The organism is Spirochaetota bacterium, assembly GCA_034190085.1.
In the GTDB taxonomy this organism is placed as follows: Bacteria; Spirochaetota; UBA4802; order UBA4802; family JAFGDQ01; genus JAXHTS01.
In genome coordinates, this window is record JAXHTS010000012.1 from 1 (window position 1) to 57,671 (window position 57,671).

The 57,671-nt window shown below is 35.8% G+C and carries 57 protein-coding genes and 1 other RNA gene; 27 read left to right on the plus strand and 31 right to left on the minus strand.

Going from position 1 to position 57,671, the window contains the following annotated elements:
• The first annotated feature begins 891 nt into the window (after positions 1-891).
• From SVZ03_02090 to SVZ03_02100, 3 genes are all read left to right on the plus strand, one after another.
• A complete protein-coding gene (locus tag SVZ03_02090) occupies positions 892-1,134 on the plus strand; it encodes a hypothetical protein (protein ID MDY6932998.1) in 243 nt (80 codons plus the stop codon).
• A 3-nt stretch (positions 1,135-1,137) separates the two neighbouring features.
• A complete protein-coding gene (locus SVZ03_02095) occupies positions 1,138-1,956 on the plus strand; it encodes a hypothetical protein (GenBank protein ID MDY6932999.1) in 819 nt (272 codons plus the stop codon).
• A gap of 405 nt (positions 1,957-2,361) precedes the next feature.
• Positions 2,362-4,104 (plus strand): BTAD domain-containing putative transcriptional regulator, encoded by a 1,743-nt coding sequence (locus SVZ03_02100; protein ID MDY6933000.1) that lies wholly within the window; start codon positions 2,362-2,364, stop codon positions 4,102-4,104.
• A 218-nt stretch (positions 4,105-4,322) separates the two neighbouring features.
• Here SVZ03_02100 and SVZ03_02105 read toward each other — a convergent pair whose 3' ends face one another.
• From SVZ03_02105 to SVZ03_02125, 5 genes are all read right to left on the minus strand, one after another.
• A complete protein-coding gene (locus SVZ03_02105; GenBank protein MDY6933001.1) occupies positions 4,323-4,781 on the minus strand; it encodes a hypothetical protein in 459 nt (152 codons plus the stop codon).
• Between the two features lie 42 nt (positions 4,782-4,823).
• Positions 4,824-5,357: a flavodoxin domain-containing protein gene (locus tag SVZ03_02110; protein MDY6933002.1), complete on the minus strand. Its 534-nt coding sequence runs from the start codon at positions 5,355-5,357 to the stop codon at positions 4,824-4,826.
• A 3-nt stretch (positions 5,358-5,360) separates the two neighbouring features.
• Positions 5,361-5,840 (minus strand): (Fe-S)-binding protein, encoded by a 480-nt coding sequence (locus tag SVZ03_02115; protein ID MDY6933003.1) that lies wholly within the window; start codon positions 5,838-5,840, stop codon positions 5,361-5,363.
• 135 nt (positions 5,841-5,975) lie between these two features.
• Positions 5,976-6,848 (minus strand): LuxR C-terminal-related transcriptional regulator, encoded by an 873-nt coding sequence (locus SVZ03_02120; GenBank protein ID MDY6933004.1) that lies wholly within the window; start codon positions 6,846-6,848, stop codon positions 5,976-5,978.
• A 183-nt stretch (positions 6,849-7,031) separates the two neighbouring features.
• On the minus strand, positions 7,032-7,472 hold the full coding sequence (locus tag SVZ03_02125; protein MDY6933005.1) for a hypothetical protein: 441 nt from the start codon (positions 7,470-7,472) through the stop codon (positions 7,032-7,034).
• 434 nt (positions 7,473-7,906) lie between these two features.
• On the opposite strand from SVZ03_02125, the gene SVZ03_02130 reads away from it, so the two are divergent.
• The 5 genes from SVZ03_02130 to SVZ03_02150 all read left to right on the plus strand — a co-directional run bounded on the left by SVZ03_02130 (position 7,907) and on the right by SVZ03_02150 (position 14,204).
• Complete coding sequence (locus tag SVZ03_02130; protein ID MDY6933006.1) at positions 7,907-8,410, plus strand: hypothetical protein; 504 nt, start codon at positions 7,907-7,909, stop codon at positions 8,408-8,410.
• Positions 8,411-8,490: 80 nt separating this feature from the next.
• Positions 8,491-10,869: an MMPL family transporter gene (locus SVZ03_02135; protein MDY6933007.1), complete on the plus strand. Its 2,379-nt coding sequence runs from the start codon at positions 8,491-8,493 to the stop codon at positions 10,867-10,869.
• 161 nt (positions 10,870-11,030) lie between these two features.
• Entirely contained in the window at positions 11,031-12,092 is a 1,062-nt protein-coding gene (locus SVZ03_02140; GenBank protein MDY6933008.1) for a 2-hydroxyacyl-CoA dehydratase family protein, read from the plus strand.
• 51 nt (positions 12,093-12,143) lie between these two features.
• Positions 12,144-13,355 (plus strand): 2-hydroxyacyl-CoA dehydratase family protein, encoded by a 1,212-nt coding sequence (locus SVZ03_02145; GenBank protein MDY6933009.1) that lies wholly within the window; start codon positions 12,144-12,146, stop codon positions 13,353-13,355.
• A gap of 78 nt (positions 13,356-13,433) precedes the next feature.
• Positions 13,434-14,204: an acyl-CoA dehydratase activase gene (locus SVZ03_02150; GenBank protein ID MDY6933010.1), complete on the plus strand. Its 771-nt coding sequence runs from the start codon at positions 13,434-13,436 to the stop codon at positions 14,202-14,204.
• Between the two features lie 327 nt (positions 14,205-14,531).
• Here the strand turns inward: SVZ03_02150 and SVZ03_02155 are convergent, their stop codons facing one another.
• The 6 genes from SVZ03_02155 to SVZ03_02180 all read right to left on the minus strand — a co-directional run bounded on the left by SVZ03_02155 (position 14,532) and on the right by SVZ03_02180 (position 21,542).
• Positions 14,532-15,365 (minus strand): DUF169 domain-containing protein, encoded by an 834-nt coding sequence (locus SVZ03_02155; protein MDY6933011.1) that lies wholly within the window; start codon positions 15,363-15,365, stop codon positions 14,532-14,534.
• 127 nt (positions 15,366-15,492) lie between these two features.
• Positions 15,493-16,674 (minus strand): NADH:flavin oxidoreductase, encoded by a 1,182-nt coding sequence (locus tag SVZ03_02160; GenBank protein MDY6933012.1) that lies wholly within the window; start codon positions 16,672-16,674, stop codon positions 15,493-15,495.
• Between the two features lie 313 nt (positions 16,675-16,987).
• Complete coding sequence (locus SVZ03_02165) at positions 16,988-18,151, minus strand: acyl-CoA dehydrogenase family protein (GenBank protein MDY6933013.1); 1,164 nt, start codon at positions 18,149-18,151, stop codon at positions 16,988-16,990.
• 14 nt (positions 18,152-18,165) lie between these two features.
• On the minus strand, positions 18,166-19,365 hold the full coding sequence (locus SVZ03_02170) for an acyl-CoA dehydrogenase family protein (GenBank protein MDY6933014.1): 1,200 nt from the start codon (positions 19,363-19,365) through the stop codon (positions 18,166-18,168).
• A 214-nt stretch (positions 19,366-19,579) separates the two neighbouring features.
• Positions 19,580-20,923 carry an ATP-dependent helicase gene (locus tag SVZ03_02175; protein MDY6933015.1) on the minus strand — a complete coding sequence of 448 codons (1,344 nt, stop codon included), beginning with the start codon at positions 20,921-20,923 and terminating at the stop codon, positions 19,580-19,582.
• 31 nt (positions 20,924-20,954) lie between these two features.
• Complete coding sequence (locus tag SVZ03_02180) at positions 20,955-21,542, minus strand: epoxyqueuosine reductase QueH (protein ID MDY6933016.1); 588 nt, start codon at positions 21,540-21,542, stop codon at positions 20,955-20,957.
• 487 nt (positions 21,543-22,029) lie between these two features.
• Here SVZ03_02180 and murA point away from each other — a divergent pair, with 487 nt between their 5' ends.
• The 5 genes from murA (at position 22,030) to SVZ03_02205 (ending at position 28,524) form a co-directional block, all read left to right on the plus strand.
• Positions 22,030-23,298: a UDP-N-acetylglucosamine 1-carboxyvinyltransferase gene (murA, locus tag SVZ03_02185; protein MDY6933017.1), complete on the plus strand. Its 1,269-nt coding sequence runs from the start codon at positions 22,030-22,032 to the stop codon at positions 23,296-23,298.
• The gene (gene flgF / locus SVZ03_02190; protein MDY6933018.1) at positions 23,298-24,134 is read left to right on the plus strand and encodes a flagellar basal-body rod protein FlgF; all 837 of its coding nucleotides are present in this window, start codon (positions 23,298-23,300) and stop codon (positions 24,132-24,134) included. Before murA ends, flgF begins: the two co-directional genes overlap by 1 nt.
• Before the next feature lie 361 nt (positions 24,135-24,495).
• Positions 24,496-25,368: a hypothetical protein gene (locus tag SVZ03_02195; protein MDY6933019.1), complete on the plus strand. Its 873-nt coding sequence runs from the start codon at positions 24,496-24,498 to the stop codon at positions 25,366-25,368.
• Between the two features lie 118 nt (positions 25,369-25,486).
• Entirely contained in the window at positions 25,487-27,805 is a 2,319-nt protein-coding gene (locus tag SVZ03_02200) for a transglycosylase SLT domain-containing protein (protein MDY6933020.1), read from the plus strand.
• Positions 27,806-27,834: 29 nt separating this feature from the next.
• Positions 27,835-28,524 carry a FecR family protein gene (locus tag SVZ03_02205; GenBank protein ID MDY6933021.1) on the plus strand — a complete coding sequence of 230 codons (690 nt, stop codon included), beginning with the start codon at positions 27,835-27,837 and terminating at the stop codon, positions 28,522-28,524.
• A 181-nt stretch (positions 28,525-28,705) separates the two neighbouring features.
• Here SVZ03_02205 and SVZ03_02210 read toward each other — a convergent pair whose 3' ends face one another.
• Positions 28,706-29,368, minus strand: a complete 663-nt coding sequence (locus SVZ03_02210) for a hypothetical protein (protein ID MDY6933022.1) — start codon at positions 29,366-29,368, stop codon at positions 28,706-28,708.
• A gap of 448 nt (positions 29,369-29,816) precedes the next feature.
• Here SVZ03_02210 and SVZ03_02215 point away from each other — a divergent pair, with 448 nt between their 5' ends.
• The 4 genes from SVZ03_02215 to SVZ03_02230 all read left to right on the plus strand — a co-directional run bounded on the left by SVZ03_02215 (position 29,817) and on the right by SVZ03_02230 (position 32,484).
• Positions 29,817-30,902, plus strand: coding sequence for a CDP-alcohol phosphatidyltransferase family protein (locus SVZ03_02215; protein MDY6933023.1), 1,086 nt, complete (start codon positions 29,817-29,819; stop codon positions 30,900-30,902).
• A gap of 449 nt (positions 30,903-31,351) precedes the next feature.
• Positions 31,352-31,654 carry a hypothetical protein gene (locus SVZ03_02220; protein ID MDY6933024.1) on the plus strand — a complete coding sequence of 101 codons (303 nt, stop codon included), beginning with the start codon at positions 31,352-31,354 and terminating at the stop codon, positions 31,652-31,654.
• Between the two features lie 50 nt (positions 31,655-31,704).
• The gene (locus tag SVZ03_02225; protein MDY6933025.1) at positions 31,705-32,010 is read left to right on the plus strand and encodes a hypothetical protein; all 306 of its coding nucleotides are present in this window, start codon (positions 31,705-31,707) and stop codon (positions 32,008-32,010) included.
• 18 nt (positions 32,011-32,028) lie between these two features.
• A complete protein-coding gene (locus tag SVZ03_02230; protein ID MDY6933026.1) occupies positions 32,029-32,484 on the plus strand; it encodes an EFR1 family ferrodoxin in 456 nt (151 codons plus the stop codon).
• Between the two features lie 358 nt (positions 32,485-32,842).
• Here the strand turns inward: SVZ03_02230 and SVZ03_02235 are convergent, their stop codons facing one another.
• Positions 32,843-33,004: a hypothetical protein gene (locus SVZ03_02235; GenBank protein MDY6933027.1), complete on the minus strand. Its 162-nt coding sequence runs from the start codon at positions 33,002-33,004 to the stop codon at positions 32,843-32,845.
• Positions 33,005-33,846: 842 nt separating this feature from the next.
• On the opposite strand from SVZ03_02235, the gene SVZ03_02240 reads away from it, so the two are divergent.
• The 3 genes from SVZ03_02240 (at position 33,847) to SVZ03_02250 (ending at position 35,505) form a co-directional block, all read left to right on the plus strand.
• Positions 33,847-34,293 (plus strand): OsmC family protein, encoded by a 447-nt coding sequence (locus SVZ03_02240; GenBank protein MDY6933028.1) that lies wholly within the window; start codon positions 33,847-33,849, stop codon positions 34,291-34,293.
• Positions 34,294-34,487: 194 nt separating this feature from the next.
• Positions 34,488-34,661: an NAD(P)H-dependent oxidoreductase gene (locus SVZ03_02245; protein ID MDY6933029.1), complete on the plus strand. Its 174-nt coding sequence runs from the start codon at positions 34,488-34,490 to the stop codon at positions 34,659-34,661.
• A complete protein-coding gene (locus SVZ03_02250) occupies positions 34,654-35,505 on the plus strand; it encodes an NAD(P)H-dependent oxidoreductase (protein ID MDY6933030.1) in 852 nt (283 codons plus the stop codon). The genes SVZ03_02245 and SVZ03_02250 overlap by 8 nt, the downstream gene beginning before the upstream one ends.
• Before the next feature lie 238 nt (positions 35,506-35,743).
• Here the strand turns inward: SVZ03_02250 and SVZ03_02255 are convergent, their stop codons facing one another.
• From SVZ03_02255 to SVZ03_02280, 6 genes are all read right to left on the minus strand, one after another.
• On the minus strand, positions 35,744-35,971 hold the full coding sequence (locus SVZ03_02255; GenBank protein MDY6933031.1) for a hypothetical protein: 228 nt from the start codon (positions 35,969-35,971) through the stop codon (positions 35,744-35,746).
• A gap of 348 nt (positions 35,972-36,319) precedes the next feature.
• Positions 36,320-36,841: a DUF3795 domain-containing protein gene (locus SVZ03_02260; protein MDY6933032.1), complete on the minus strand. Its 522-nt coding sequence runs from the start codon at positions 36,839-36,841 to the stop codon at positions 36,320-36,322.
• A 145-nt stretch (positions 36,842-36,986) separates the two neighbouring features.
• On the minus strand, positions 36,987-38,204 hold the full coding sequence (locus tag SVZ03_02265; GenBank protein ID MDY6933033.1) for an acyltransferase: 1,218 nt from the start codon (positions 38,202-38,204) through the stop codon (positions 36,987-36,989).
• A 529-nt stretch (positions 38,205-38,733) separates the two neighbouring features.
• Positions 38,734-39,045: a hypothetical protein gene (locus SVZ03_02270; protein ID MDY6933034.1), complete on the minus strand. Its 312-nt coding sequence runs from the start codon at positions 39,043-39,045 to the stop codon at positions 38,734-38,736.
• 479 nt (positions 39,046-39,524) lie between these two features.
• Entirely contained in the window at positions 39,525-40,511 is a 987-nt protein-coding gene (locus SVZ03_02275; protein ID MDY6933035.1) for a hypothetical protein, read from the minus strand.
• Positions 40,512-40,684: 173 nt separating this feature from the next.
• Positions 40,685-40,894 (minus strand): hypothetical protein, encoded by a 210-nt coding sequence (locus SVZ03_02280; GenBank protein ID MDY6933036.1) that lies wholly within the window; start codon positions 40,892-40,894, stop codon positions 40,685-40,687.
• A gap of 380 nt (positions 40,895-41,274) precedes the next feature.
• Between SVZ03_02280 and ssrS the strand changes: the two genes are divergently transcribed.
• Both ssrS and SVZ03_02290 read left to right on the plus strand, forming a co-directional pair.
• Positions 41,275-41,461, plus strand: a non-coding RNA gene (gene ssrS / locus SVZ03_02285) — 6S RNA.
• Positions 41,462-41,489: 28 nt separating this feature from the next.
• Positions 41,490-42,314, plus strand: a complete 825-nt coding sequence (locus SVZ03_02290) for a hypothetical protein (GenBank protein ID MDY6933037.1) — start codon at positions 41,490-41,492, stop codon at positions 42,312-42,314.
• Positions 42,315-42,322: 8 nt separating this feature from the next.
• On the opposite strand, the gene SVZ03_02295 is transcribed toward SVZ03_02290, so the two are convergent.
• The 8 genes from SVZ03_02295 to SVZ03_02330 all read right to left on the minus strand — a co-directional run bounded on the left by SVZ03_02295 (position 42,323) and on the right by SVZ03_02330 (position 48,201).
• Positions 42,323-42,991: a Sua5/YciO/YrdC/YwlC family protein gene (locus SVZ03_02295; GenBank protein MDY6933038.1), complete on the minus strand. Its 669-nt coding sequence runs from the start codon at positions 42,989-42,991 to the stop codon at positions 42,323-42,325.
• The gene (locus SVZ03_02300; GenBank protein ID MDY6933039.1) at positions 42,972-43,559 is read right to left on the minus strand and encodes a DUF501 domain-containing protein; all 588 of its coding nucleotides are present in this window, start codon (positions 43,557-43,559) and stop codon (positions 42,972-42,974) included. Before SVZ03_02300 ends, SVZ03_02295 begins: the two co-directional genes overlap by 20 nt.
• Positions 43,560-43,726: 167 nt before the next feature.
• The gene (locus SVZ03_02305) at positions 43,727-44,128 is read right to left on the minus strand and encodes a hypothetical protein (GenBank protein MDY6933040.1); all 402 of its coding nucleotides are present in this window, start codon (positions 44,126-44,128) and stop codon (positions 43,727-43,729) included.
• A complete protein-coding gene (eno, locus tag SVZ03_02310; GenBank protein ID MDY6933041.1) occupies positions 44,115-45,413 on the minus strand; it encodes a phosphopyruvate hydratase in 1,299 nt (432 codons plus the stop codon). Before eno ends, SVZ03_02305 begins: the two co-directional genes overlap by 14 nt.
• A gap of 268 nt (positions 45,414-45,681) precedes the next feature.
• Positions 45,682-46,476 carry a phospholipase A gene (locus tag SVZ03_02315; GenBank protein MDY6933042.1) on the minus strand — a complete coding sequence of 265 codons (795 nt, stop codon included), beginning with the start codon at positions 46,474-46,476 and terminating at the stop codon, positions 45,682-45,684.
• A gap of 63 nt (positions 46,477-46,539) precedes the next feature.
• A complete protein-coding gene (locus SVZ03_02320) occupies positions 46,540-47,256 on the minus strand; it encodes a transposase (GenBank protein ID MDY6933043.1) in 717 nt (238 codons plus the stop codon).
• A 42-nt stretch (positions 47,257-47,298) separates the two neighbouring features.
• Positions 47,299-47,451 carry a hypothetical protein gene (locus tag SVZ03_02325; GenBank protein ID MDY6933044.1) on the minus strand — a complete coding sequence of 51 codons (153 nt, stop codon included), beginning with the start codon at positions 47,449-47,451 and terminating at the stop codon, positions 47,299-47,301.
• Positions 47,452-47,574: 123 nt separating this feature from the next.
• Positions 47,575-48,201 (minus strand): transposase, encoded by a 627-nt coding sequence (locus SVZ03_02330; protein MDY6933045.1) that lies wholly within the window; start codon positions 48,199-48,201, stop codon positions 47,575-47,577.
• A gap of 243 nt (positions 48,202-48,444) precedes the next feature.
• Here SVZ03_02330 and guaB point away from each other — a divergent pair, with 243 nt between their 5' ends.
• Positions 48,445-49,941 (plus strand): IMP dehydrogenase, encoded by a 1,497-nt coding sequence (gene guaB / locus SVZ03_02335; protein ID MDY6933046.1) that lies wholly within the window; start codon positions 48,445-48,447, stop codon positions 49,939-49,941.
• A gap of 235 nt (positions 49,942-50,176) precedes the next feature.
• Here the strand turns inward: guaB and SVZ03_02340 are convergent, their stop codons facing one another.
• Positions 50,177-50,776 carry a CsgG/HfaB family protein gene (locus tag SVZ03_02340; protein MDY6933047.1) on the minus strand — a complete coding sequence of 200 codons (600 nt, stop codon included), beginning with the start codon at positions 50,774-50,776 and terminating at the stop codon, positions 50,177-50,179.
• Between the two features lie 843 nt (positions 50,777-51,619).
• Here SVZ03_02340 and SVZ03_02345 point away from each other — a divergent pair.
• The 3 genes from SVZ03_02345 to SVZ03_02355 all read left to right on the plus strand — a co-directional run bounded on the left by SVZ03_02345 (position 51,620) and on the right by SVZ03_02355 (position 54,609).
• Positions 51,620-52,423 carry an N-formylglutamate amidohydrolase gene (locus SVZ03_02345; protein ID MDY6933048.1) on the plus strand — a complete coding sequence of 268 codons (804 nt, stop codon included), beginning with the start codon at positions 51,620-51,622 and terminating at the stop codon, positions 52,421-52,423.
• Positions 52,424-52,807: 384 nt separating this feature from the next.
• A complete protein-coding gene (locus tag SVZ03_02350; GenBank protein MDY6933049.1) occupies positions 52,808-52,978 on the plus strand; it encodes a hypothetical protein in 171 nt (56 codons plus the stop codon).
• A gap of 464 nt (positions 52,979-53,442) precedes the next feature.
• Positions 53,443-54,609 carry a DUF1577 domain-containing protein gene (locus SVZ03_02355; protein MDY6933050.1) on the plus strand — a complete coding sequence of 389 codons (1,167 nt, stop codon included), beginning with the start codon at positions 53,443-53,445 and terminating at the stop codon, positions 54,607-54,609.
• Between the two features lie 52 nt (positions 54,610-54,661).
• On the opposite strand, the gene tsaB is transcribed toward SVZ03_02355, so the two are convergent.
• Together tsaB and tsaE are read right to left on the minus strand one after the other, a co-directional pair.
• Complete coding sequence (gene tsaB, locus SVZ03_02360; protein MDY6933051.1) at positions 54,662-55,366, minus strand: tRNA (adenosine(37)-N6)-threonylcarbamoyltransferase complex dimerization subunit type 1 TsaB; 705 nt, start codon at positions 55,364-55,366, stop codon at positions 54,662-54,664.
• Positions 55,347-55,772, minus strand: a complete 426-nt coding sequence (tsaE, locus tag SVZ03_02365) for a tRNA (adenosine(37)-N6)-threonylcarbamoyltransferase complex ATPase subunit type 1 TsaE (GenBank protein ID MDY6933052.1) — start codon at positions 55,770-55,772, stop codon at positions 55,347-55,349. The genes tsaB and tsaE overlap by 20 nt, the downstream gene beginning before the upstream one ends.
• Positions 55,773-56,186: 414 nt before the next feature.
• On the opposite strand from tsaE, the gene SVZ03_02370 reads away from it, so the two are divergent.
• A complete protein-coding gene (locus SVZ03_02370) occupies positions 56,187-56,483 on the plus strand; it encodes a hypothetical protein (GenBank protein MDY6933053.1) in 297 nt (98 codons plus the stop codon).
• A 132-nt stretch (positions 56,484-56,615) separates the two neighbouring features.
• Here SVZ03_02370 and SVZ03_02375 read toward each other — a convergent pair whose 3' ends face one another.
• The gene (locus SVZ03_02375; protein MDY6933054.1) at positions 56,616-57,611 is read right to left on the minus strand and encodes an AraC family transcriptional regulator; all 996 of its coding nucleotides are present in this window, start codon (positions 57,609-57,611) and stop codon (positions 56,616-56,618) included.
• Between the last annotated feature and the right edge of the window lie 60 nt (positions 57,612-57,671).

Genomic DNA, 57,671 nt, shown 5'->3' on the forward strand with positions numbered 1-57,671 from the left:
ATCAGGAAGATTGAGGAAGCTCTCAGTCCTCTCCTTTGGGCTGAAAACCGCACATGAGGAGATTAGCATCAGGATTATTATTATTTCTAGTATGGGTGTAATTCTCTTAGTCAGCATATATTCCATTATATACTAAAGCTCAAACCAATTGAGTAGCTTTTTTTAGATAGATACAAATTATTTTGTCTGATTTACTATTGTAAATATTGTAAATTAGAACCTGTTTATTGCAGAAAGGTTCCATTTTTTTGTATTTATAGAGTTAAATGATTATGAAAAATCTCCTCCCAGAAGGGATCGTAGGAACTAAAAATTTGTTGATTAAGGATTAAGCTTACCAAAAAAAGAGTGAGTTATGTTTTGATGAGAAAAAATGAGCTTACTGTTTCAACGATTTATTGCTCCTTCTTAGAATTGGCTGCTGTATTGAGATATCATGACTCTTATCAAATTTTTGTTACATTTTCTTCTCTTTCCTTTTGTATTTCAAAAAAAATTTTAAAACTACTAAAAATCATATAAATTCCATTGACCTTATTGATTATTATTCATATCAAACAAATCACAATATCATCGTATTTTTTCACAGAAAGGGATCTTATCAACCGGTGATGTCTTAAATTATCGAAAATATCATTTCTGATGTCATTCCACTGTATTCAGTGGGGGTAGGCTCTGCGAATGAAAGATTCTATAACCTTCTGAAAACCAGAAGATTCCGGCACTCCGGCCGGAATGCCAAACGATATAATTTAATAATTCGATATATTCATACACTACAGATTAACCTCGGACTGACCGGCGAGAAGATAATATGAATCAACAAACTCAGATATTAAAATCAAAACTTACCCCACTACTGCCATCTAACGCAATAATGAGAGAGAGAGATTGCGTCCCCTGCTTGATGAAATCCCGAATAAGAAAATTACTAATGTAGTTGCAGGAGCGGGTTTTGGCAAGACTACATTGATAGCTCAAGCTTGCATGTATTCCAAAGTTAATACAGTATGGTATCGGCTCGATAAATCAGATAAAAATTTTATAACCTTTCTTAGTTATTTGATTGCCGGAATAGGGAAGTATTTTCCCGAATTTGGGATTGAAACACATCAAAAAATAGAAGATTCTTAAATTTTGAATAGAGAACGTGAGGCAATCCTTACGGTTTTTTTTAGCGAGATAGAGAAGGTCCTAAGAAAAAACCTTATTATTGTACTTGATGATTATCACCTTATAAAGGATAGTCAGGAGATAAATGAATCCTTAGAATTTTTTCTTGAGAATCAACCTCTCGAGGTTCATCTTGTTATTATCAGCCGTAGCGACCCGGGTTTATCTCTCTCTAAATTCAGAGCAAGAAGAGAGGTGCTCGATATCAGAGAAGCTGATCTTAGCTTTACACTCCCAAAAGTCCAACAGTTCTATTTGCAGTTGTTTGATATCCCTTTACATGAAGAAAGCCTGAAGATACTTAACCAGAAGACAGATGGTTGGGTCTCAGGCTTAATCCTTTTTTATCATTCTTTAAAATGGAAAAATCCGAAGGAGATTGATGAATTATTATATAAACTCAAAGGATCGCAACGGATAATATCGGACTATCTGGAAGAAAATGTTTATAAAATGCACTCGAATGAAATAAAGAATTTTATGATTAAAACCTCAATCCTATCCTGTATCAATGCAGTTTTTTGTAATCAACTTCTGGGAATAAGCAATTTAGAGGATATTCTAAAATATATTGAAGAGGATCATCTCTTCACCCTCCCCTTTGATGAAGACAGAGTTTGGTATTACTGTCATCATCTATTTCAGGACTTTCTGCACAGGCGACTTCATAATGAACTTATACGAGAGGAGGTCCTAAAGCTCCATAAAAATGCAGCAGTACTCTGGGAAAAGCAGGGAGAATACGAGAAGGCTCTTCGACATTGCATAAAGGGGAACATATAGAAGAGGCATGTAAGTTGCTGAGTATGATGGGTAGTGAAGAGCTTATTAAAGAAGGCCGTTTGCAACTGATCAATTCATACATTGAAAGAATACCAGATAGCTTTCTAAAAAATGAACCCTAGATTAAATTAACTCAAACCCGGGTACTGGAATATTATTATAAGACAGATAGAGCAATACAGGCTTATAAAGTTGCTCTCAAAGTTTTTCGGAAACATGAGCCTCCAAAGGATATTGGCATGTGCCTGAAGGCCCTGGGATACAATTATTATCTTAATGGTGATTTTAAAAGCTCAGAAAAGAACCTCAAAGAATTGCTCGAGCATGTTAAAAATATTCCTCACCTATATATTGATATTTTAGGATATTTAATACATATTTCATTTTTTTTAGGGAAGATGACTGTTGCAAATAAATACTCGGAAAAGGCATGGGCTTATATTAAATGGATTAAACAATAAGGAGTTAAATGCATGGATCTATTTCAATCAGGGTTGTATGTTTCTCCGTTCCGGTGATTTTATGAGAGCGCGAAAGTTGGGAGAACAGGCTAAAGAGATATATAAAAATATGCAGACCTATAACTTCCTTGCTTTAGATTATTTGTTGATTTCACATTCATGTTTCTATCTGGGTCTTTTTTCAGAAGGCATGGAGAATGCAACGAGAGGTGTAGAGCTGGTTAAAGAGAGGGAGTTGAAAAATATTAATTATGCCAATCTTCTGATGGTTTCATGTCTAAACGCAGCGGCAATGGGAAAGATATCAGATGCGATAAAGTATGGCAATGAGAGTTTGAAAATTTTTCAGGATATGGGGGAACGGAGAGGCCAGGCACATACCTATTACGCACTTTGCTATGCCTATGTAAAGTCCGGGAATCCCTTAGCAGCAGAGGAGTGCGCCAGGTCAGGTTTAAAGGCAATAAAGGGTCTGACATTGCCGTTAATCGAGGGATTGCTGAAATGGAGTTTAGTCAGGTTATTACTTGAAAAAAGGCTTTATAGAGATGCCCGGCCCCTGATGAATGAAGCCGAAAAACTTCTGAAGAATTCAAAGTTTGGCCTCAGTATGATATATTTCTCCTGGGCTCGGTTTTATTGGGAACAGAAAGAGAAGGGACATGCCCTGAATAAATTACAGGCAGGTCTCCAGCTCAGCAAGGCTAATCAATACGAAGCATGGATCGTTTCTGAAAAACACTGGATAATCCCTCTGCTTATTGAGATTTATGCTGCTGGGAAAATGAAAGATTATATAGAAGGGATATTTTCAAAGATTAGTTATCATGCTCTAAAGGAATTAGCCTTATTGCAAAATAACACAAACCCGCTAATAAAGAAAGCAACCTCAGACATCTCTGAATATATTAAAAGTGCGCCACCTCCTTCGATTACGGTCTTCAGTCTGGGGAAATTCCGTGTGTTCAGGGGAGAGGAAGAGATACCCCCGGAGAGGTGGAAGAGTAAAAAAGCAAAGATGCTTTTTAAGTATCTCCTCTTCTCCCGCTCCCGGGGCTTTATATCGAGGGAGATATTGATGGAGTTGCTATGGCCTGAGGAAGATCCTGCAAAGTCGCGCAAGCGGCTCCATGATGCGCTTTATTCACTCCGAAAAACCATAGAACCGGAAATCACTAGAGGAGCTTTGTCCTCATATATCATGAGGGAGGAGGACTCATATCAGCTCAATCCTGGAGAGGAGGGGTGGGTTGATGTTGATGAATTCAGAAGTGAATTAAGAATGGCCGTAAAGGAGGAGAAAAATACGGAACAGTCGATATTACATTACATGAAGGCCGAGGCTCTGTATCAGGGAAATTTTTTAGAAGAAGACCTCTTTGTTGAGTGGAGCATGAACGAGAGGGATAGCCTGAGAGAGAAATATATGAGATTATTAGAGAAAATCATTGGATACTATAATGAAAAAAGGGACTATACAAAATGTATCGAATATGCCAATAAGTATCTGGATGTTGACAATTGCGAAGAAAATATATATCAACAGTTGATGAATTTTTATTCACTCACCGGCAATACAGCCATGGTTAATAAGACCTTTGAGAGATGTAAAGAGAATATAAAGAAGGAACTTGATTATTCGTTAAGTGATGAGACTGTTGAATTGTATCGAGAATTGGTATTATGAATATAAGCTAAATGAATTTATAGTATCACGACATCAAATTATGATACTACACAATCAATGAATGCCTTTCACGGAAATTCTCGGCCAATTCTTCTAATTCTCTTCACCGGGCTCGATGTAAACGACATTTGCCGTAGTGAAACGGAGGCAAATGTGCCGAAGGCCAAGGAGCGAAGCGACGCAGCGTTTACATCATATTGGATTTGCCGAAAAACTCACTACCAATTTAGACCAGCTTCGTCAGCATTATCCTGAAGCCGAATATATCGTTTTGATACAAGATAATCTGAATACCCATAATTACACCATACTTGTTTACTGAAAACATTCCAATCTTTCGTAGGTATTTTATTAATAGTCTGTACACCATCGATATTTTTTATAGCATTTGTTATTTTTCTAATTATTTTTATATTATCTTTGGTGAAGATATTATCCTCTTTAAAAACAATTGCTACCAAGTCTCCATTTCCATAAGTTTTTTTAAATTTCTGATATAGCTGGATAGCTGGATCATCATTCTCAAAAAAAACATCATAATTATTGTTTTGTTCCTGTTTTGTGAAATAATAGGATAGAAAAGTTGTTAGCATTGCTATTAAAAGAATAATAATATAATTATATTGTTGAATATTACAGCTAATGATATTAGTGATACTATTCACTTTATTTTTCATTTTTTATCCTTAAATAAAATAGTAAAATGAGAAATGAAATATCTATATCCCTCTAACAAGGTTAGCTATATTCTGTTTTATTTTGTCTAAATCTACTTCATTGGGTTTACCTCTGATATCACCCATCCTACCTTTGGTACTCATTTCTACTGAGCCATGAAACTCGCTTAAAATATACCATTCATCCAGAATTTTAAAACCCAGATGATCGAAAAACTGACCTACATATTTACCAACAGGAATTGCTTCGTTTATTCCTGTATGCGGGCCAGAATATGTACAAAAGATCAGAGCATACTTTCTAGGCATTTCCGGAGCTGCTAATTGTATGCGCCCCAATTTATGATACTCACTAAATTTGTTATTCAAAAATGATTGCATTGGTTTGGGAGGCAACCATTGGTATGAAGGACTACCGACACAGACCAAATCATAATCCAAAAAATCGATTCCATCGGCTTCATCCGATTTCATCAGTTCAACATTCGCCCCTGCATCATCAAGCCCTTCTTTTATTGACTTTGCTACCTTTTCAGTATTTCCACTATTAGACCAGTATATAACAATTGCTTTCATCTGTTATTCCTTCCTTTCGTATTTTGGGCATCTTTCATAAGCTGCATCCCCTTTGCTGACAGCATCTGCAAATGCCATGCATGTGGGAAATCCGCATTCTTTACAATTCGATTTAGGGAGACACTTTAGGATTTCCAGTACAGGAATATATTCTTGTTTTTTATAATTAGGTGTGATCGATTCCTTATTTGATTCAATATCATTTATAAAGCCCTTTATATGATCGAAAAAGACAAGAGCTTGCTCTCGATTTTCAAAAACTCTTGCGATCACTTCATCTGCATATAACGCACAATCTATACCTTTTAATAAAAATTGAATATAGTGTGGGCTTTTATAATATTTCGCTTTTTCAGCCACTGCATTGATGTAAGGGAAAAGTGAACTAACATCAGTATCCAGTTTAAAATGAGCGCGAAATACTGAAGTTCCGGGATGGCATCCTGGAGCTTCCATCGAAAAATTTGTATAATCTTTAATCATTTGAAAACCTCTTCCTTATTATTTATATTGCATTCACAATGTAATATAAATATATACTATAGACAGAAACTTGAAATCACCCATTTGGGGGATACGACATATTTTTTTATGATTTTTTTAGATAATCAGATAAAATCAGAAGATTTCATGACGGATCGCCCAGACAGATGCCTGGGTTCGATCATTCACGCCAGTCTTGTTGAATATATGGAGCACATGGCTCTTTACGGTATGCGGGCTAATTGATAAGAGGGTAGAGATTTCGGTATTTGTAAATCCTTCAGCCACGAGGCGAAGCACCTCAACCTCCCGTGCGGTCAGGTTAATTTGAGCTTTATTGTTTTTATTTCTTATTTTTTCAGTAATTCTTAAAACCTTTCCCTCCAGGCTTTCGATATATTCTTTCCGCTTCTTAAGCATATCCTTTCTTTTATTGGTATCAATATCAATGGCAATTGTTGAGATCAAATTACCATCATTATCAAAAAGAGGATACAGAGCTGTCTCTGTTATTGGGTTACTTAGTGCTTGGCATCTATCATGATCGACTTCTCCTTTACTCAGGGCAGCGGCAAATGCAATGCACGTTAGGAATCCACATTCCTTACAATTTGTTCCCGGAAGCAACCTGAAGATATCAAGAATAGGAATATATCTCTTCCTTTTATAGTCCGGCTTGATAGAACTCCTCATTGAATAAAGCTCATTAAGAAAATCAATCAGACGCTTAATAAATTGGTGAGCCTGTTCTCGGTTCTCAAAAGAGCTGATTGCAACGTTATCCGGATAGAGAGCGCATAGACGTTCATTAAATATAAATCTTATATATATAGGTTTTTCATAATATTCAGCATCTTCAATAATTGCGTTGATGTACGGGAATAACTGTGAAATATCATTATCCATCTTAAAATGGGCCACCCGCTTTAAGCTTTCGAGCAATGGACCACAGGGTAGCAGAGACAGGTCTTTATATCGCTTAATAAATATTTGATTAGTTATGGCCATATATTCTTATTCCTTACTCCATTGTGTTATGAAAGTTTTCGCCTTTTATTTATTTTCAAGGAGTCACGGAAGGCGAGTATTCTTAAATTTGGCAAGAGCTTTTTGCATATAACTTCATTGCAAAGGGACTGGAATACTTTTCAATGAGCGTGTGATTATACCAGATATAGCAAAAATGGGTATTTATAATAAACCGACTTTTTGTAAAATAGTTCTCATCTTTGTATTATCTTTTGCATATTCTTTTAGAACTCTTTCCAGCATCTCTTCTCTTTCCCTAATTCTTGAATTCTCATTCTTTATAGGCGAGAGTGTTGTTCTTCTGTCCCAGATGGCAAAACCAATAGTAACTGCAACAATCCCTGCAAAGGCAGCAACCATTCCAATAAAAATATTTATCAACTCATTAAAACGCTTATCAATAGACTCGAAACGTTTATCAACAGACTCAAAGCGCTTATCAACAGATTCTTTAAATTCTTTTAAGGTTGTTTCTATTTTAATTAACCTATCTCTATCCTCAAGTGTAAAAGGGATATCTTTTGCTATTGCATAATCAAAGGAGATAAATATATTTAATATACAAGTAACCGCTAAGAGTATCTTTACAACCTTATTTAACATATGATTCACCATTTATTCAATATTATCTAAAAATATGGCCTATTATTCAAGGCGTATTATAAGTAATAATAGATTTGCTGTCTATCTATTTTTCACTAATTCAGTACTACTGACAATATAATGAATAGATACTCGAAATCCTTGATTTGCCAGAAGGAGAGAAGGTTACTCTACTCATATTTACCAGCACATCTATTAATATTTTTCCCCTTATTGCCCAAAGAGATAATAAATATCCTTCACATAAAATTCTGATCAATCCTAACTTTTTTGCATTTTTTTATTAACCTGTCATACTTTTTTTTATTTTCCCCTAAAATCGATTAGGAATCGATTAGAAATCGATTGGTGATTTGTATATTATCAATATTGAAATGCTTTTCATAAATTTGGGAATTGATCCCAGCGAGAATAAAAGAGGAGGTTTGTTAATTATGTGCACAAAACAAGTAAGCCTTACAACTGAACAGAGAGAAAAAATTCTTAAGAACTTGTTGGTACTATTGGATGGGAGATGGTTTCTAAAATCTATGGTCGAATATGATTTTAACGGTGCCACAAAAGTAAATCTGGCAGTAGCCAAATCCATTGGGAAAACAGAAATGAAGCTATTGAAGGAGGAGACTGGATGTGGAGAAATCAAGAATATTGAGGATTTTAAAGCAATTATGGACCTTCTATTCGATATCACTGTACCTGATATGCAGAAGTATGAGTTTGAAATCGTCGATCAAAATACTTTCAGATCCTACTTCTATGAATGTCATGTTCATAAAATGACGAGTGAAGCAGGAACTAAGGACATTCATCAATGTGCGGGTAAAATAAAAGCTCAGGGATGGCTTGAAGGCCTGGGTATTGATGGAGAAGTGATAGCGGAGAAGAATACGAACAACTGCAATGGATCTTGTGAAACCTTTGTGAAATTTAAATGGTGAAATAAGCATATATAGATATTGGGTTATCCATGTAACTCTTGTATACTCAATATATATATAGAGAAGACGAAGGTAAGATCATGAGTAAAAAAGCTAAGTATATAGAGCTATTTAATGAGAGATTTATTATATTCTCTGAATGGGTAATTGATCATCGCTTAATAGTTATTATAATTTGTCTTATAATGGTGATAGGGTCAGTTGTATTATCATTTAATTTACGGATAGACACATCTTTAAAAGCATATTTTCAAGCTGATGATCTATCATTTGTCTATTACGAGAAATTTCAGGAAGAATATGGTAATGACGAGTTTATATATATAATATATAGAGCCAAGCATGGGATATTTGATTTAGGGGAGTTGAGTAAAATTAAAAGACTAATTGAGGATATTGAGAAAGTACCATATGTTGAAAGGGTTAATGCAGTTACCAATATTGAGTTTATAGAAGGCAACAATGTTGGAGATATTAAGGTTTATGATTTAATGGAAGATTTTCCATCCAGCCAAAAAGAAGCAGATTTGCTCAAACAAAAACTTCTCGATAAGCCATTATATGTCAATGCATATGTCACAAGTAACGCGGATTTTGCAGCTATTCTTTGTGAATTTGAAGATAAACCTGAGGATGATCCTGCATACCATGTAAAAATCGGAAGGGAATTGAGTAGTATACTATCTAAACCGGATTATGATGATTTTGAATTCTGGCCTGTCGGGTCTCCTATTATCAATTATGAATTTCATAGAGTCATGAGAGAAGAGAGACCTGCTACCACAATGCTTTCTTTTGCTGTAATTGTTATTCTGTTGTTTGTACTTTTTCGTCAGGTGAAGGCTATCATTGGACCTGTATTGGTTATAGCTTCAGCATTATGTATAGTTTTAGGTTTTATGGGACTAAATGATTTCCCAATAACAGTACTATTTGGTATGGTTATACCTCTTTTGCTTGCAGTTGGAGTTGCAGACTCTGTTCATATAATGAGTGAATATAGAAATAATCTAATAGCTGGATATGACAATCGAACTTCCATCCTTAATTCAATAAGAATGTTATGGTTTCCATGTCTATTTACCTCCCTCACGACTGCCGTAGGCTTTTTTTCTATAACGACATCTCCCATCCGTGCCATTCGTGATTATGGTTGGTTTATTTTCGTCGGTGTTATAGCTGCGTTTATAATGTCTTTTACAATTTTGTTGGTGATTATTTCATTTTTCGGAGAAAGATCTGAAAAGAAAATACAAAGAATTACAAATACTTCGAGTCATGGATATCTAGATCGAATATTGATGTATATAGCACATATTAACAAGAAAAATTTCGTAATAGTCTTAATAGTCTCTGCTATTATTAGTATAATTGCTATCTATGGTATAACTAAACTTCAGGTCAACTCATCATGGTTAGAATTATTGGGTGATAATATGAAAGTGGTTCGGGACTATAAATTTATAGATAAAATCATGGGTGGATCAGATAATTTTGAAATTCTACTCCACTCCAACAAAAAGGAAGGAGTAAAAACGTATGAATTTATTCAAACGCTGGAAAAGATCCAGAACTTTGCAGATTCAAAGAAACATCTTGTAAAGAAGACCACTTCTGTAGTGGATATTATAAAAGATGTCAATCGAGCTTTGCATAATAATGATAAGACATTTTACAAGATTCCCTCTTCAGATGATGAGGTTTCTCAGTACATATTGCTCTATGAGATTTCCGGAGGTGAAGAATTAGAAAAACTTGTATCCGCAGATATTGCTACAGCCAGACTTACTATTTATGTGAAAGCTACTGAGTCAACAAATGCTAAAAGTTTTTATGATGATTTAGTGGAATTTATTGAATCAGTTAAACCGTCAAGTTACAGCTACAATGTTACTGGAGGTTCTTTTTTACAACTCGAGACAATGCGCTATATTGGAAATACAGCGAGGAATTCTTTTATGATTGCCTTTGCTATTATCTCAGTACTGATGATATTTATTTTCCTATCTGTAAAGGTAGGATTTATCTCATTGATTCCAAATATATTCCCAATTCTAATTACCCTTGGTTTTATGGGTATAGCCGGGATTTGGCTTGATTATGGTAGGTCATTCCTTGCCAGTATAGCAATTAGCATTTCAGTCGATGACACAATACACCTCATTTCACGTTATAAAATGGAATTTGATCGATTAGGGAATTATGAAAAGGCACTGGATATTGCAATAAAAGATGTGGGACATGCTATTACTCTAACTACAATCATCCTAGTTAGTGGCTTTATTATTTTATCGTTTTCCCAAATCGATAATACTAAATATTTTGGCATGTTAACATCAATGTGTATTTTCCTCGCCTTGTTGGCAGATTTCTTTGTAACTCCAGCTTTAATACTTCTAATTAAGCCATTTGGAAAAGAATTTAATCCGGTTGCAGAAGACGAGCATGAGAGCACTTGATCAAATAGAAAAGTAATAACATGGAGGCTTGCAGGTTATGAATACAAAACAAGCTAATCTTTCATTCGATCAAAAGCAAAAAATCTGCAAAGCATCTGTATGTTAGATGATTAAGTAGTAGTGTTGTCATGCACAAGGATAAAACTAAGGAGAGAGTAATCATGAACATAGACAAAGAAAATGCTAAACCCCAGATTGGCTGGTTCTGCTCATACGTCCCTGAAGAGCTAATAATCGCAGCGGGTCTGGAACCCGTGCGTCTACAGGGGCAGGTTGAAACAATTAAGGAGGCGGATTCATATCTGTTTTCAAATTTCTGCCCATACATTAAACATATTCTGGATACCGGTCTCAGGGGAAAATTTAGTAACTTAGAGGGAATCATCTTCGCTAACTCATGCGATGGGATGCGACGGCTGTATGACCTGTGGACACAATACGTTGAGACACCCTTCTCATACATGTTAGAGATTCCGAAGAATCGAGATGGGAATGGAATAGAATACCTTTCAGACCAGCTTCTTGATCTGAAAGGGAGGTTGGAGGAGGTCTTTGCGGTCAATATTTCCAACGACAAATTGGATAAAGCCATATCTATAATGAATGACCACAAGGAAACGATTATGGAGATATTCGAAAAGCAGAAAGAGGTTCCGTCGCCTCATAAAGGGAGCAAACTCATGGCCCTATGCCTGGACGAGACAACTGGGCTGAAGGAAGAAGGAACAATAAAACTGAGAGAATTTATAGAACAATCAATTAACTCAAGTAATCCAGAGGATAAGCTTACACGGATACTGGTTTTAGGAAACGAGGGTGGCAAACTAACTCTTTTTAACCTGATAGAAGATGCGGGGGCATCTGTCGTTGCATTTGATACGTGTTATGGCCTGAAGCATTACTCAGATCTTGTTGAAAAAGATCGTGATCCGATTAAAAGCCTGGCGCGGAGATATTTGCTCAAACCACCATGTTACAGGATGCCGGGTTTTGACACAAGAACAGAGCGTCTAAAAAAACTTTGTCAGGATTATTCAATTGATGGAATTATATATAGCTATATCAAGTTCTGTGATTACGGTCAATATGAGGCTCCAGAGATTGAAAGATTTTCGAAGAATAGCCAGCTACCGCTTCTGGAGCTTGAGAATGATTATATCATATCTGACACAGGCCGAATAAGGACAAGAGTGGAAGCATTCGTGGAGATGATTAGAGATTAATTCAGCCCAACGATTTTAAAAGGTCTATTAAGGCAGGAGGAGTAAAAAAAAATGGAAACCAGTTTTCAAAATATGATTACAAACCTGGAACAGAGGTTAAAGGAAAGACCTCGTGGTTTTGATTATTTTGCCAAAGAGATGTTCTCTACATTCCTGAGCGCATTTGATAAAGACAGACGAGTTGTCTATGTATCAGCATATGCATTCCCCATGGAGCTTCTGTGGGCCTTTGATGTGGTTCCCTTTGATTTTGAAATGGCCTGCAACAACCTTCCAATTGTAATGCAGGGGGAAGGTTCATCAATTATGGTCAAGTCGGAAAATGTGGGTTATTCCAGAAACATATGTTCCTTTGATAGAGTGATAATCGGCTGCATGTATCAAGACATGCTTCCGAAAGGAGATCTTTATATTACATCAAGCTATTATTGCCACGGAAAAGCAAAAAGGAATGAGGTAGTAGCGAAGCATCATGGTAAGGGAAGCATACTATTTGACGTGCCGAACGAAATCAGTCCATCCTCAATAAAATACGTTACTTCGCAATTGAAGGAGATAGCATCTATGCTGGAGAATATAACCAGTAAAAAGTTAGATATGGATAGGTTGAAGGAAGCTATCCGTTGGTCAAATCGCGCAAGGTCATCCTCACAGGATGTTAATGAGCTTATGAAGACAAAACCCTGTCCCTGGGATGGATATCTGGCTTGTATGGTGGGACTTGGTGGATCCATATTTCAAGGATCTCCCATCAGGGATGAAATCAATCAAATGCTCATTCGGGAAATGAGGGATAGGATCGACAATGGGAAGTTGTTTTCGGAAAGCCATAGAGTTCTCTGGTTTCCCTGGGTGCCGGCTCAAACCACTAATATATTCACAACCCTGAAAGAGAACCATGTAAGTGTGCCAACAGCAGAAGCGACCATGGTCTGGTGGTCTGAGATTGATGAGAGCAATCCATTTGAAGCGCTCGCGTTTAAATCGCTTCAGAATCCTCATGTGGGAAGGGCTGAAAGAAGGGTCGAAAATATCATACGTCTTGCAGAGGAGTATATAGTAGATGGCGCAATCCATTTCACAACTCCGGCCTGCTATCATGAAAATGGCTCATTGCGTCTTATTAGTGATGCCCTCAAAAATAAGAGCGTCCCACTCTTGAACCTTGATGGCGACATGTCGGATGAACGGAATTACTTTCCGGAACAGACTTTGAACAAACTCTCTACGTTTATTGAAATGCTCAAAAGCCATAGTGATTAAGTTAGCAATGGGTTTAAAGTATAACAGGCAACTCGAAACTCATTATATACAGAAGAGTTTCAAATTAGGGATATGAAAATGATTACAGTAGGCATAGATGTTGGTTCTATAACTACCAAGGCAGCAGTTATTAGAGATGGAGAGATTCTCTCCACAAAGGTTATTATGACAGGATACAACGCCCAAAAGGCAGGAGAAAATGTGTGCGAAGGGATTCTATCCGAACTGGAATTTCAATCTTCGTCAATAGAATGTGTTGTGGCAACTGGTTACGGTAGAAATAGTGTGACATTTTCAGAAAGAGTTGTAACCGAGATAACCTGTCATGCAACGGGAGCGCATTATCTTAATCCAAAAATTCGTACAATAATTGATATCGGAGGACAGGACTCTAAGGCAATGATTATAGATGCCAGAGGTAGTGTAAAGGACTTTGTCATGAATGATAAATGCGCTGCCGGCTCCGGTAGATTCCTGGAAGTGATAGCAAGAGCGCTTGAGGTAGACCTTAAAGACTTTTGCGATCTATCCATCCTAGCAGATAATCCCGCAGCAATTAGCAACATTTGTACGGTTTTTGCGGAATCAGAGGTGATATCATTCCTCTCAAAGGGTGCACAAAGAGAGGATATAATAGCGGGAATACACGAATCAGTTGCAGCAAGGATTGCTTCTATGGCGAATCGTATTGGTTTGAAAGCCCCTATAATGATGACCGGAGGTGTGGCAAAGAATAAGGGTCTTGTGAAAGCGGTTGAGAATAAAATTGGTGAATCCATTGAGGTGTCTAAATATGCCCAAGTAACCGGAGCTATTGGCGTGGCTTTAATCGGGATGATAAGCAAATAATCGCGAGATGGTTCAAATGAGGAGGACTTTTCATGAAGACCATCAACTTCATAGCATGTCAATTAGAACCTATCTCAAAAATGCTCTGAGAAAGTTAATTATGCAACTAATTAATACCATACCATGGTAATTTTGAACATAATATTCATAGCGAATAACAAGCCTATGAAATTTTAAACCAAGCAAAAAGCTGTTCTATTTTAACTACGACAATACTGCCAAATCCCCTTTTATGATTCCTGCAGGTATGGAATTTTATACTCGAAATTTTGGACTTATTCGTTTTTTTATATCTCTTACATATCTTGATATTAATATATCCTTCTCCTATTCCTCCTTCCATACCCGTTTACTACGCGCTATCTTTTTCCTAACTGTCTGCCAGGTATGAGTTGTTAGAAAAGAGGTCTTCCAATTTTGTAACATCATATTTAGCATCTCATAGGGTATTGTTAGGGTTAACTCATCTGTTTTAAAATACCTTCTAGCAGAGGGATCCCAACCACCAAGTACTGCTTTGTTCTGACCATTGGACAAATATCGTAATGGCCATGTGATCAGATTAGCACATCCTGCGCCCCATGGTGACTGGACAACCTCTGGATCATTTGTAACAAAGCTCGCTAATTGATGAAGACCTCCCAATACTTCCGGACGACAAAAGAAGATGATAAGTTCAGGTGTTTCATTGGATTCAAACATGCTCAAGGGTTTAAATACACAATACCTTGCTGATGCTTGTATAGGATCGATATAATCGAATATTCGACGCAGTTCATCTGGTGATGATACATACAGCTCCCCACCAATAACACCTGGAATTCCGGATGAAACAAAATGAATTGCAGTCTCAGTTTGGGGTTTCATATAGCCTAGGAAGAAAGCCCCTCCCGCACATCCGAATCTCTCCCAATCAAACCATGCAGCAGTATTCCTCTTCCGGGCCTTCCATATTTTAGCGATAATACAGGAAAAATTTCTAAAAACTTCCATCCAGTCAATCTCGTTTCGATCTTCCTTTTCTTTCGTGGGCAGGTCTCCTGGCTCTGGAGAGAAACCATCAATGGGACGAACATCTGTGTAGAATACGCCCATAGGTTCTTCATTTAATCCAAGTACATCTAGAAAATCCGGCATACCCTCTTTTACTTCATTATCCATTAGCTACTCCTTAAACTATATTTTTCATATCACAAGGTCACAAAGGATCAATATGACACTCATCATGTGATAATGAATGTATATCTCCACCATAAAAAGATATAATATAAAAGTATTGGGAGCCCATCTAGGAAAATGATTTTGAATTATAGCATTTCATTGGATTATAATGAGAAGCGATCTCTAATGTACAACGATTACAATTTGTACAGGATATGCTATATCCATCATCCTTTTTCAATAAATTGACAAGATTCGGCTGACGAATAAATGGCCTGCACATTGAAATATAATCCGCTTGTCCATCCCTTAAAGCCCTCTCCATTGTTTCGCGGTGCCGCATCCCACCCACTGCAATAACAGGCACATCAACATGCTTTTTGATTTCAGCAGCATAGGTTAAAAAGTAAGACTCCTCAAAACTCGATTCTTTACGTATTGATCCCTTCAATAAGTGAATCAGGATGCGTTCAATAATGTTACGATCACGAAGGGCAATATCAATGGGCAAATCACCCCTTATAATATGCAATCCCCTTTCAGCTATCCCGCCACTTACCTCAATCGCATTTATACCAATCTCATCGAGTTTCATGCAAATACCAATACACTGTACCAGTGTTACCCCACCTTTAGTAAAATCATCAGCATTCAGTTTTATTAAGATTGGATAGTCTGTGCCAACCTTCGATCGAATCCGATGATAAACAGCAATTAGAAATCGCATACGATTCTCAAGCGATCCACCCCATCTATCACTACGCCTGTTAGTATAACCAGAAAGGAACTGATTAATCAAATATCCATGGGCAGCATGTATCTGCACACCATCATATCCTGCTTCCTTAACCCGACGAGCAGCTTCACCAAAACATTCAATCGTTTCCTCTATCTCATTCTCACTCATCTCACGTGGTTTAACAAAGGTAAGTCTATAACGAACTGGAGACGGCGCAATAGTCTTGATTCCCAAAACCTTTGAATCACACTGACGACCTCCATGATTCAACTGAGCTACTATTTTCGCCCCATGTTGATGTACCATCTGGGTAACCTTGCTGAGATCATCTATCATCTCATCCTTATCTATAACTAACATTCTAGGTATGGCTTTTCCTATAGCATTTATATACATATTACCGCTAATTATTAAACCCACCCCACCTTTTGCTAATCGCTCATAGGCCCGGAGATACTCTTCTGTAATACGACCATCATCAGAAGCCAGACATTCTGCTGTTGCTGAGCGCACAAACCGGTTACTGATGCTCAATATTCCTATTCTTCCTTCAGTAAATAAAACAGACATTATTATCCCTCTCTATTATGCTTAGAAAAATCGAAGGCTAAGCAATACTATTGAAACTTATACCTAATATATTAAATTCATTATTATAATCACTCAGTTAATTTTATTTTAAGGAAGGATTTAATATTGATTTAAAAGAAGTCAATTGAAATATCATTTTACGAAAAGCCACCCTTGGTTGAATTATGTCTATAGAGGTTATGGATTACGTGGTATTATATTGACTTTCAGGTTCAAATTCATTATCATTCCCCCTCCCTCCTAAGGGAGAGAGAATGATATCTGATATTACTTTTAAGCGGCTGTAAAAATATTATGCCCACATTTTCAGGAATTGAAGTTCCGACTTCTCTAATTCACTTGCAACCCTTTCTCTATGCAGGTCAGATCCACCTAAATCAAATTCATAGGACTTTGTGCGTACATGATAAAGTCCTATATCCATTTCGTCAGTGAATCCAATAGCTCCATGAATTGAAACACCATCAAGACAAACTCGCTGATAAGCCTTGTTTGCCTTTGTCTTAGCCATTGAATTGAGCATCTTTGATGGAGAACCATCATTTATATGACTGGCTGCCTCATAAACAAGATATTTCAATCCCTCCACTTCAATAAGCATATTTACTAATCTATGCTGTATAGCCTGATATGCACCAATAGGATTATCAAACTGAATCCTTTCCTTAGCATACTGATTTGACAACTCAAGCACAGCCTCAGCTCCACCTGACATCTCAGCACATTTCAGAACTGTTGCATTCTGAAGAATATATTCAACAACATCCCATCCTTTGTCCTTCTCTCCCAGTATATTGCTCTTAGGGACCTTGACGTTATTAAATATTACCTCACAGCGTTTATCATTTGCAGCTGTTGGCATTATATTTACATTTAAGCCAGAGCTTTTTGCGTCCACAATGAATATTGTTATCCCTTGTTCAGGGTTTTGTTGCTTGCTTGTCCGCGCTGCCACAAGATACTTATCCGCTACATGCGCATAGGAGATAAAAAGCTTCGTACCATTAAGCACATACTCATCACCCTGCTCAGTAGCGCTAAGCTCAACATCTGATGCCTCATAATTTGCTAAAGTCTCAGTCAGAGCGAAAGTCCATATCTCACCCTCTACTCCTATCTTTGGAAGAATATCCTCCTTTTGTTCCTTAGTTCCAAACTCTGCTATTGGCATAGCACAGAGGGCTACTGTCGAAAAAAAGGGAGCAGGAAGAATATTTCTGCCCATCTCCTCTAATATAACCAATAAATCAAGATACTCCCCACCTGTTCCATCATACTCTTCTGGCAAGACAATTCCCATCCATCCCAATTCAACCATCTTTTTCCACACTTCCGGATCATATCCCTTCTCATCACTCCGCAACTCTCGTATCCTCTCTTTAGGACATTCATTCTCCAAGAACTTCCTTACTGTCTCTCTTATCATCTCTTGATCTTTTGAAAAACTATAATCCATTTTATTACCCCCTTTTAGTATGACTTGGGCAACTCAAGCCCAAACTGACCAACTATATTTCTCTGAGTATCAGTAGTTCCAGCAGCTATTGCTATTCCTGGAAACATCCAATAACTCTTCTCTATTCGTGCTCTATTGATAGCCCATGCTGATTTGTTATCCAATGGATCTATTTGAGAATAAGCACCTATGACCTCACTTCCAATTATTGATAACTTTTCCATTAACATATCGGTCAATGCCTTATCTCTGGAAGGTTCTGTAATCGGAATATTCCCCTGTGTCATAACCCAAATTGTTTGATATGCGAGCATCTTCAATGACTCAATCTCAGTTGTAATATCAGCTAATTTCTGACGAACCTGCTGTTTTTGCAGCAGGTCTTTCTCTCTGGCAAAGTGAATTAATTCATCCAATATCCTCTTACAGGCGCCATATGCCCCAATAGCAACACTGCCTCTCTCATACATTAGCGATTGCATCAATTGATACCAACCCCTATTCTCTTGCCCAACAAGATTCTCCGCAGGCACTCTTACATTATCAAAAAATACTTCATTGAATATATGATAACCAACATAATTGATGATAGGCCTAACAGTAACCCCAGGACTCTTCATATCAACAATGATAATACTAATTCCATGATGCTTTTTTTTGGCATTTGCGTCAGTTTTTACAGCAAGCCAACACCATCTTGACCTGTGGGCAGCGCTTGTCCACACCTTCTGCCCGTTAATAATATATTCATCCCCCTTTCTCTCTGCACGAGTTCGGATATTTGCAAAATCACTTCCAGCATCGGGCTCGCTATAACCTGTGCACCAAACGCCATCAGGATCGCCTGCTGCAATGAGTGGCATGTACTTCTTCTTCTGCTCCTCTGAACCAAACATAATCAGGGATGGTCCAACCCAACCTACCCCACTTACACCCATCATAGTACCGGGAATCCTCCAATATCCCACCTCTTCAGCATAGACCACCTGCTCCCAAAGAGAAGCTCCCATCCCACCATATTCCTTGGGCCAATTGATAGTAAGCCATCCCTTTTTTGCAAGCTTTTGTGCTATTGACATAGCAAAATCCCAATCATCATCATCATGCTCATCCTCAAAAGCGCCACCGCTAAAGCCTGGAGGCAACTCATTTTTCACAAACTCTCGAATTTCCGCCCTTAACTTTTCTTCCTTTTCGTTAAACTGAAAATTCATTATACTTTATACCCCCTTTCTTAAATATTAAATAATCATTCCGTGGATTATTTCGATGTAGTAAATATTTATTAAAAATCCATCTATCAGGATCATTATCCATCAAAAATTAATGATTTTAATTATTGATGATTCTCAATACAATAGAAGATGAGATCCTTAGGGATTAAATTAGAAACATCCATTTAAAAAGCAACAACAATTTATCACTTAATCATATAGAAAATCCCAACTCTTTGGCAAACATAGAGAGATCTCCACTTGCTGATTTATAATGAATAATATGCAGTCTCTCCTTTGCCCTTGTCAGCGCAACATAGAGGAGCCGCCGCTCCTCTTCAAGGTCAGAAGAAGCATCAGGTATAATATCATCCGATATCCCAGCTATAATAACCGTATCAAATTCCAATCCCTTTGAGGAATGCATGGTCAACAATTCCACTCTATCTGATTTTAATAATTCATTTTCCTGTATATTATCCCTGATATACCCCCCCTGCCAGTTATTTCTGTACAGAATAGCTATCTTTGATGATACAATCTCAGTAGGGACTAAAATACTCTGTATAATTTCAAGCTCCCCTCTCAAGTCCTCAACATAATAATCTTTTACAACCCCACCCCTCCCCTTGAAGGATCTAAGTCTCTTATTTGTCCTATGCCTATTATTCTTGATAAATCTATTCGACAGATCAACAATCTCTCTTCTTGATCGATAATTGATGCTTAATTTATGAATCTCTGAATAAGAGAAATACCTCTTCATCTTTATTATATAGTCAACCTTAGATCCCCTGAATCCATAGATCGACTGCCAGTCATCTCCCACAAGGAAAAGATTAGACCTTTCATTATGCATTAGGAGTTTTATTAACCTGAAATTATCCTCAGATGTATCCTGAAATTCATCAATTAGAATATATTTATATTTATCAATTGTGTTATTTCTGATACCTTCATTATTAGATAGGATATCGATTGTATATCCCATCATATCTCTAAAATCTATTATATCTCTTGATCTCTTATAGTCATTGATTCTATTATTAACATCCCTGATCCGGCTGATGATGCCTAGATGGTTCAGTCTGATTAAAGTCTTTTGATCAAGTTTGTCAATTGTCTCCAATAATCCGCTGACTACCTTGATAGGCAATCCAAGGAACTGATCAATGGAGTCCTGTAAAAGGTCAAATTTTAGTGATTCAACACCCTCTTGATCGAGAATAGATGGGAATTGACTAAACCCATAGGATTTCAGAAATATATCGTTATTATCTTTAAGAAAAGCCAAACAGAAGGAGTGAAATGTGCCGGATGTTATATCAATCACCCCTACACCAAGAGAGGTTCTTAACCTATGCTTAATCTCTTCAGCGGCCTTTCTGTTAAATGTTAAAATTAATATATTCTCAGGTTCAGCCCTGCCGCTATCTATTATATTCTTTATCCTTTCAACTATTATTCTGGTCTTTCCTGTGCCTGCCCCAGCAATGACGAGAGTAACCCCGTCCCGTGGTATAGACGCCCTACGTTGCTCTCTGTTTAAATCGCTCATCTATCCCCTATAGATAGTGAAAAAGGCCACCCTATACTTGCCTATTGCAAATAGACTTCTGATACCATAGTGAGTTCTTACCCCTCTCCATCTTCGAATAAATACACCCACAATAGTTTTGCCTATAAAATCCATACTTCTTTGAAATCTCCATGGCTTTTTTATATCCACTCCCCTTTTTAAAATTAGCCTCAAAAAATTCTATTCCATATTTTTGCGCCAACTCCTTGCCAATCCTGTTTATTACATCAGCATCCTTATGTGGACTTATTGACAGGACTGTTCCGACCATGGATATCTGTTTTTTTTGGGCAAAACGAAATGTTCCTTCAAGTCTGATCCTGTAGCATTCCCAGCATCGTTCAGACCTCTCACCAAGAAATCTATATCCCCTTATGGAGGTGGTCCATCTTTTATTGTCATACTCACCAATATATATTTCAAAATCCTTTATCCTAGAAAAACGCCTAAGCTCCTCCAATCTTTTATTATATTCGAATTCCGGCGCTATATTAGGATTATAAAAAAATGAGATGATATCAAAGGATGGCAGCAACTCTTTATACACATTACCAAAACATGGAGCGCAACAGGTATGTATTAGAATACTATTTTTCATGAGTTATCCAACCTACGAAGCCGATTTCTCTTCACATTTTATTGCATATCGTATTTCAAAGGGCTATTTATATTACATTTTGCTCTTAGAACTTCTTCCCAACATCCATACGGACTATAAGAATAATAATTTTTACTTAATCAACAATAAATTTTACAAATGCTAAAAGAGTAAAGATAAAATGCAATAATAGGGTAGATCTTCCACGATTTAATATAATGAAATGAAAAACATAATAAAACTTCATTTTATCTTTGACAAATGTCATTGATCACTGATTAACCAACAATATATTTTACTTCTATAAAAAGTGAATGTATTCCTTTTTGACTCATCATACCGCCTTAAAAATGGGGGTACGCTTCCTTGAGTCAAAATGACAATTTATCTTGTTAATTGTGGCAATTCTCGATAAATATATAAGATATATAATTTAGTCTATAATGAAAAAATCTTAAACTACTCTCTAAAGCAGGAGTGAAAGAGAATGGATATATATAAAATTTGTGGAGGCAAGAGTTTAAAGGGAGAGGTCTCAATATCTGGAGCGAAAAATGCAGCCCTTCCGATAATAGTAGCTAGCCTTCTTGCTGATGGTGAGACTGTACTTAAGAATATTCCATATCTGGTTGATGTAAAAACCATTCTAGAGGTTATGGAATACCTTGGTGTAGAATCAGAACTCAATCACGAAAAAAATACATTAAAGATAAGAGTCAATAGACTAACAAATGCCGAGATACCCTATGACCTTGTGAAGACAATGAGAGCATCGATATATGTTATGGGGCCATTATTAGCAAGACTCGGTGAGGTGGATATTTCTCTTCCAGGAGGATGTGCTATAGGGGAGAGGCCAATAGATATCCATCTTGCTGGATTCGAATCTCTGGGCGCACAAATTGATATTGAACATGGATACATTAAGGCAAGAGCCAAGAGGTTGAAGGGAGCCAAGTTTATTATGAGAAATGTATCAGTAGGCGCAACAGCAAATATTATAATGAGTTCGGTTCTGGCAAAGGGAGAGACAATTCTCGAAAACTGTGCAATAGAACCGGATATCGTTGATCTTGGCAATTTTCTCATTAAGATGGGAGCTCAAATTGATGGTCTTGGCACAGACAGACTCATTATCAGGGGGGTTAAAAGCCTTAAGCCTGTCACCTACTCAATAATACCTGACAGGATAGAGTCTGGCACTTATTTACTTGCAGGCGCAATTACAAGGGGAGATGTTAAGATTACCAGGATGAGACCTGATCATATTACTTCTCTTCTTAATATTCTCTCTGAGATGGGCTTCCAAATTGAGCAGGGTACAAATTGGATAAGGATTAGGCCTTCTGATACACTAAATGGCGCGGTTATAAGGACATTGCCCTATCCAGGATTCCCAACAGATCTGCAGGCTCCCATACTATCCCTCATGTGCACTATTCCGGGAATAAGCGTAATAATTGAAACGATCTTTGATAAAAGGTTTACTCACATCGGTGAACTTCGAAGAATGGGGGCTGATATTACAACAGAAGGTAATGTTATAATCGTAAAGGGTGTGGAGGAATTGACCTCAGCTACAGTTATGATGTCGGATCTCAGGGCAGGCGCAGCCCTTATTCTTGCCGCACTATCCTCTGAGGGTGAAACAGAAATAAGAAGAATTTATCATTCAGATAGGGGTTATGAAAAATTAACAGAAAAGTTATCATCCCTTGGCGCCGATATTATAAGAGAAAAAGGAGGAAAGCCTTAATGATTAGGGGTTTATACACAGGCGCTAATGGAATGATATCTCAGCAGGCCAGGATGGATGTTGTTTCCAATAATCTTGCCAATGTTGATAAGACAGCCTATAAGAGGGACATCACCATCTTTAAGGCATTCCCTGATATGATAATCAGACGGACAAATGATGATGGTCTTGGAATAGTACCCGCTGGCTCTTATGATACAATGCCCTTTGTTGGAAAACTTGGAACAGGGGTTGAGGTAAACGAGGTCTACACTCAATTTGGGCAGGCGCCCCTAAATAGGACTGAAAATTCCTTTGACCTCGCCCTTGATGGAAAGGGATTCTTTTCCGTTCTCACTGAAAGGGGCGAAAGATATACAAGAAACGGCGCTTTTACAATCAATAAGGATGGCCTACTCGTCACTCATAATGGAAATCCCGTGATAGGAGAGAATGGACTTATAATAATCCAAAAAAATAACTTTATCATCAATGAAAAGGGGGAGGTGATCGTAAACATGGCCCTTTCCTCAGATCCCCGTGATGTAGTTGGTATTGATAACAATAATTGGGAAGAGCCAGTAGTAATTGATAGATTAAAAATCGTGGATTTTGAGAACATCAGAGAGATAAAAAAAGAAGGGGATTCTTTATATAGAGAAACAGAATACTCAGGACCACCTCATCAACTTGTAAGCGCAAAGGTCCTTCAGGGATTTCTGGAGAAGTCAAATGTCAATGTTGTGAGGGAAATGGTTGATATGATAGAGGTACAGAGGAGCTACGAGGCAAATCAAAAGAGTATTCTATCCCATAATGAGGCCTTGGGTAAGCTTATCAATGAGGTTGCGCGCTAATATTAGCATAGGGGTTAGGATCTACAAATTTATCTCTGTTTTGTTTTTTATCATTTACATCAAAACAACACCTGATATCCAAATCTTCCACAAAATCACCGATCTCTAATACCGCATTCAACTTACCTTACAGGAATCACAAATAACCCCGGTCTGAAATTATATACATTGAATATTTATCAAATAGATGATGGAATGAGCTAATCCGCAAAATATCCGACTCCTGAGTATAGACCTTTTTTCTTGACAAAGAAATAAGAATATTTATATAATTCACCAATATCCCAAGTAACATGATTAGGTATTTTCTTCATCATTATCTTTTTGAGTAGAAGTGTGTTGTTGATCCATTATATATATAATGAAATTATTACTATCATGCATCTCAACTTCCTTTAAGCTATTCGATATTATACGCTTATACCCATATATCTTATTAATTCTAATTCTATTTTTTACAATATCCTGCCCGAATGTAGGTTACTCACAAAGGACAAAGACAAGCATTAAAGCTGGAGAACAGAGAAAAGCCGAAAAGGGCTTAAAGGACAACAGATATTTCTTTTATTTTATTGATTCTTCTATTACCAACCTAGGAACAGAAGAGGAGAAAAGGCTCTTCAAAGAGGCTATCCAGAGGGATATTATAGCCCAACTTCTATATATGAAATTCCTATTCAAAGAATCCTTTAATGAAATCAGGAAAGCCCAAAGTATCCTCATCAATCTCTATAGAATAACCCTGAAAAGGGATATATCAATTACAAGGAATCTCCTAAATGGCTTTGCACCAATGTCAATTGAATCGAATAATAACAAGGCTATCCACTATCTCAGATTGGGATATAGGGATATGAGGGTTTCCGAAATCTATTTAGGAATGGCGGACAACTACAGAGAGAGCCTTTACTCCATGCGTCTTTATAAATACGTAAAAGCCATTAAAAAGGCTAAACACGGCAAAAGATATGCTTTCCTGTCCATGATCGAGTGCAAATCACTCCAAGAAGGGAGAAAAGCAATTGCACAACCAAGCTATGAGAATATCGAAAAGATAATAATGAAACTAGCTCCTCCTGAAAAGGTAGAGTATTATAGACTAATACATCAGGATAATTACTATATTTCAAAAGATGATAAATCCTTTTTCGATCTAGTATGGGAAAACCCAGTTATACATGAGATACAGGATTATCAGAGATATTTAGATGAAGTCGAAATAGCCGATGAATAATAGTATACTATTAGTACTCTACATCAATCAACTTTAAATCTCAGAATTTGTCATTTAGACTGAATTTATCTATACTTGGAATCATAGATATATCACTCAATGTAAGGAGAACATAAACTTGAAAAAGCTTAGCCTTATCATATTATTATCCTTCATAATAACATGTTCAAATAAACAGATAAAGGGTAAAGACCTATCTAAACTCGGTTTTTATTCATCACCCGCTAATATAATAAACAAATTAAAGGATGGGAAAGAGAATTATAGGGAACATTTTATGTTAGGGATTGCATACCAAAAAAATGGCAATCACAAAAAGGCAATACTACACTATGCAAATAGTTGCTTCAAATACAGGCGTAAAATGAAATTGAAACTCTATCCCTTTCCGGTTTATAAATTCGTTAGAGGGTTTTTTCATTTCAAATCCGAATATTATGATAATTCTATTTATGAGATCGCTTCACTTTTTTACTTATACAGAGAGTATGAGTATGTAGTAAAATTCATAAATCTCATTAGAGACAAGGGAACAGCCGTTTATAGAGATGGAATCATATTAAAGGCTAGGGCCCTTGTGGAACTGAAGAAATCCAAGGAGGCTATTACAAATCTCAACAAAATACTGAAGGGCTATGAAGATACTAACTCAAAATCAGCGATTCATATTAGGATCGCGTCAATATATGAGAGGGAAGAAGATTGCAGCAGCGCATTACAGGAATATCTTAAGATTATCAAACTAAATCAGAAGAGCTGGCAATCAGAAATAGCATCCTCAAGGATAATAGAGACATATGATGGATGTGATTATAATCTCAACCATAAGGAGAGGACACTCCTATCAACATCCCTTTATAACAATTCAAGATATAAAGAATCAATTAAGATTATTGAGGATATGCAGGCGAAAGCTATAGGGACTCAATTGGAAATGGAAGTAAATGAGTTGTTAATCAAATCCTATGTCAGAATACGGGAGATCGGCAAGGCTAATTTATTGATTAACAAATACAAAAAGACCTCAGCACTCTATTACAAATTACTGAAAATTAAGGCTGATGAGTTGTGGGATGCGAGAAGAAAACATAATGCTGTAAAGGTATATAAGAAGCTATTATCCAATAATATCGAAAGTATACCCAGGGATGCATTGAAGAGGGTTGCGCTATTCATGCAGGATCGTAGGGTATCTGGCTTTACCAGATACTTGAAGGAATATATCAGAAAATACCCGAATAATAGAATATCAGAATATTTTCTATGGCTATTAGCAAAAGAGAGGATAAGGAGATCTGAATTCAAAGCGGCCATGGGTTATTTGGAAAGAGCAATAACAAAATTCCCTGACGGGGCATATTCTGGCAGAAATAGATTTTGGCTATATAAGATTTTGATCCGTGAGAAGAGGCATAGGGATGCTGCGACAATAATTAAAGACCTCGTTGTCAGAAACCCTGATTCATCATATACATGGACACTTATAGAACGAATCAATAAAAAATACTCAATTCAAAAATTAGAGGAATCATTCAGTTCATCTATAGAATCAAAAAATGTTGATAATTCCCTCTATTATCATACCCTACTCTTTTTTATAGAAAGAGATTTGGGGAAAAGGGATAGCAGAATAAAATCACTCGACTTTGCAGGGATCAGGGCTTATAGCGATTTAGAAAATGATATAAAGGAATTGAAAATCAATTCAAAATACAATAAAATCATAAGGGGTCTGGACAAATATTTCGCTATTGGAAATATTGAAGGAATAAATAGGGATATCGGTATAATCCCTGATGATGAGGAATCTGATATTGATAAAAAAATTGCGCTCGCCCATTATGGAGATTTATATAATAACCATTACTTAGCCTTAGCCTCAACAGCGGCGTTGCTTAAACACAAAAATCTAAAAGAAAATTTTGCCATCCTTCCTGTTGGTTCAATTAAAAAACTCCTTCCTAGGGCATTTATAAATATTGTAGAGGAATCGAGTGCAAAAAAAAATCTTGAGAAGGAGGTAGTCTATGCGATGATGAAGGCTGAATCTGCCTTTAACCATAGGGCTGTCTCCTCAGCAGGGGCTGTAGGATTGATGCAAATCATGCCTAACACTGCAAAGGGAATAGCTAGGGATCTAAAAGTAGATAATTATGATCTTACGGATCCATTAACATCAATAATCTTCGGCACACAATATCTGCATTGGTTGGAGTATTATTTTAAAAGTAGTTATCGGGACAGCTTTGAAATGATTGTTGCTGGTTATAATGCAGGCGCAGGCAATGTAAAGAAGTGGCAGAAATCCCAAGAATATGAGGATATAGATTATTTTGTTGAATTCATCCCCTTTGATGAAACGAGGGGTTATGTATTAAAAACCCGAAGATTTTTTATTCAATATAAACTTATTATGCCTATTATGACTGTATATTAAAGAATACAATAGAATATAATGGGGGGATAATGATGAGATCCGCAATTGTAATTCTGATATTAGTTATGTGCCTGGATTTGAGAGCTGAAACCGGTTTGGGGAAAATCATTCAGATTACTGGTGATGTTGATATCACCTCACTTTCTACAAGAAGAAGGTTAACACCTAAAGTTGGAATAGAAATTAACAAAAATTACAAAATTCGAACAGGTAAAAGAGCATTTATTGAGATCCTATTAAATAATGGAACAAAAGTATTCATTAAGGAAGTCTCAGTCTTGAATATAAATGCAGTAAAAATGACAGAAAACGAAGCTCCAACAAGAATAAAAATGTTAACAGGCAAGGTTCGAATTAGGGTAAAAAAATCCTTTAGGAGCAGAACGCTAATTCTTACAACACCCACATCCATTGTAGGCGTATCCGGAACAGATTTTGGAGTTATTACCAGTAAGCACGAGACCAAGGTCATAGCATTTGAGGGAGCGATTCACATAGCCAGCTCCAATCGCAATATTATAAAAGCTATTAAATTATCTCCCAGGGAGGAATCCCGTATACTTTATAACAAACCACCTGAGGAGCCTGTTGTTGTGCCTCCAGAGATACTGAGATCCTGGCTTGATTATTATGAAGTGGTTGATAATAAAAAAATTGTTATAAAGGGGGAAGAGGAGAAGGGCCTAATTGACAGGATTCTAAGGAAAAGAGGGTTCTAAAATAATCCATCAATAGATTGATCTTCAACGGCACAGAATTAAGCATTAAACCGACTAATTCTCCCCTCTATAATCATCCATCTTATCTATCCAAATTATTATACCCAATAGAAAGCTCTGGTATACTATTTCCTATTCAGTTATGTAAATCAGTAATATGATAGATCATCAAACAATAAAATTAATTCTCTTTCTCCTTAGAAATATATACTTTATTATGATTATCTAATATATCCTTCTTAAATCTCTCTGGCAGAGGGACTTCAAGTATCTCATATAACTCGAAGCACTTACTCTTTGCTCTTCGATAATAGGTGATTGCATCGATTGGTCTTGACCTTACATAGTAATCATTAGCCTTATTTATTCCAAATGATGCTCCTCTCACTGCTGCAGTAGCAGTAGGATTCGGTTTCTCCCCCTTTAACGAGTTTTTTATATTATACTTAACATTCATTTTAATTATCTCGGAATGCAGTCTTTCAGTTTCATCTTTATATGTTTTAGCTAGCTTAGCAGCTACCCCATCTATATCTTTTCCGTTCTTTGTAAACAAATTTGCAGATTCCACTAATTTATTCTGGAAATACAGCGCGCTCGCTTCTGCAAAGGCATCTACAAGTTTATCGAACTCTTCCTTCCCTCCGCCATAGTTCATAATTGAGGTATGCATTAGTTTAATCTTCTTGAAGTTGTCATAGCTCAATCTCATTATTACCGAAATTGGCTTATATAGGGGATTGAATTCCCTATTAGTTGTTTCAATCTGAGCATGGCTTTTAAGTGGGATAAAGATAACAGTGATAAAAAATAAAAGTACAATAAATCGAAATCCTTTTATCATAGCAAACTCCTTTATAAAACAATCCTTCCATTGATTATTTTGCAGCACCCTTTTGTCTATTCCAAAAACTACATCCCAGTAATCCTTTGAAATACCGATGCTGTAAAAATAAAAGGTATTATCATTATTTACATTTTCGGTTATTATATCTAAATTATGTTGGAAAAATTTATTAAGTCAAGTAAATTTGTCCCGTTTTTTCTCACTGGAGCAAGTTTATATGGAATATATCTATCTTGTATCTGTTTTTAACCACATTCCTATCTTAATAAGCTACTCCGCTTATTGATTATATCATGTTTAATTACCTGATACTAAATAGATTCAATCCCTTACCAATGATCAAATCGTGAGGGAATATTTTTAGCATAGGATATAATAAAGCTTTAGATAATAACAGAATATAATGCTTGAATTTATTATACTGATTATTTAAGGGTACATCATTATGGAATACAAGACTGCAATAATTAAATCAGTGAGTTCAAATAACATTTATAATAAAAAAATCTGCGGTTTATATCCGCTTGAAAGGAATATTCGTATTTTATTCTCCATAGGCTTTGATAAAATATATCTAGATCTTTCAGTTGAGGAAAATAATTTTTATACAAAAAAAATAGAAAGACATCTTAAGGGATTGAAGGATATTATAGTAAAGGAAAAGAGGGATACAGAATTTACTCCTGAATATCTGATAATTCCTTCAACCTTATTTACGCAATCCAGTTATTTTTCTAATCTTAAAAAATTTTTTATCAAAAAGAAAAATATTATTACTCCAATATTAAATGATGATCAATTTTTATTATTAAATAAAATTGACTATAATAAAGCAATAAAGCTAATAAAAAAAAATATAATTGAAAATACGGATGGTTATATCGCCAAAAAAATCAATAAAAAGATATCCCTTCCAATAAGCCTTTTGCTGACCAAAACAAGAATTCATCCAAACATTTTGACAATCATTAATATGCTTATTGGTATAATGAGCGCCGCTCTTCTACTATTTAATACCTACTGGCATATCGTATTAGGAGGAGCCTTTTTCCAACTTGCCTCAGTAATGGATGGTGTAGATGGCGAGGTTGCGAAATTCACATATAAGACAACAAAGATTGGAGGATGGCTTGATACAATAAGCGATAACCTAACCCTCTTATTGTTCCTTACTGCCACATCCTATTTGAGTATTATCAACAAAGGGGGATTAATTACTAGCATATATATAGTCATTATCTTTTTATGCTTCTCAACCATGCTGATAATTATGATCAAATACCTAAAACAGCATAGCAAATCTGCCTCACTCCTTGCCTATGATAAAGAATTCCTACAAAAACTTCCACACAGCGACCCACTTGTTGCTTTTATTCATAATTTGAAATATATGTGGAGAAAGGAATTTTTCGCGCTGTTCTTTTTCTTAATCTGTCTGACGGGGAAGATACATATTATAATTATCTCTACTGCTATCGCCCTTTCACTTGGAACATTTGCGCTTATTAGTATGAATATTAAATACCTGTAACAGGATCAGTATAAACGACCTTTACTGTAATGAAAACTGAAACAAATGTGCTGAGAGCCAAGGAGAAGAGCAACGCAATGTTCATACCGTGTGATATAGGCTATGCCACTTCTGTATATTTTATATCAACTGAAACTGGGATGCTGAGCTTGATATTATTCAACAAGGATTTAATTCATTAGTTTGCGAAGCTAAGGATGACAAATCTATTGCAAATAATTATTATACACCATAGCCTTAATTATCATAAATTTTATTAATTTTTAAAAGTCAATTATCAATTCTAAACACTTTTGTAGATCATTCCACCATGGTCGATGACCAGCATTTTAAATTATCTCGATAGAAGCATTGTTCATTTGATTGACTTTCGGGTAGTAATTGGAAATTCTGCTTATTGTAATTTCTGACAATCATCAATCAAAGGTTGATAAGAGAGAATAATCAAAGTGAAAACTGATATTTATTATTTTAGCAGCACTAAATATTCATTAACAATAGCAAAAAAACAAACAGCGGTATGGAAGGATCAAATTAAACTCCTTGATGCTTCATTCAAGGTTGATGACAATAGTAATGGATGTGGAATTTGCAAACAGATATGCCCTATAAATAATACAACTCTCGAAGATGGCAGGCTTGTATGGCATCATAATTGTCAATTCTGTTTGGTTGTTTGCAGTGATATCCCCAAAAAAACCGATTCAATATGGGAAAAAGGCCATTGGTGTAAAACGATGACATCACCCTGATGTTACGGTAAAGGATATGAAAAAAAAAAAGAAAGATTTATTCTTGATCGATGAACCAAAAAAATATCTTTAATGTAAAGATCTATTTTTTGAGTGGCACAGGCAATTCCTATCGTGTTTCAACCTGGATTGAAAATATTTCCAATAAATATAACATTGATGCACGTATTTATCCAGTTGAAAAAATAATGGATGCAACTACGATTGAAGATGGGAATGATAGCCTGATTGGTATTATCTTCCCTACCCATGGATTTACTGCACCTTTGCAAATTTTGAAATTTTCATTGAAACTCCCCCGAAGGAAACAGACAAATGCATTTTGTATTGCTACGAGAGCAGGATTAAAATTTTGAAAAGTCTTTACACCTGGGATAAGTGGGAGCGCAACATTTATTATTACTCTCATTCTAACAATCAAAGGCTATAAAGTTCGTGGATTGAAAAGCGTTGACATGCCGTCAAACTGGTTCATTCTTCATCCAATACAGGGATTAGAAAGCCAAAAGGCCATAATCAAAAGGAGCGAAACTAATGTTGCCAATTTTGCGACAACCATACTCTCAGGCAACAGCGTTTTGTTCACGCTGAATAATATATATGAATTGATAATGGGGGCTGTCCTTTTTCAGATTTCAATTGGATACCTACTTATAGGTAGATTCTCATTTGCAAAGCTTATCTTTGCAAATGAGAACTGTAATGGATGTGAAATATGTAAAAAAAATTGTTTTGTCAATGCCATAAAGTTACATGGAAAGACAAAGAAGATGCCTTTCTGGAAATATAACTGTGAAAGCTGTATGAGATGCGCTTCCCTCTGTCCCTAAAATGCTATTGAAGCAGGCATTCATGGGGAGTGATTCTTTATATAATATCAACAATCCCAGTTTCAACATTTCTTTTTTCATACCTTGGGAACCTTATCCAATGGATTGAGTTCTCCAAAAGTCACTGGTTTGGTAATAATATAAACCTTGTATATTTTTATGCTGTTATTTTTTTTTCATACTATATTTTTCATGCACTATTACGAATACCAGTTGTCAACTGGTTCTTTACTCATACAACATTCACTCACTTCAGTTACTGGGGCCGTTACAAAGAACCAGAAACAGACCTCAGGCAAATAACAACTCATAATAACACAATGGACAATGTCTAAATCGAAAATATATTCACCTTTTTCTAAAGAAATTCAGCAAGGCCCAGTATCTCCTCACTAATATCCGAGACTTGCTCGCTTCCTGATGCATCGGGCTGAGCCAGTTCATTCATGCTAGTAATCGACTGTATATCTGATACAACGAGCTTTTGCTCACTAGCGGCACCTTTAACGCTATCTGACATTTTCATCACCTGGTTTGTTACTTTATTTACAGAATTATTTGTTTCAAGCTGCTTCTCCCAAAAAGCATATATATATTAGTCATCATTTCATTTTATTTATACAGAAGCTGGATAACACCATATGATAATAATCCCTTGTGAACGGCAATCCTCTGTATCAGTATAGCTATCACTATTTTATATTTTTTACGAGTCACGGAAGACGAGTATATTTTTCGGATGTGAGATTGCCTATAACGATATTATGAGAAACAACTTAGTTGAGGCTATGCTATGTTAATAGCTTCTGAAGAAATTTGAAAAGATGATCACCGTTAAAACTGGGGCGCTTGAATAATCCCATTATAACTACTCAATCTCTTGGGAGTATCAAATTGATACCAAACCTGAATAGTGGTGTAATACATAATATCAATTCAAGATTTTTTTGAAACCAAATCTTTGAAATATAATATAGTAACAGCCATTACTATAATAGCTGACAAAGCAATCATTGATAAATTCCCCAATTCAAACCATTTCATATCATATTTAGAGAGCGCTCCTGGAATTGATTGTTCAAAAAAGCCTTTGAAGGTAACAAAGACAACCAAATTTAGACGAAAGCTTTCAGTTACATTACTTTCACAATCGTTGAATCATTTTCGAGATTTTAATCCCAAGCTTAGACATAAGGTCGTTTGGCCTTTTCCCGCTTACTTCTCTCATCTTTGTGATTTTATTTGATTCCCTGGTGATATTTGTGATAGATTATCAATTCTTGTTGATTTCTTTTAGGAGTCGGCTATTGTTGCTCCTATCAAATAACAATATATAAACTGATCTATCGAAGGAGGTCTATTATGGCTGAAGAACTTGAGCAGGTGAGTGTTGATTTGACTAATGATAAAGTTCAATTCACTGGCATCTCACAATCCAATCCTGACAACCCAATTATCTTCGATTTTTTCCCTCCCATTGGTGATGGACAAGGTTTCAATGGTCTTGAACTATTGCTAATGAGTTTTGCAGGATGCAGTGGCACAACTATTGTGTGTTTGCTGAGGGATATGGGTAAGAATGTATCTGGCTTGAAAATAAATGCAAAGGGTATAAGGCGAAATCAGCTCCCAATCAAATTTGAAAAAATACTTCTCGAATTTATTTTAACCTCCGATGATACGCAGGACAAGGACATTCAAAAAGCAATTCAACTGGCTGAAGAATCTGTATGCCCTGTGTGGCAAGTGATGAAGAACAATGTTGATGTAACAACCGAATACAGGCTTACCGCTTCACAAGAGAGGTAAGCAGAGAACAGAATTATGACTTAATCAAAGAGAGCATTGACTGATAAAAGAAATTCTTAATTGGCTGTGGGTTATGGCAAATTCATCTATGGCATATTTCATGATCCATAAAACCGATTAAATATTGACATAACTTTTTTATAATTATTCAGTAAGTAAATCCTATCAATTAAATTAATAGGGAGGCTCATATTATGAAAGTATTAGCCCTTAATTCAAGTGCACGATCAGAGGGTGAGAGCAAGACTAAGTTAATGCTTAATCACCTAGTTAATGGAATGCTGGGGGCAGGAGCTGACGTTGATGTTGTAAACCTTGCGGGAAAAGAAATTAAAAAACTGTGTGGGATGCTATACATGTATGACTAAAAACCCTAGGAAATGTGTGCTCAAGGACGACATGACAGGGGATCTCTTCCCAAAATGGCTGGAATCCGACCTGGTTATATATGCCACACCTCTATTTCATCACACTGTCAATGCAATCATGAAGACCTTTATAGAGAGAACTTTTCCCATTTACGAACCCTTCATCCTAGAAAGGAAAGGACGCTGGGTTCACCCCCTTCGAAGGAAGCACCCTGCGGCTGTGGTTCTTTCTGTATGCGGTTTCCCTGAAAGGTCCGCCTTTGGTAGCTTGATGCATTATGCGAAATTTCTTTTTGAAGATCAGGAAGAAGGGAGACTATGGGCTGAAATCTACCGGCCTGGTGCCGAATTTATGTACGCAAACATAGATAAACAAAAAGATATACTCGACGCCACCACTCAAGCTGGAAAGGAACCCGTGGAGACTTACAGGATTTCCCCGGAAACACTGGCACGTATAGAACAGCCACTATCTGATAATACTTCTGATTTTGTAAAAATTGCAAATTGCATGTGGGGGAGCTGCATTGCCGAAGGGATAACCAAGAAAAAATTTGCAAAAAAAGGCATGATGCCCAGGCCCGATTCAGTCGAAACTTTTTTGCTCCTAATGCCAATGGGATTTAATCCTGAAGCTGCGGGTGATACAAAAGCGACATTGCAGTTTGAATTTACAGGCAGGGTGGAAGACGTATGTCATCTCATAATCTCAGATGGAACGATCAAAGCAAAGGAAGGGAAATCAGACAAACCAGACCTAATAATAAAAAGCCCTTTTGATATGTGGATGGATATCGTAACCGACAGCAGACGGCACAGAGATGTTTATAGCAGGGAAATATGAAGTGGAGGGGAACACAGAATTCCTAGAGATGGGAAAATTTTTTAAAAAATAGGAAGCGAATTAGCCTGTTTGTGTATTCAGATACTTTCATAGATATATCCCTTTGGGCATAGAAGCGGTCATTTAAGGCAGATAGATATTCCATGGAAATTACCCTACCTAATGACATTGCCATCGGCGTGAGGTTTGACATCTAATGTACGAAAAGCTATTCACAAGAATTATAGGTTCGTCTCTACTACTGCAACTGAATATCCAGTTCTTTGCTTATCGATAGAGATAATTTTAGAAACGAATCTCTCGTAGCACTGATCCAATCTGATAAAACCATTTTATTTTGAGTTACAGGTTCATGAATCTCAATCGTATCATCTGACGGTATCATCCCAAGAAGCCTGGATAATTCTGCAATCTCTGTTATGATTTTTGTTTTCTCACCTTTAAATTTTTCCTGTGGGTGGTTCATTCCACTTTTACCTCCTTTTATTATTTATAACCGGCAGTTTTTTCTTCAATTCATCAGCACAAAGAGAGTGATTAACTGCCATTATAGAGCACAGCGAATTACAGTCAGGTGAGGCAATGTAAGCCGGACTCATCCCTGCATTGCTGTGTTTGAAGTAATTCCTGTAGCTTAACAAAAAAATCATTTCGCACCTTTTACATATGAAATGCTTCTCTATAATCAACTATATTTGTCTTTACGCTTAAACCTTTTTGATTGAACCTGTAGCGCATAGGAATTGATCTGTTTTTTCCGAAATCACTTTTTTTGCCGCGACCCTCTTGAACGTCTCGTTATACTCAGCTTTAATTATAGGTTCTTCAAAACCTGCTCGATCGCCTGCTTGTGTTTTGCTACGTAATCGCAACTCGGTTCTTCGTCACACTTTCTACATTTTAGATCATACGCGGAATTAATGCTCCGGCACTGGGGACAGGTGTAGTTTTCTTTAATTTCCTTTAGCCAGTGTTGATAACCGATATTCTTAATCCGCTCCAGGTCGTCCCAAAGCTCTATCCGATGAGGTCTCTCAGATTGAAACTGTTTCAAATCATTGCATGGATACTCCACACATTTAAAACAAAAATCGATTCCTCGTTCAGCAGCGCAGGCGGACATTTTGCATGTCTCGCAATAAGGTCCTCTCTTGGACGACCGGCATCCATAACACTTCATAACTTCCTCTGAAAGCTGAAAACGTGCTGCCAGTTCCTTAAGTCTTATCGGGTCTTCCATCGTGGCAATGAACAATGTGCATGCCTCGCAGTAAAGGCCACATACAGCAGCTAAACTCTTATCTAACTCTCCTGAGTGATTTTCTTTTTTTTGCATGACTGTTCCCCATCTTTAATTTTAATTGATCTATTATTTGCCTTTAGCACCAAAACGTTCAAGCTCACCAGTGATTAGGAAGTACTACAAAATCAGTGTCCGGTGCAGCGCCCTGTTCGGCAAGGTCTATCTTCCCATATCCGGCTTAAATAACCTTCGCTACTACTGATATGCGTCGAATAGCGGCAACCGACCCCCAACTGAGAATCAATGTGCCTATGAACACCATCATTCCCTTAATGCTGGGAGCAAGGGCGCTTCGCAACAACAAGTACTGAAGCCAGGTTACAAAAACGTAGTGAACAACATAGATTCCGTATGAGTTTTCGCTCAAGCTGTCCAAAACACCCACTCGCTGTTTTACAAACCGAAGAAAGAGTCCAATCATCCCGAATACAGTGGTCCCGCAGCAGACTACGAAAGCAATCTCACTGAAAATGGTTCGCTCTATATCAGATACAACTACGAGCATGATGATAAACACAATGAAAGAGATCAGGCCCATAGTTAACCACACCCACCAACGCTTGGCGAGCACGCCATCAGATCTGAACGCGCTGCGGTCAAATCCGCATGCCCCAACCGTGGTGCCCGCAAGGAAGTACACAAGATAGAGCAATATTCGGCTAGCCTGTGCATTAAAGGGCCCGATTCCAATCCACTCCAACGGTCCGTAAATGATTGCAATAGGCAGATACGCGGCTATTGAGATTCCAAACAATGCACCAAAAAACGCTAAGGGGTGATCAAGGATGATAGTCAATCGCCCTCTGATGAGACCTCCTGGGTAAGGAGCAACTCGGTACATAAGGGTAGCCAGGCAGTTGAAAGCCAGCAGCAGCCATAAAAACCAAAGGGGACCAGCGGTCCTGAAGCCGGATCGGACCATTCCGAACCAGAATGCGCTATAGCTGAGGTCTGCTCCGGTAATCAGTCCTATTTGAAGCTGCGCCGGGTAGTAGGCCAGGGGAATCAGGAACAAAACACCGATGACAAAGGGAAGACCGAGCCCTGTCAGGCGATCTCTAAGGAATTTCCGGGCGCCCTTTCTCGCTAAACTCTGCCAGACAAACATGCCGGAGATCAAGAACAGCAACGGCATGAAGAACGTTTCGTTAAACGCCACAATCAAATCAAATCCGATCCACCGCTGCTCGTTTACAACCGGATTGGAATTCGCGATCGGGTTCTCAAAATTGATGAAAGCGTATTTGGTGTAGGCGAGAATCGCGTGCTGGAACAGCACAAGAGTAACTACAAACGCGCGTAGATAGTCGAACTCGACCTTCCGCCCAGATACTTCTGTCAAATCGAATGTTGCGCTTGCTTCATCCTGCTTGTACTCAACCGCACGAATCATCATAACAGTAGACCTTCCAACCGAGTCCATATATTTACGCTTTAAAGCGAATTACCCGATGGTGCACGACCTAATTTTGCCAAATAAGTTAGTATATTATTTTCTGTGTAACTAAAGATTTATATAATTATTAGCGTAGATTTTTCTAAATATTCACATGTATGTCAACTAATTTTATCTGCATAACACGCTGCAGATTACAATCCGCAGTGCGATGGCACAGTGCGAAACGTCCGTGTCATCACAATAATAACAATCTATAGGAATAATCCTTTGTATCGGTAAAGATATAATTTTTTTATTATTAGCTAGTCAAGGAAGACGTGTATTTGTTTCGGGGGTAGCATTGCGTATAACAATTAAATATGAGCAGGAGTTATCCAAAGAATTGCGTATTATGTTATATGTATCGCTTCAATTAAATCTGGGAATTTTAAGAATATATGAATCCAATATAATAATATTTAAATATTTATAAAAATATCTACCCTAATAATAGAAAGGAACAACATTATTGAAATCCCTGTAATATTCATTGCTCTTGATTTTTATGCTCCAATTTTTTCCCAGACTGCATTCTCTCTAACAGCATATCTATCTCATCTTGATCCAACCACTCATCAACATGTTGAGGATTAGAATCAGTATCTACATAAAACAGTTGAAGTGCCATAACTAATTCTTCTTTAGATATTACGCCTTGTGTAACTAATATTTCACCTATCAGCCTTTGAGAATTATCTTTCTGAAGTTTAACCGCTTCATCTAAATCCTTCTTTGTAATTATCCCATTCTCTATCATAAATTCGCCGATCTTATAATCTCTTTCAGTATCCTTATTCATAATTATTACTCCCTATCTCTGAATCATTAGCAATAATTTTGTCATTACTATTAAGTGAAATAAATATCAATGTATCCTCAATATGAATGTTGCTATTTCATCAGGCTTCTTTAGGAGATATTTCAGCTTAATTACTTCTATTTATTTTTCCAAGCTTTTATGAGAAGGGAAAAGGATTACTTCAACAACCCAGCATCAACGAATTTCAACCACTTGTGAGAATTACTTTGTCCCTCCATGATAATCGAATTCAGTATTGAAAGATCCTCCTACAAATACAGGTTCACTTAATAATTCAATCTCTTCAATTTATAAAAATCTCAATCCAGATAAATCTTTTAAGTAAAGAGAATATTATCTATATAATTTTATACTTCATAAATAACAAAATGTCAACATTTAAATGATTCTTCTATATTATTATAGATGGGATATTAATAGACTAAAAAATAACATTAACAATGTTCACTGATTATCTTTTAAAAACTCACACCAATGGGCGTTTTGATTATATCTTTTATTACCAACCATCTTAAACCATCTGCTTTGATTAAAGTATCATTGATAGAATTCATAATACCCTTTATTCTCATCATCCGGTCTTCTTCAAGAATATTATCCATTGAAAATATATCATCAATCAGAGAATAGTGTATACTCTTCAATGATCCTTTATTGAATTGAACTAAAATGTCATTCCCAACAGATTCATTAAACATACCAACAATGTGTGAAAGCTCCCTTCGGAAGAATAAATCTATAAGATAACTATAGAGTTCATCTGAAGATAGAATAACCTTTGCTAAGCGATTTAAACCTGAGATAAGTTCATGAACAAAAAGACCCTCTATGGAATCCTTGTAGGGAATAATTGGAACCTGATTAATACCCGCTGATGCATATGATCTCTTAATAAAATAATTGATATCAAAATCCTTAACGCCAAGACTAACTAACACTAATTGGATATTACCTTCACCTAAAGCATCAAAAAATTCATCAATATTGCTTGAAACAATCGGCTTATAATGAAATCTTTTAAGTATGGTTATTAAAATATTATTTCTAGCTATGGAATCATCGAGAATTAGTATTTTTCCTTTGCAGGAATGAGTATTCCTATCTATAATATCAATATAACTAACAATTCTCCTAACCTCAGGAGATATAATAAGATCCGCTATACCATTATTAATTAAAAAATTCCTTATCCTATCAGTAACCTGATAAACTAAACCAATGATTCGCACTGGAATAGTGTTTAGAGCATTTACGACATTTATTAACTCTTCAATATTCTCATCAACAATCTCAATAATAGCGCAATCAACGGATGATATATTATCAGATTTTATAATTTCATCCAACGAATGTAGCTGCCCTATATCCTTTACAATAAATCCAACATTGTGCAATTCCTCACCAAGTATATTGTTGCTGTGTGTCCTTAATAAAATCTCTTTCATGATATTCGCCTTAAAATATTAAGTCTCATATGCATTATATAATGTCAATCCGGATTCTCAATGTTATATATAATATCATAAATTCACAATCACTTGTTTTTACCATTAACTAATCTTACTGCTGGTAATGGATAAGGTTGAGAAGTAATCAATAGGGCAATTATGGTATACTATCAAGCAAATTCACTTATTACATTTTTATCCGTTAGAATGAAAATATATATTATCTCAAAAGAGGCGATAATAGCTCTTGCTATAACAAGTCCATAATCAATTATACTGCCATGATATCCCTCTATTAGGATATTTATAAAAAAGGGAATAGAATAAGCGAGATGAATATCCATTAGAAACAATTGAACCTTTCTGCTTATTTCTGACATAAAATATAAACCTATTATATGAATAGACAATAGAATCGCTAACAGGATTCCCAATACTATAAATAATGAGTTATTGTATATGGCTAGAAAAGCAAACATTAAATAGATAATCTCAAAGAAGTATAAAATATTAAAATACGATACAAATAGGTGAACTCTTTTATTTTTCATTTTTTCCACTTCTCTAAATGTAATTGATACCCTTATTACTTAAATAGGAGAAAGAAACTAGTATTTATCCATTTCATATAATTACTTGTTCTATTAAGCTCATATTATTATAAAGACAAGAATAATTTATTCCTTTAAGAGAATTAGCCGAAAAAAAAGAAAGTATTGTTTTTTTTGTTGCCCACATCTTAATAATAATATATATCATGGTTTACCTGCGTTGCGCGTGATAGGTATAAAATATTTTTGAGTCAACACCATCACAAATGGGATCTCAAATCTGAGAGTGGAAATCATGCTTCCAATGACGAAGAAGATGGAAGCCTTCATGCGGGAACCCACGTGTGTTTAAAGTACTTCAAAAATAATTACCTACACGGCAACAGCGGGTAAAATCTATTTCTAAACCTCGGATCTGGTTATAATGAAGCAAGAAGATAACTATTACTCAAAATATCAAAGATATAGAGAGTTCTGGCAGAATAATATACAGGGGATTGAAGATATAATAGGAATTATCGAGAAACAACTCTTTCAATTAGAGAGACAGTATTCAGATTTCGATTCAGCATATGATGAGATCGTGAGTCAAATTGACATTTTATCCTCAATACATTCATGTTTTAACACAATGTCAGGGAAAGAGTATATTTTGAAGCTGAAATCCCTACTCAAGGAGTACAAAAAAAAATATTCTCATGATGGAATTAATTTTAATGCTTTATACCACCTCCATTCAAAAATAGTTGAATTAACAGACAAGAGCATAAGTGAATTCCCTAAACTTGATCATAAAATATATCTTTATCGCAAAAAATATAGGGATATTAAAATCGATAAAAGCAGTAGACCGTTCAAATGGATCACTTTTTATAGAAATGGCTCATGGTTCATCATCCCCTACAAAGAGTTAAGTATTATTGAATCTAATAACTCTGAAGTTTTCACAAATTATGATTCAGATGAAAAATATATAAAAATAGACGACAGACTACTGAAAGTAGTTGACCTGTTCTCCAGATCGCAAGTATGGAGAGAAAAAAGTATAAATTACTTCCTAATAATCGATGTAATCAATCAAAATAAGGAAGTTAAATGCTTTGCGGCAAATAAAATTGGGAAAAATATTCTAGCGAGAAAAGACTTCATCAGCCAGAGGTTAAGGTCTTATAATAAAAAAAACAAAATATCCACAGGCTATGTTCACATTTTTGGGAAAAATCATATTTATATTGACAAAATTGTATAATCCTTGGCTTACACAACATCATCAGCTTTGCCTAAAAAATAAAGTGATCTTATTTCTTCAGAACAGACCTTGCCCTCCTCAATTATTTTTAGACAATCAGTGCTAATGTCAACACAACTACAAGATGGATACTTTCGACATAGTTCTTCCACTATAAGTATTAAATCTGCACGATCATTAAAGGCATCTACAATATCCTTTCTTCTACAAAGTGTAATACCCCTTCCATTTAAAGCATCCATAAGTAACAATGGATCACCAATTAGATCAATCAATTCATGTAAAAATCTAATTTTGGGGAATCTAACAGCTATTCGATTATCTTCATCATTATGAACATCATCCATCACATTTTTCAATAAAACAGTGACCTCCCCCGGCCATATTCTATTTAAAAAATCATATTCAAATTTATTTATAGAAGCGATATTTCCAAGCATCTTGAATGATGAGATTAGTCTCACAAATTTTGTCTCAGCCCAATTTGTAATCTCTGAAAATCTTTGTCTCAGATCAGACATGCCCAAAGTGATTATTCCATAAACACTATCAGTTGGCATAACAACGATTTCTCTGTTCAATACTGAACGATATATCCTATCCATGGTCTCTTTACAGAGAGATCCATCCTTCCTGAGTTTTTTAATTGTGATTATCTCAGCCTTTTTTCGATGCATCTTCACATAACACCTCATCGCAACTACACTTTTCTTCAAGTAAACGAAAGGTTAATAATCCTGCTATGTTATCCTCACAAATCCTAAAATGGCTAAAATGCATATGCAGGCACTTTAGCATTGATATATTCCTTATTCCCCCAATTCCGGTATTGAACAAGTCAATCCTCTGTTGTGGGATGTTTTCTCCAATAAATTTATGGAAAATAGCGCTTCTTAAAAAATAAAAGTTAGCATGCGCCTTTTCCATTTTTGAAGTCAGTAAATTATCAGATAAAATAATTTCTGATATCCGTTGTATGCCACCTACTGACTCTATTATATGGATTTTATCATTTAAATAAGGGCATGTCAACCACATTAAATTTGATAGAGCTTCATAATTCAGCTGCTCCTTCCCATTGATCATCTTTTTTGGATTCAATAATATAATGAATGGAAATCCATGTCTACATCTCTCAATTATGCTTCCAATATGAACACTCTTACATTCCAACTGCCATTTAATTATATTAATATCATTCTCATTATACTCCTGAAATATACAATATGAGCTATCTAAATTCATTTCTAAAAATAATTTCCTCCTAAATTTATCATCAAAGGTGCAATAAAAAACAAGTATATCACTTCAATAATCGTATCTGATCATCGCACTAAAGATGAAAAAGCCATCACCCACCCTTATCACGGAATGATGGCATTCAGTGTATTTACTCTTATATTATAAATAAGTTATCTCTTGGTGAAATAGAAAAATACAATCATAATTGATACAATTATCCAAAATATCCTTATATGCTCTAGACCAATAGTATATTTAGTATCATTAATCCTTCTCTTATCGGATGTCTTGTAATACTCTTCCCTTCCCTTTAAAAAGATCAACTTCTCATCATCTTCAATATAACCTGCAATTACCGCCTTATCCTTATAAAAATCTCCATTTTCATATCTTCTATATAATTCACTCAATTTTCTATTCTCTTCTTCAATATCCTCGATTCGATTGATAAGTCGCTTCTCATCCTTCTGTAAACGCTTATTCTCTATCCAACCGCTTTCTCCAAATATAAAGCAATAAACACCGATGAGGAAGAAGAGTAAAAGAAATAATGAAAAACTATTTTTTTGCATTGCTGATACTATATAAGGCCTCTTTACCGGCAAACTTCGACATAATCCCTAGCTCTTCCTCAATTCTCAATAGTTGATTATACTTTACAATTCTATCAGTCCTTGAGGCTGAACCAGTCTTAATCTGACCAGTATTCATAGCAACTGATAGATGAGCTATTGTAGCATCCTCTGTTTCCCCAGACCTGTGTGAGACCATGGATGTATATCCAGCCCTATGTGCCATTTCTATTGTCTCAATAGTTTCAGTTAATGTGCCGATCTGATTAAGCTTAATGAGTATTGAGTTTGCTACACCCTCCTCAATACCCCTCTTCAACCTCTGTATATTTGTAACAAAGAGGTCATCGCCCACAATCTGTATCTTATCACCACACTCATCTGTAAGCAGACGCCAACCCGTCCAATCATCCTCAGCCATGCCATCCTCAATCGAAATAATCGGATACTTTCTAATCCAGTTACAATAAAATTCCACCATCTCTTCAGGTGTCTTCTTTGACTTTTTCTCTGCTTCTAAAATGTATTTGCCATCTCTATAGAATTCACTTGAAGCCGGATCCAGCGCAAGATATATATCAACACCAGGTTTAAAACCCGCCTTCTCTATTGCTTCGAGGATAACCTCTATAGCTTCCTCATTTGATTTTAAATCTGGAGCGAATCCTCCCTCATCACCAACAGAAGTATTTAGACCCTTCTTCTGTAATACGCTCTTTAATGAATGGAAAGTTTCAACACCCTGACGAAAGGCCTCCCGAAAACTATTTGCGCTAACCGGAGCTATCATAAATTCCTGAATATCGACATTATTATCAGCATGCTTCCCTCCATTAAGTATATTCATAAAGGGGACTGGCAATTCACAGGCTCCGATCCCGCCAATATATCTATAAAGGGGTATCTCTAATGTCTGCGCCACCGCATTGGCACATGCCAATGAAACACCAAGAATAGCATTTGCACCTAATTTTGACTTACTCGGAGTTCCATCCAAATCAATAAGCGTTCTATCTACTTCAATCTGGTTAACCGCATCCATCTCAATAATAGCGCCTGATATTATATCATTTACATTATCTACTGCCCTTAGGACACCCTTTCCGCCATACCTCTTCTTATCTCCATCCCTCAATTCAACCGCTTCATGTTCGCCTGTTGAAGCCCCAGATGGAACAGCAGCTCGTCCAATTACCCCAGATGACAGCTCCACATCAACCTCAACAGTAGGATTCCCTCTGGAATCCAATATCTCTCTCGCTTGAACTCCTATTATTATTGTCATATCTTCACTCCCATTATAGCCTTAAATATATTACTAAATACTAAACAAAATAACTTATTCATTATCCATTTTTTTAATAATTATTTCAAGCAAATTTTATATATTGTATCGCTTCAATGAAAACGGGAATTTTTTCGCTAAAAATTAAGCTGGTATTTCCTCTCTTAATAATCTGAATAATTCTACTAATTTACCCATCATATCTGTCATAAGACCCCAGTTCAATATATATCTTGAAAATCCGTCAAGCATGAATATCAAATGGTATTTAAATATATAGCATAAGTCCAATCCTGTATGCAGTTTCATTTTTATCGTATTCCAATTGGGATTCAGCATACCCATGATAAAATTGCAGGCATATAGCCGGGTGCGCTCCCAGTATGTTTAACCGAATTATAAAAAGAGCCTCCTGACCACCCTTTGAAAAGTCTGTTCCTTCAACTCCTCCTGCAAATATTCTGGTATACAATGCAATAGCCTCAAATGATCCACTAAAAAGCCAGCCAGCCACTAGATCAGCCTCCCACCATCCCATATATTCCCTGATATTTCTGTTGGTTTTATCGAGTTGATACAACACATATGGGTGAAATGTAAGTCGTAGGATATAATTTTTCCCCACTTTCCCCATAATTATTTTCAGGTAATTACTGTCATATGAACGTGAATCATATTCATCCTTCCCATTAGACTTGTGTTCATAGATACCAAGCTGAACTGAGTCTAATAGGCCCCAATCTATGGGTATATGATAAAATAGATGTGGATTAAAATTGATATCCCTAAATGGACGTGATTTTTCATGAATGTCCCAAAACATAAACTGATTATATCCAAAGAATAGATTAAATGATTCAATGAACTGGTACTTAAAACTCATCAGTACCTTTGCATTTGGATGACCATCAACAAAGTACATCGGGATGTATGTTGATAGTGGAAATGTTTTATCCTTTTTAAATAGCATATCAGTATAACTTCCTGATAAAATTTTTCCTGAAATAGTGGGTACTATAGCTAAAAGCATACATAAAACTAGAATAATTGTAATTTTTCTCATTTTCATAACCCATTGTTCTGATAGTATATTTAATATTATTTATAACAAACATTATGTAAAATCTTAACCATAATGGTTGTGTATTTTTTGGCAAAAAATTAAGACTTCCTGAAAAAGGGGGGTTGGTGGGAACAGGGCCAAATTTTTACATAATTTAATTGTAATACTATTTCTTTCCCCCATCACTACTTTATTAGCATTCATTAATACATAAATTAGTTTTATTGTCATTATTAGAAATTCGAGCTTTACCTTCAGCAGACCCTTCAATCTAAATCTAGTAAAATTGCGATTATTTTTAATCTGTCCAAAAACCGGCTCAATACTGCCTGCTCTTTTAGAATATATTGCTTTCGCATTATCTCCAGACATCTTTTTCCTCATCTCTTGTCTATATACTACATAGCCATCGTCCTCTATTGTTCGATATCCGCGCCTTATGTCTTCCTTTGTGATTATGCAAACCTCTCTTTCATGACAGAACACATACTTCTTAAGCTTGCAGCCATATTGAGTATATTTCTTCCCATCCCTAATGAATTCCCTCATAAATTCCAAAGACTCTCTTGCAGGACAAACCCAGATATCATTATCTTCATCAAATTCAAAATTTTCCTTATGAAATTTATTCTTCCCCAAATCGGTCTTCTCACTACGATTAAACATTGATATGTACGCATCAATATTCTCTTCTCCAAGGTCAATATTATCTTTAAGCTGTTCTACCATCGGTTCCAATTGATATTGATCATTTTCATCTTGAGTTATATCTGCTGCCACAATTATTTGATTATTAGATATCGCCTGAACATTGTAACATTCCTAGGTAATACTATCACTTTGCATAACACGACAATCAGTATCTGTTATATTTAAAAACATATCTCCATCTGATGATCCATATTCATCAAGAAGAACTTCTATGGAATCATATTCTGTCAGCAATTTATCTGTATCATCCAATTTCTGGATCACTATTCTATTCTTCTTATAAACAGCTTTACTCCCCTCTTGAAAAGAAACATCTTCTTTGTCAACTAAAGAAAATCCTCTTTGATCATTATCGCCACTACCTTCAGCAGATGTATCTTCTTTGCATCAATATTGGCCATCCTTTAGGGCATCCAGTCTCTTTATGATCTTCTCTCTATTCCTCTCTTCAATATCCTCATCCAATTCATCCTGCTCCTCCCATTCTCTTAAATATCTCTCAACGTGTTCAACTATCTCCTTCTGCCTATTGATCCATTCAGACTTCTTTCGCGTCTTACTAAAACTCGCCTGTGCCTCAATCTTGCTACCGTCCAATGCAAATAAGCTATTATTTCTTACAATCCCAGCATCCACGGCTAAGAATACTGATGATTCAAATAACTCTCTGATCGCCTCTCTATGCTTTATCCTGAAATCACATATTGTCCTGCGTTTTATTATATGACCACCCACTAAATATATAAAACGTAAATCAGTCCTCACTAATTCTGCTATCTTCACACTGCTGGTTATACCCTTATAAAATGCATACAATAATATACTCAACTGATCCTGAGGAGAAAACTTCTTCCCTCCTTCCCTGCTGTAACTAGCTGTTATGGAACCTATATCTAATTTTTCTAATAAATCCTTGAATAGAAAAACTTCATCATCCTCACAAAGGCGATCTCCTACATAATGATTTAAAAAAAGTATCCCTTGATCACTCTGATTTTCTTTTATCCTTTTCATTCCGTCATATCCCTTCAAAATATCCCAAATTTTAAGGATATTTTAAAAATAAATATTATTTTTAAAACAATATTTTATAAAGACAAAAACAAAATAACAAAATTAGCCCCAGTTCCCGCCAACCCTCACGTGCCATCAATAAAAATAATACAACTTGCTTGACATACATTTTTTTTTGGGTATCAGTATACTTATATTCAAGTATTGAATATATGTTATTCACAACCAATATAGGAAAGTAGAATGGAGAAAAAGAATTGCTGTTCCGGAGAAGAAATTTTTATTACTACAAATGGCCTTTCATACAATGACTTTATTATTCTTCCAGGATATATTGATTTCACACCGGATGAGGTTGATCTTGAATCAAATCTTACAAGAAATCTTAAAATTAAAAAGCCGCTTATTTCAAGCCCAATGGACACGGTTACTGAATCGAGGATGGCAATCAGTATGGCGCTTGTAGGTGGAATAGGGATTGTCCATTATAATAATACTATTGAAGAACAGATAGAAGAGATCCATAAGGTGAAGAGATTCGAAAAGGGTTTTATAATGGACCCAATTGTATTATCCCCTGACAACACTATAGGAGACATTGATAAGATAAAGGACAAATACGGTTTCTCCGGTATACCAATCACAGTTGATGGGAAACTCAATTCTAAATTAGTTGGGATTGTAACAAATAGGGATATCGACTTTGAGATTGACAAGAGAAGAAGGCTCTCTGAAGTAATGACAAGGGACCTGCTTACAGCAGACAAAAATATATCACTCTCAGAGGCAAATGAAATTCTGAAAAAATCCAAGAAGGGCAAACTTCCAATAATAGATGAGAATGGAAATCTTATTGCCTTGATGTGTAGAAATGATTTATTAACCAATAAAGAGTATCCCTTTGCATCAAAAGATGACCAAAAACAATTGATGGTTGGTGCTGCGATATCCACTAGAGATGAGTCAAGGGATAGATTGGATGAATTAGTGAAGGCCGGAATAGATGTTGTTGTAATAGACTCAGCTCAGGGCAATTCGATTTATCAGATTGAATTGATTAAGTACATTAAGAAGAGATACCCCTCTCTTAATATAATCGGCGGGAATGTAGTCACTGAATATCAATGCGAGAGTTTAATAAAAGCAGGAGTTGATGCCCTAAGGGTTGGCATGGGAGCTGGTTCAATATGCACTACCCAAACCACAATGGCGGTGGGCAGAGCTCAAGCAACCGCTGTTTACAGATGCGCTAAATATGCGAAGGATTATGGGATACCGGTCATAGCTGATGGCGGGATATCGAATATAGGGCATATTATCAAAGCTCTTGCTTTAGGGGCCTCGCTGGCAATGATGGGATCAATGTTTGCTGGTACTGAAGAAGCCCCAGGGGACTACTTCTATGAAGATGGTGTCAGACTAAAAAGATATAGAGGTATGGCCTCATTCGAGGCTATGGAAAAGGGTGGTGGGAAGAGATACTTTGTTGATGATGACAACTTAAAGGTAGCCCAGGGAGTATCCGGAGCTGTCGTAGATAAGGGCTCGATACTCGAATATGTACCCTATTTGGTTCAAGGCCTTAAGCATTCATTTCAGGATATTGGTGCAAAAAATATTAAAAAATTACATCATATGCTCTATTCAGGAGATATAAGATTTGAACTCAGGTCCTTTTCAGCACAGAAAGAGGGTGGAATACATGATATGCATTCATATAAAGAGTTAAAGTATATGTAGTCACTTTTATTATTAACCTCAATGTAATCCCTATTTACTTGAAAGGTATCAAATCTTCGTAATACATTAAATATATTCCTCTGCTTGTAGTATAATGGAAGATGAATAACAAATTCTTCATTTTCCCCCACCTAAAAAGAATGATAATCTCAGTTTCTGGTAAGCTAATTTACTATTGAATACCTATTGCCCGTTTGATATAAGTGAAAACGTCTTCGGACTCTCAAATAAAAGTTTACTTCTCAAATTCAGCTTTAATATTAAATACTTTATAGAATTCTTTTGCCATTGCTTTAGCTACGGATTTTGGTGATTTAGCAGAATCACATTCATAAGTGACTATCATTAAGGTTACACCATTTTGAATATCTATCAATTTTGCACTGGCAAAACTTGCATAATTTGTCGTCTTTGATGTTGGTGCTGGAGTCCAAATATATAATGTTAAACAGCTACAACACTGTTTCCAAGCTGGTGTACTTTTCTCATGGGTAGCAACTACTTTTACATTACCATATATTAATGCGTCTACTCCCTTCAACTTCCCAACAGCCAAATTTGGATTATCAATAATTCCAGCCATGGTCATATTCTGCTCTTTTAACAATTTTTCAAGAATTTGACGGTCTATAATTTCGAGATTTGTCCTCATTAGATACATTGATAAGCTATCTGCAATTGAGTCCCATGTTATTGCATCAGATGATTTTAGTGGGATTATAGCCACTCTTTTTATTTTGGAGATTGCTTGACGTTTAATGATTGTACTATCTGCATGCACGCATGCACAGATATAAGCTGTAACACCTATAAGTAAGATTACAAATTTTCTCATCTACCCTGCCTCCATAGGATATATGCATATAATCAATAGAAATTATTCTTTCAAAAGGACTTGGTTTATCTGAAAATCCCACACTATAATAACAGGTTGGGAATCATATTGAAACTACATTACTATAAAAAAATAAATGTATAAAAATTACAAGGATAAAACTTAGCTTTATAAAGAAGTGAATGTCCTTTCATATTTCAGTCCTGTAGTACATTTAACAAAGGAAATAACACTACACCTATGATATAACGAATAATTATTTCTGCAGTGACTGGAAAACAAGAAACGAAGCATACTCGACCATTATTATATTATCACTAAGAAAGATGTTGAGCGAAGAATTGTTGGCATGAATGGGCGGAGCAAGACTATGACAAATTTCATTCACCTGCAAATTCAATAATACAATTATATAATTTTTCATGAAATTTATAGAAGAATACACAAAGGTAAGGATGTTACACTAAAATTTTATCTATGGATTACTATACAATTTAATATAACAAAACAATCAACGAATTCGTAATATAGCATTATCAAGCAGATCACTATAATATTTACATGTCTACTTATGAAGCTGTGTGGTGGGGATAAAAGGATGCTATATTGTGCTTCTCTAATATTGAAGAGAATGAAAAAAAATTATAAGGGATGAGGGTAATCATGTAATAATTGGGCTTGTGAATAATATAAAGCCAATATTAGCGTAATAACAAAACCTAATTGACAGAAGTGTTAGTTAGAGTCAACGTAATAGATCACACTGCTCAAGTGGTTTCACTTAAGTAGAATAATCCCAGAGCATCATGGTTTACTAATTTTTCCTTAACACTAAGGGCATATATGAAAGGAAGGCTTCCAATTTTAATTATCATTCCTCATGGCGGACAGAGAGTGCCTGATGAATTATCTGGTTTAGAGGTGATCGATAGGTTTAATCTATTCATTGAATCCGATACCTGTGCAAATGAACTCTTTGCCTTTGAAAATGAGGTGATTTCAAAAATAGATACACAAATTTCACGCCTCTTCGTAGATCTCGACAGAAGTCCTCTCTCTACTACTCAACGATCCTACGATGGTGTGTTAAAACGGGAAACCATTACTGGCAAGAAAATATATAGAGATGGAGTTTTCCCTGACGAAATAGCCATGACCAATATATTAAAGAGATACTACTTTCCCTTACACAAATCTATCGAAAGGATTATTAATAAAGGAGAGATTAAATTTATTATTGATTGCCATACGATGTTGGCAGTTGGGGCAAAGAACTCAGTTGATTCAGGGAAGCCAAGACCACTAATTATTATAGAGAATATAGTTAAGCATAACGAGAAAGATATAAAGACATGCACAGATGAATTGGCTTTAGGATTCCTTGAATGTATGAAAACGTTCTTTTCTGAGGAAGACGCTACTGTTGCTGGAAGATTCAACCTGAATAATAATTTATTTAATCCCTATATATTGAAAAAATATGGTTTAGGGAGTATCCCAATGTTAAGATTTTCAATTTCAAGATCGCTTTTCCTAAACGATACCTACTTTAGTTACGATTATTTAAGGATTGATGATATTAGGATATCTGAACTCAGGAAAATGATATGGAAGGGAATAGAGAAATTTTCTTATAAATATTTATAAATAGTATTATTAGCAGAACTCGGACCTGTAATCATACTTGTCCCTATACCCTTTAGTAATGATCGTTAGCTTACTAATCTGTTAAGACTCATTGGGCGATGCTTGCATTAGGGATGATTTTACTTTTGCCTAAGAGCTTTTTCCTATATTATTTTGTATATTAGCTTGAGATGACACAGACGTTATGAAGAGTAATTATTTAATTTGCCATATTTCTAGCAATATAATTAATTTTTACTTGCATGTATTGTTGATATATGTAGTATAGGTGACTATATTGTTTTGAGAATATAGGTTCTATCAAATCCTAACAATCAGATTCATTTGATATATTAAGAGACTTAATTACATAAGTCAAAAAAAACAATTGAGGTGAAATAATCAATGAACGGTAAATCATTAAAACAATTACAAGCTGAGGAAAAGAGAAAAAAAGAGAAGGTTGAAAAGCTCTCCGCTCAATTAAAAGAAGAGAAGGCATTACTTGCTCAACTTAAAAGAGACATCGCAGTCAAAAAGAAAGAAGAAGGGGGAGCAAAGAAGAGAAGTAGATGACAAGGGCTTGTGCTACAACCTAATAACCACCTACAGTTATATTTATAATCATTCTGGGGGGAGCTTACCCCCCATTTTTATTCTATTATTTAAATTTGAGCCTACAAGGATTCAATTCTTAGACATAAAATATCTCATTAGACTATAATAGTGAGGTTTTCATTAGTACTATGATTATGTAAACAAAATATATCTTAAGCATACCACATCCGCATCAAGAATTGGTACTCCTCCTAATTTTTTTATTAAATTTTGTTAATTTCAAAGAAATCAAATATCTCCAATCTCTGGATAATAACGGGATAAATAATAATTACAGACTAGTCAATATTATGTATTATCTGTTATACCTCTTGTTGAATAAACTATACTTGACAGATCAATCGTTATCAAGTACAAAATAAATATTATCATATATAATGGCAATGAGTCATTTGTTACACACATGAGGAGAATTCATTTTGATGGAAGTCAAGCATAGAAGAGAGAGAGATTTTGAGGATTTGAACAGCTATGATAATATTCTTGAACTGTTGGGAGCTGACTTCAGAAATAGAGATTTTCACCTTAAGCATACTTTTGACAAGAGTGAGGTTCGGATAACGGAAATCCTGGATGACGGAAGCATTATGATCGTTACTGATCCTGATTTTATGCCTGAAGATAAGAATATCACTATATATGGGTTGTTGGACAGATATCTAGAATTAAATTTGGACCTGGAAGAGGTTCGGGGCCCAGGATATTTCAAATGTAAAATAGATAACATAAAAAGGGCAACCAGGGTAAGGAAAGATATAAGGTTTAAGGTTAATCCAGATGATGTTGTTGCTACCAATTTCAAGGTCTCGAAACATACTATTGATATCACTAATTTCAAGATTCCAACCAGTATAAAAGTGATACTCGATCAATTCCAATCAAGGAATTCAAAACTATCGGATATAGTTAAGGTAGATATTCTTGAGTACGGAGAGATAATTTTTGATGAGGTTAAAAAGACGGGCAAAGCTCTATTCATAGAGGATACATCGAAACAAGAATCACACAAGGCATTAACAGAGGATTTCATTGATCTGTACAACCTTCTAGGAGATCAGCTTGAGACTTATATGAAAAAGAATATTGAGAGAGGCTATAAATCTCTAATTATATGCCCAGTTATATATATTTCTGAAACAGAGGAGTCTTTACCTTTTGCATATATTCAGATTATATCAAAGGGAGATCTTTTTACGCTAGATAGAATGATTGAGATTAAAGAACTCTCATTTAATCTTGTTGATAGGATAAGAGATGCTAATACCATATTATTGCAGGTTCATCAGCAGATTATTGATATAAGCAGATCCGGGGCGAAGATCAAGATAAGCAATGAGAATCTGAAAAAATATCTCGTACATTCCAAGGGTTTTATTTTTGATATAGTATTTAAGCTTCAGGCGCCTATTACGATTTATGCTGAGATTCGGTGTATTTTTCATGATAATGATAATAATATGTATATTGGTGTAGATTTTGAGGGTAATTCATCGCGAGAGGATGAGATGAAACGATTCAACTCTATATTAGAACCAATGATAAAGGATTATAAGAAAAGGCTTATAAAAGAGGTGAAGCAGAAAAGATAAATTCTTTGATCGATTCCAACACAATAAGGGCTTCTCACAATTTAGAAAGGGATTACTGTCTGTTTTTGATGTGTTTAACAATTTCAGCATCTGATTTTCTCGTATATAAGGGGATTACACTGTTGATATCACTATACTGGGTGGGCGATTTGTGATATTGAATTTTTGTTAACTCGCATGCGATTTCTCCAGATGGTATAAAATTTGACATAAGCCTATGAATATTTATTCTGCTATTTATAAGGCTATAAAATTTTTCTGCACCATCCCCAACTAAATACGTCATATATTCATTAACAATGTTATCTATTAAAAAATCCATTTGGTAATCACCAGGTGGGATAATCTCATTAGGATGCAAGGGATTTTCACCTCTCCTGTACAAAGCCCCAAAGACCCTACCCTTTTTAGCATCAAAGGCTATTAGAATATTTTCATTTATACTCGCCTCTACTGAAGTGGCATAGATAAGATGAGTTTTAATACCTATAAGTGGAACCTCAAGCACTTGAGCTAACATCCTTGCTGTGCTTACTGCGATTCGTATACCAGTAAAGGATCCTGGTCCGATTCCAACACCGATAACATCTATGTCGTTGATCGATATGCCTAAATCCTTTAATGTACAATCAATACTATCAAAAAGGCTTGTTGAGTGAGATACATCTATTGCTCTAGTTTTATCTGATGTCTTATCAATTGATGTAGCTGCTACTAATTCCACAGAGGTGGCAGTGTCAATCATCAGGATATTCAATTATTATTCTCCTAATATTATGCTTTATCCATTCAATACATATTTTTATCGCAGTATAGGGCAATCTATTTTCAGCCCTCTCCGCCCATTCTATTACAGATACCCCCCTCCCTTCCCAGTATTCCTCAAAGCTGAGCATGTCAAATTCAACATCATTCTCAATCCTATAGAGATCAAAATGATAAAGGGGAATCTCATTATTATATATTTCTAATAAAATAAAGGAAGGGCTTGTAATATCTTCATCAATTCCCAATCCCCTTGCTATACCCTTTGTAGTGATGGTTTTCCCGGTGCCTATCTCGCCATATAACGCATAGATATCACCTCTTTTGGCATTCCTGCCAATTCCCTCTGCCCATAGGAGAGTCTCTTCCTCTGAGTATGTAATAATCTCTCTTTTCATATTTACATTGTTATTGCTACTACTGTCTATACATGTTAATTTTCCTTCATTGATATGGATTAGTTAAGACCTATTAGAATGTCAACTGAGAAACGTCTATTCATTAGTATCATTTCTATATTAATGTCTATATCAACTAGGCATATACATAAAGATGAGACTTTTGATATGTCTATTAGGCAATTCTTAGTATGACAAAAATGATTGAAAAATATACTAAAATAATAAATAATATACAACATAACCTTTGCATTCAAACTGAGGATTTTTCCCCTTGATACATGGTAATACAGTACTTTTTATTAAATATGATATGTCTTAGGGATTCAAGCAATAGACTAAGGTCACCTTTAGGTGATTATCTATTTATGACTGACATAAAGGGAGAATAATTAATATGGAGGATATCTCATAATGAAATACGGTAATCGTTGGTACGATAAAAATCCTGAATTGTCAGAATTATTTGAGCAAATCAAGGAGTGCAATAAACGAAGGAGAGATGAAATACTACTCGATGTAAAAAACATAATTGTAGAATCAGACCCAGAATTGATCGATAGACATGTTATGGAGTTCTCGCTGGATCTAAAAAGAAGATGGTACGATAAGGATCCCATATCATGGATGATAATAAATGGATTAAAATATGCAGATGATAAACTTATAGAACAAATTGTTGAATATTACAGGCAAAGGTTTAAGCAATAGAATTAATACAAAGGCTGTTCATCAGCTCATTGTCGAGGATACCGAGCGCCCTCGACAATGAGCTGCGGATTCAACAAACAGGGCATACTGCAAACATAGCATGCATCAGTATACTCCTCTGACGCGCTTTCACTACATCGGCATAACCGGAATGCAGATATCAACGATATGTTTCTTCTCCGGATGCTCTTGTGGATTATTGTGATAGAGTTCGTAACAGGGACGATCATCAGGCTGGTACCCGCTTTCAGGCAGCCAGCAACCATAAACGAAATCCCAGGCATCCTGATATTCCTCACTATGAATCTCGAATCGAGCAAAAGCATACTTGCCATCAGAAATAACCATCTTGCCAATTTCGCCATCAACAGGAGTATCATCAGGAACTGAGATGCAAACACTTGTCCTAAGCCTATTGTCATCTGTAATTTCCGGATTATCATGGTAAATGGATAATACTCTAGTCTCTGGAAAACGTAAAAGGCCCCTGGGGCCTGCCCACATAAAGAGTTTATTAAATAGTTTCTCAAATAGATCGCTATCTCCCTGATATGGGCCGATGTGACGGATATAAGCCACATGGAATTCTGGGACGTCTTTAACCTCGACCTTTATCTCTTCTTTATTTATCATTTCAAACCTCCATATCATATTTTGATTATCATCAATATAAATGGAGGAATTTAAAATGTCTTTCCTTATCCTGCTATGTGGTTGCCCCCTTTTGCTTTCTGTTTTGCAAATCTTGCGATGTTGTTGATATCCGCCAGCACGCCATTCACTTGCATTCATATCATAAATCTCTCTGAATAACCTAGCAAAAGTCGCAGATCCAGAGAAGCCGCAGTCAAAAGCAATATGAGTGATTGATTTTTTGGGATTATTGATAAGCTGATTAGCAGCTTTTTCAATGCGAGTCCTCTGTATATACTGATTTAGGGTCTCACCCATCATTGCCCGAAATATTCGATGAAAATGAAACCGGGAAAAATGTGCAATCCTCGCGAGATCCTCAAGAAGGAGTTCTTTATCAATATTCCTCTCTATGTAGTCAATTACTCGATTGATACGGAATGTATATTCATCACTGAGATATTTTTGTTTACTCTTCTTTTCCCTTGTGGTCATTTTATTCTAAATCTTTTATTATGATAGTATTTTAACATATGTAATAAAACACTAACGCTA

Excerpts from the sequence above, each read along its gene's own strand:
- SVZ03_02105 (MDY6933001.1), bottom strand. The coding sequence starts at position 4,781 with ATGAAAAATAAAGTGAATAGTATCACTAATATCATTAGCTGTAATATT.
- SVZ03_02110 (MDY6933002.1), bottom strand. The coding sequence starts at position 5,357 with ATGAAAGCAATTGTTATATACTGGTCTAATAGTGGAAATACTGAAAAG.
- SVZ03_02115 (MDY6933003.1), bottom strand. The coding sequence starts at position 5,840 with ATGATTAAAGATTATACAAATTTTTCGATGGAAGCTCCAGGATGCCAT.
- SVZ03_02120 (MDY6933004.1), bottom strand. The coding sequence starts at position 6,848 with ATGGCCATAACTAATCAAATATTTATTAAGCGATATAAAGACCTGTCT.
- SVZ03_02125 (MDY6933005.1), bottom strand. The coding sequence starts at position 7,472 with ATGTTAAATAAGGTTGTAAAGATACTCTTAGCGGTTACTTGTATATTA.
- SVZ03_02130 (MDY6933006.1), top strand. The coding sequence starts at position 7,907 with ATGTGCACAAAACAAGTAAGCCTTACAACTGAACAGAGAGAAAAAATT.
- SVZ03_02135 (MDY6933007.1), top strand. The coding sequence starts at position 8,491 with ATGAGTAAAAAAGCTAAGTATATAGAGCTATTTAATGAGAGATTTATT.
- SVZ03_02140 (MDY6933008.1), top strand. The coding sequence starts at position 11,031 with ATGAACATAGACAAAGAAAATGCTAAACCCCAGATTGGCTGGTTCTGC.
- SVZ03_02145 (MDY6933009.1), top strand. The coding sequence starts at position 12,144 with ATGGAAACCAGTTTTCAAAATATGATTACAAACCTGGAACAGAGGTTA.
- SVZ03_02150 (MDY6933010.1), top strand. The coding sequence starts at position 13,434 with ATGATTACAGTAGGCATAGATGTTGGTTCTATAACTACCAAGGCAGCA.
- SVZ03_02155 (MDY6933011.1), bottom strand. The coding sequence starts at position 15,365 with ATGGATAATGAAGTAAAAGAGGGTATGCCGGATTTTCTAGATGTACTT.
- SVZ03_02160 (MDY6933012.1), bottom strand. The coding sequence starts at position 16,674 with ATGTCTGTTTTATTTACTGAAGGAAGAATAGGAATATTGAGCATCAGT.
- SVZ03_02165 (MDY6933013.1), bottom strand. The coding sequence starts at position 18,151 with ATGGATTATAGTTTTTCAAAAGATCAAGAGATGATAAGAGAGACAGTA.
- SVZ03_02170 (MDY6933014.1), bottom strand. The coding sequence starts at position 19,365 with ATGAATTTTCAGTTTAACGAAAAGGAAGAAAAGTTAAGGGCGGAAATT.
- SVZ03_02175 (MDY6933015.1), bottom strand. The coding sequence starts at position 20,923 with ATGAGCGATTTAAACAGAGAGCAACGTAGGGCGTCTATACCACGGGAC.
- SVZ03_02180 (MDY6933016.1), bottom strand. The coding sequence starts at position 21,542 with ATGAAAAATAGTATTCTAATACATACCTGTTGCGCTCCATGTTTTGGT.
- murA (MDY6933017.1), top strand. The coding sequence starts at position 22,030 with ATGGATATATATAAAATTTGTGGAGGCAAGAGTTTAAAGGGAGAGGTC.
- flgF (MDY6933018.1), top strand. The coding sequence starts at position 23,298 with ATGATTAGGGGTTTATACACAGGCGCTAATGGAATGATATCTCAGCAG.
- SVZ03_02195 (MDY6933019.1), top strand. The coding sequence starts at position 24,496 with ATGAAATTATTACTATCATGCATCTCAACTTCCTTTAAGCTATTCGAT.
- SVZ03_02205 (MDY6933021.1), top strand. The coding sequence starts at position 27,835 with ATGATGAGATCCGCAATTGTAATTCTGATATTAGTTATGTGCCTGGAT.
- SVZ03_02210 (MDY6933022.1), bottom strand. The coding sequence starts at position 29,368 with ATGATAAAAGGATTTCGATTTATTGTACTTTTATTTTTTATCACTGTT.
- SVZ03_02215 (MDY6933023.1), top strand. The coding sequence starts at position 29,817 with ATGGAATACAAGACTGCAATAATTAAATCAGTGAGTTCAAATAACATT.
- SVZ03_02225 (MDY6933025.1), top strand. The coding sequence starts at position 31,705 with ATGAACCAAAAAAATATCTTTAATGTAAAGATCTATTTTTTGAGTGGC.
- SVZ03_02235 (MDY6933027.1), bottom strand. The coding sequence starts at position 33,004 with ATGTCAGATAGCGTTAAAGGTGCCGCTAGTGAGCAAAAGCTCGTTGTA.
- SVZ03_02240 (MDY6933028.1), top strand. The coding sequence starts at position 33,847 with ATGGCTGAAGAACTTGAGCAGGTGAGTGTTGATTTGACTAATGATAAA.
- SVZ03_02245 (MDY6933029.1), top strand. The coding sequence starts at position 34,488 with ATGAAAGTATTAGCCCTTAATTCAAGTGCACGATCAGAGGGTGAGAGC.
- SVZ03_02250 (MDY6933030.1), top strand. The coding sequence starts at position 34,654 with ATGACTAAAAACCCTAGGAAATGTGTGCTCAAGGACGACATGACAGGG.
- SVZ03_02255 (MDY6933031.1), bottom strand. The coding sequence starts at position 35,971 with ATGAACCACCCACAGGAAAAATTTAAAGGTGAGAAAACAAAAATCATA.
- SVZ03_02260 (MDY6933032.1), bottom strand. The coding sequence starts at position 36,841 with ATGCAAAAAAAAGAAAATCACTCAGGAGAGTTAGATAAGAGTTTAGCT.
- SVZ03_02265 (MDY6933033.1), bottom strand. The coding sequence starts at position 38,204 with ATGATGATTCGTGCGGTTGAGTACAAGCAGGATGAAGCAAGCGCAACA.
- SVZ03_02270 (MDY6933034.1), bottom strand. The coding sequence starts at position 39,045 with ATGAATAAGGATACTGAAAGAGATTATAAGATCGGCGAATTTATGATA.
- SVZ03_02275 (MDY6933035.1), bottom strand. The coding sequence starts at position 40,511 with ATGAAAGAGATTTTATTAAGGACACACAGCAACAATATACTTGGTGAG.
- SVZ03_02280 (MDY6933036.1), bottom strand. The coding sequence starts at position 40,894 with ATGTCAGAAATAAGCAGAAAGGTTCAATTGTTTCTAATGGATATTCAT.
- SVZ03_02290 (MDY6933037.1), top strand. The coding sequence starts at position 41,490 with ATGAAGCAAGAAGATAACTATTACTCAAAATATCAAAGATATAGAGAG.
- SVZ03_02295 (MDY6933038.1), bottom strand. The coding sequence starts at position 42,991 with ATGCATCGAAAAAAGGCTGAGATAATCACAATTAAAAAACTCAGGAAG.
- SVZ03_02300 (MDY6933039.1), bottom strand. The coding sequence starts at position 43,559 with ATGAATTTAGATAGCTCATATTGTATATTTCAGGAGTATAATGAGAAT.
- SVZ03_02305 (MDY6933040.1), bottom strand. The coding sequence starts at position 44,128 with ATGCAAAAAAATAGTTTTTCATTATTTCTTTTACTCTTCTTCCTCATC.
- eno (MDY6933041.1), bottom strand. The coding sequence starts at position 45,413 with ATGACAATAATAATAGGAGTTCAAGCGAGAGAGATATTGGATTCCAGA.
- SVZ03_02315 (MDY6933042.1), bottom strand. The coding sequence starts at position 46,476 with ATGAGAAAAATTACAATTATTCTAGTTTTATGTATGCTTTTAGCTATA.
- SVZ03_02330 (MDY6933045.1), bottom strand. The coding sequence starts at position 48,201 with ATGAAAAGGATAAAAGAAAATCAGAGTGATCAAGGGATACTTTTTTTA.
- guaB (MDY6933046.1), top strand. The coding sequence starts at position 48,445 with ATGGAGAAAAAGAATTGCTGTTCCGGAGAAGAAATTTTTATTACTACA.
- SVZ03_02340 (MDY6933047.1), bottom strand. The coding sequence starts at position 50,776 with ATGAGAAAATTTGTAATCTTACTTATAGGTGTTACAGCTTATATCTGT.
- SVZ03_02345 (MDY6933048.1), top strand. The coding sequence starts at position 51,620 with ATGAAAGGAAGGCTTCCAATTTTAATTATCATTCCTCATGGCGGACAG.
- SVZ03_02350 (MDY6933049.1), top strand. The coding sequence starts at position 52,808 with ATGAACGGTAAATCATTAAAACAATTACAAGCTGAGGAAAAGAGAAAA.
- SVZ03_02355 (MDY6933050.1), top strand. The coding sequence starts at position 53,443 with ATGGAAGTCAAGCATAGAAGAGAGAGAGATTTTGAGGATTTGAACAGC.
- tsaE (MDY6933052.1), bottom strand. The coding sequence starts at position 55,772 with ATGAAAAGAGAGATTATTACATACTCAGAGGAAGAGACTCTCCTATGG.
- SVZ03_02370 (MDY6933053.1), top strand. The coding sequence starts at position 56,187 with ATGAAATACGGTAATCGTTGGTACGATAAAAATCCTGAATTGTCAGAA.
- SVZ03_02375 (MDY6933054.1), bottom strand. The coding sequence starts at position 57,611 with ATGACCACAAGGGAAAAGAAGAGTAAACAAAAATATCTCAGTGATGAA.